Annotated in this window: 51 protein-coding genes (2 of these 51 running past the window's edge); 21 read left to right on the top strand and 30 right to left on the bottom strand. The window is 63.5% G+C overall.

The genetic code is table 11. The annotated features are described in order from the left end of the window. A protein-coding gene (ffh, locus tag EXN22_RS07025) for a signal recognition particle protein (protein WP_130263379.1) crosses the window boundary here: on the bottom strand, positions 1–357 show its 5' portion. It extends 1,020 nt beyond the left edge of the window; only the first 357 of its 1,377 coding nucleotides appear in the window; its start codon is at positions 355–357; the stop codon falls past the left edge of the window. A 196-nt stretch (positions 358–553) separates the two neighbouring features. On the opposite strand from ffh, the gene EXN22_RS07020 reads away from it, so the two are divergent. The 3 genes from EXN22_RS07020 (at position 554) to EXN22_RS07010 (ending at position 4,154) form a co-directional block, all read left to right on the top strand. Next, complete coding sequence (locus EXN22_RS07020) at positions 554–1,366, top strand: cytochrome C assembly family protein (RefSeq protein ID WP_130263378.1); 813 nt, start codon at positions 554–556, stop codon at positions 1,364–1,366. Between the two features lie 13 nt (positions 1,367–1,379). After that, positions 1,380–2,594, top strand: coding sequence for a transporter associated domain-containing protein (locus EXN22_RS07015; protein WP_130263377.1), 1,215 nt, complete (start codon positions 1,380–1,382; stop codon positions 2,592–2,594). Between the two features lie 255 nt (positions 2,595–2,849). Continuing rightward, on the top strand, positions 2,850–4,154 hold the full coding sequence (locus EXN22_RS07010; protein ID WP_130263376.1) for an MFS transporter: 1,305 nt from the start codon (positions 2,850–2,852) through the stop codon (positions 4,152–4,154). An 84-nt stretch (positions 4,155–4,238) separates the two neighbouring features. Here the strand turns inward: EXN22_RS07010 and purT are convergent, their stop codons facing one another. The 5 genes from purT to EXN22_RS06985 all read right to left on the bottom strand — a co-directional run bounded on the left by purT (position 4,239) and on the right by EXN22_RS06985 (position 7,419). Further along, entirely contained in the window at positions 4,239–5,420 is a 1,182-nt protein-coding gene (gene purT / locus EXN22_RS07005; RefSeq protein ID WP_130263375.1) for a formate-dependent phosphoribosylglycinamide formyltransferase, read from the bottom strand. A 97-nt stretch (positions 5,421–5,517) separates the two neighbouring features. Further along, on the bottom strand, positions 5,518–5,985 hold the full coding sequence (locus EXN22_RS07000; RefSeq protein ID WP_130263374.1) for a preQ0 transporter: 468 nt from the start codon (positions 5,983–5,985) through the stop codon (positions 5,518–5,520). Positions 5,986–6,048: 63 nt separating this feature from the next. Continuing rightward, a complete protein-coding gene (locus tag EXN22_RS06995; RefSeq protein WP_130263373.1) occupies positions 6,049–6,252 on the bottom strand; it encodes a DUF1289 domain-containing protein in 204 nt (67 codons plus the stop codon). Continuing rightward, a complete protein-coding gene (locus EXN22_RS06990; protein ID WP_130263372.1) occupies positions 6,252–6,776 on the bottom strand; it encodes a gamma carbonic anhydrase family protein in 525 nt (174 codons plus the stop codon). Before EXN22_RS06990 ends, EXN22_RS06995 begins: the two co-directional genes overlap by 1 nt. A 43-nt stretch (positions 6,777–6,819) precedes the next feature. After that, entirely contained in the window at positions 6,820–7,419 is a 600-nt protein-coding gene (locus tag EXN22_RS06985; protein ID WP_130263371.1) for a CoA pyrophosphatase, read from the bottom strand. A 147-nt stretch (positions 7,420–7,566) separates the two neighbouring features. On the opposite strand from EXN22_RS06985, the gene EXN22_RS06980 reads away from it, so the two are divergent. Both EXN22_RS06980 and EXN22_RS06975 read left to right on the top strand, forming a co-directional pair. Next, positions 7,567–8,121, top strand: coding sequence for an NUDIX hydrolase (locus tag EXN22_RS06980; protein ID WP_130263370.1), 555 nt, complete (start codon positions 7,567–7,569; stop codon positions 8,119–8,121). A gap of 21 nt (positions 8,122–8,142) precedes the next feature. After that, positions 8,143–8,700, top strand: coding sequence for a L,D-transpeptidase family protein (locus tag EXN22_RS06975; protein WP_130263369.1), 558 nt, complete (start codon positions 8,143–8,145; stop codon positions 8,698–8,700). A 6-nt stretch (positions 8,701–8,706) separates the two neighbouring features. Here the strand turns inward: EXN22_RS06975 and gspN are convergent, their stop codons facing one another. From gspN to EXN22_RS06915, 12 genes are read right to left on the bottom strand one after another with little or no spacing between them, the layout of a single operon-like run. After that, complete coding sequence (gene gspN, locus EXN22_RS06970; RefSeq protein ID WP_130263368.1) at positions 8,707–9,354, bottom strand: type II secretion system protein N; 648 nt, start codon at positions 9,352–9,354, stop codon at positions 8,707–8,709. Then, positions 9,351–9,737, bottom strand: a complete 387-nt coding sequence (gene gspM, locus EXN22_RS06965) for a type II secretion system protein GspM (RefSeq protein WP_130263367.1) — start codon at positions 9,735–9,737, stop codon at positions 9,351–9,353. Before gspM ends, gspN begins: the two co-directional genes overlap by 4 nt. Further along, positions 9,734–10,837 (bottom strand): type II secretion system protein GspL, encoded by a 1,104-nt coding sequence (locus EXN22_RS06960; protein ID WP_130263366.1) that lies wholly within the window; start codon positions 10,835–10,837, stop codon positions 9,734–9,736. The genes gspM and EXN22_RS06960 overlap by 4 nt, the downstream gene beginning before the upstream one ends. Beyond that, a complete protein-coding gene (locus EXN22_RS06955; protein WP_130263365.1) occupies positions 10,837–11,424 on the bottom strand; it encodes a prepilin-type N-terminal cleavage/methylation domain-containing protein in 588 nt (195 codons plus the stop codon). Before EXN22_RS06955 ends, EXN22_RS06960 begins: the two co-directional genes overlap by 1 nt. Next, on the bottom strand, positions 11,421–11,789 hold the full coding sequence (locus EXN22_RS06950) for a type II secretion system protein (protein ID WP_130263364.1): 369 nt from the start codon (positions 11,787–11,789) through the stop codon (positions 11,421–11,423). Before EXN22_RS06950 ends, EXN22_RS06955 begins: the two co-directional genes overlap by 4 nt. Next, on the bottom strand, positions 11,786–12,220 hold the full coding sequence (locus EXN22_RS06945; protein ID WP_130263363.1) for a prepilin-type N-terminal cleavage/methylation domain-containing protein: 435 nt from the start codon (positions 12,218–12,220) through the stop codon (positions 11,786–11,788). Before EXN22_RS06945 ends, EXN22_RS06950 begins: the two co-directional genes overlap by 4 nt. Before the next feature lie 2 nt (positions 12,221–12,222). Continuing rightward, positions 12,223–12,657 (bottom strand): type II secretion system major pseudopilin GspG, encoded by a 435-nt coding sequence (gene gspG, locus EXN22_RS06940; RefSeq protein WP_130263362.1) that lies wholly within the window; start codon positions 12,655–12,657, stop codon positions 12,223–12,225. Between the two features lie 14 nt (positions 12,658–12,671). Next, on the bottom strand, positions 12,672–13,874 hold the full coding sequence (gene gspF, locus EXN22_RS06935) for a type II secretion system inner membrane protein GspF (RefSeq protein WP_130263361.1): 1,203 nt from the start codon (positions 13,872–13,874) through the stop codon (positions 12,672–12,674). A gap of 3 nt (positions 13,875–13,877) precedes the next feature. After that, on the bottom strand, positions 13,878–15,326 hold the full coding sequence (locus EXN22_RS06930; RefSeq protein WP_130266769.1) for a GspE/PulE family protein: 1,449 nt from the start codon (positions 15,324–15,326) through the stop codon (positions 13,878–13,880). A gap of 5 nt (positions 15,327–15,331) precedes the next feature. Continuing rightward, the gene (gspD, locus tag EXN22_RS06925; protein WP_130263360.1) at positions 15,332–17,284 is read right to left on the bottom strand and encodes a type II secretion system secretin GspD; all 1,953 of its coding nucleotides are present in this window, start codon (positions 17,282–17,284) and stop codon (positions 15,332–15,334) included. A 3-nt stretch (positions 17,285–17,287) separates the two neighbouring features. Continuing rightward, the gene (locus tag EXN22_RS06920) at positions 17,288–17,713 is read right to left on the bottom strand and encodes a pilus assembly protein PilZ (protein WP_130263359.1); all 426 of its coding nucleotides are present in this window, start codon (positions 17,711–17,713) and stop codon (positions 17,288–17,290) included. Next, entirely contained in the window at positions 17,710–19,341 is a 1,632-nt protein-coding gene (locus EXN22_RS06915; RefSeq protein ID WP_130263358.1) for a bifunctional UDP-sugar hydrolase/5'-nucleotidase, read from the bottom strand. Before EXN22_RS06915 ends, EXN22_RS06920 begins: the two co-directional genes overlap by 4 nt. Before the next feature lie 237 nt (positions 19,342–19,578). On the opposite strand from EXN22_RS06915, the gene EXN22_RS06910 reads away from it, so the two are divergent. After that, entirely contained in the window at positions 19,579–21,627 is a 2,049-nt protein-coding gene (locus EXN22_RS06910) for a PhoX family protein (RefSeq protein ID WP_130263357.1), read from the top strand. 24 nt (positions 21,628–21,651) lie between these two features. On the opposite strand, the gene gspK is transcribed toward EXN22_RS06910, so the two are convergent. Beyond that, complete coding sequence (gene gspK / locus EXN22_RS06905) at positions 21,652–22,617, bottom strand: type II secretion system minor pseudopilin GspK (protein ID WP_130263356.1); 966 nt, start codon at positions 22,615–22,617, stop codon at positions 21,652–21,654. A 143-nt stretch (positions 22,618–22,760) separates the two neighbouring features. Here gspK and tatA point away from each other — a divergent pair, with 143 nt between their 5' ends. The 8 genes from tatA (at position 22,761) to nagE (ending at position 31,243) form a co-directional block, all read left to right on the top strand. Next, on the top strand, positions 22,761–22,985 hold the full coding sequence (gene tatA / locus EXN22_RS06900) for a twin-arginine translocase TatA/TatE family subunit (protein ID WP_130263355.1): 225 nt from the start codon (positions 22,761–22,763) through the stop codon (positions 22,983–22,985). Then, entirely contained in the window at positions 22,985–23,263 is a 279-nt protein-coding gene (tatB, locus tag EXN22_RS06895) for a Sec-independent protein translocase protein TatB (protein WP_130263354.1), read from the top strand. Before tatA ends, tatB begins: the two co-directional genes overlap by 1 nt. Then, positions 23,263–24,024 carry a twin-arginine translocase subunit TatC gene (gene tatC, locus EXN22_RS06890; RefSeq protein ID WP_130263353.1) on the top strand — a complete coding sequence of 254 codons (762 nt, stop codon included), beginning with the start codon at positions 23,263–23,265 and terminating at the stop codon, positions 24,022–24,024. The genes tatB and tatC overlap by 1 nt, the downstream gene beginning before the upstream one ends. 127 nt (positions 24,025–24,151) lie before the next feature. Next, a complete protein-coding gene (locus EXN22_RS06885; protein ID WP_130263352.1) occupies positions 24,152–24,883 on the top strand; it encodes a GntR family transcriptional regulator in 732 nt (243 codons plus the stop codon). Positions 24,884–24,893: 10 nt separating this feature from the next. After that, complete coding sequence (gene nagA, locus EXN22_RS06880; protein ID WP_130263351.1) at positions 24,894–25,991, top strand: N-acetylglucosamine-6-phosphate deacetylase; 1,098 nt, start codon at positions 24,894–24,896, stop codon at positions 25,989–25,991. Then, the gene (locus EXN22_RS06875) at positions 25,981–27,003 is read left to right on the top strand and encodes an SIS domain-containing protein (RefSeq protein WP_130263350.1); all 1,023 of its coding nucleotides are present in this window, start codon (positions 25,981–25,983) and stop codon (positions 27,001–27,003) included. Before nagA ends, EXN22_RS06875 begins: the two co-directional genes overlap by 11 nt. Before the next feature lie 19 nt (positions 27,004–27,022). Then, positions 27,023–29,563: a phosphoenolpyruvate--protein phosphotransferase gene (gene ptsP / locus EXN22_RS06870; RefSeq protein WP_130263349.1), complete on the top strand. Its 2,541-nt coding sequence runs from the start codon at positions 27,023–27,025 to the stop codon at positions 29,561–29,563. A gap of 12 nt (positions 29,564–29,575) precedes the next feature. Beyond that, positions 29,576–31,243, top strand: coding sequence for an N-acetylglucosamine-specific PTS transporter subunit IIBC (gene nagE, locus EXN22_RS06865; RefSeq protein ID WP_130263348.1), 1,668 nt, complete (start codon positions 29,576–29,578; stop codon positions 31,241–31,243). Positions 31,244–31,320: 77 nt separating this feature from the next. Here nagE and EXN22_RS06860 read toward each other — a convergent pair whose 3' ends face one another. After that, on the bottom strand, positions 31,321–31,632 hold the full coding sequence (locus EXN22_RS06860) for a Nif3-like dinuclear metal center hexameric protein (RefSeq protein WP_130266768.1): 312 nt from the start codon (positions 31,630–31,632) through the stop codon (positions 31,321–31,323). A gap of 2 nt (positions 31,633–31,634) precedes the next feature. Then, positions 31,635–35,534 carry a phosphoribosylformylglycinamidine synthase gene (gene purL / locus EXN22_RS06855; protein WP_130263347.1) on the bottom strand — a complete coding sequence of 1,300 codons (3,900 nt, stop codon included), beginning with the start codon at positions 35,532–35,534 and terminating at the stop codon, positions 31,635–31,637. A gap of 246 nt (positions 35,535–35,780) precedes the next feature. Between purL and mltF the strand changes: the two genes are divergently transcribed. Next, on the top strand, positions 35,781–37,241 hold the full coding sequence (gene mltF, locus EXN22_RS06850; RefSeq protein WP_130263346.1) for a membrane-bound lytic murein transglycosylase MltF: 1,461 nt from the start codon (positions 35,781–35,783) through the stop codon (positions 37,239–37,241). A 78-nt stretch (positions 37,242–37,319) separates the two neighbouring features. Here the strand turns inward: mltF and tadA are convergent, their stop codons facing one another. The 3 genes from tadA to EXN22_RS06835 all read right to left on the bottom strand — a co-directional run bounded on the left by tadA (position 37,320) and on the right by EXN22_RS06835 (position 41,871). Beyond that, complete coding sequence (gene tadA / locus EXN22_RS06845) at positions 37,320–37,802, bottom strand: tRNA adenosine(34) deaminase TadA (protein WP_130263345.1); 483 nt, start codon at positions 37,800–37,802, stop codon at positions 37,320–37,322. Continuing rightward, positions 37,802–39,178, bottom strand: a complete 1,377-nt coding sequence (locus EXN22_RS06840; RefSeq protein WP_130263344.1) for a multicopper oxidase family protein — start codon at positions 39,176–39,178, stop codon at positions 37,802–37,804. Before EXN22_RS06840 ends, tadA begins: the two co-directional genes overlap by 1 nt. A gap of 116 nt (positions 39,179–39,294) precedes the next feature. Continuing rightward, entirely contained in the window at positions 39,295–41,871 is a 2,577-nt protein-coding gene (locus EXN22_RS06835; protein ID WP_165392190.1) for a membrane-targeted effector domain-containing toxin, read from the bottom strand. A 151-nt stretch (positions 41,872–42,022) separates the two neighbouring features. Between EXN22_RS06835 and EXN22_RS06830 the strand changes: the two genes are divergently transcribed. Next, the gene (locus EXN22_RS06830; RefSeq protein WP_130263342.1) at positions 42,023–44,935 is read left to right on the top strand and encodes a membrane-targeted effector domain-containing toxin; all 2,913 of its coding nucleotides are present in this window, start codon (positions 42,023–42,025) and stop codon (positions 44,933–44,935) included. 59 nt (positions 44,936–44,994) lie between these two features. On the opposite strand, the gene guaA is transcribed toward EXN22_RS06830, so the two are convergent. From guaA to EXN22_RS06810, 4 genes are all read right to left on the bottom strand, one after another. After that, positions 44,995–46,572: a glutamine-hydrolyzing GMP synthase gene (gene guaA, locus EXN22_RS06825; RefSeq protein WP_130263341.1), complete on the bottom strand. Its 1,578-nt coding sequence runs from the start codon at positions 46,570–46,572 to the stop codon at positions 44,995–44,997. A 79-nt stretch (positions 46,573–46,651) separates the two neighbouring features. Beyond that, positions 46,652–48,121, bottom strand: coding sequence for an IMP dehydrogenase (gene guaB / locus EXN22_RS06820; protein WP_130263340.1), 1,470 nt, complete (start codon positions 48,119–48,121; stop codon positions 46,652–46,654). An 85-nt stretch (positions 48,122–48,206) separates the two neighbouring features. Beyond that, positions 48,207–48,764 (bottom strand): sugar ABC transporter ATPase, encoded by a 558-nt coding sequence (locus tag EXN22_RS06815; RefSeq protein ID WP_130263339.1) that lies wholly within the window; start codon positions 48,762–48,764, stop codon positions 48,207–48,209. 18 nt (positions 48,765–48,782) lie between these two features. Beyond that, a complete protein-coding gene (locus EXN22_RS06810; protein ID WP_233281686.1) occupies positions 48,783–49,565 on the bottom strand; it encodes a sulfite exporter TauE/SafE family protein in 783 nt (260 codons plus the stop codon). A 102-nt stretch (positions 49,566–49,667) separates the two neighbouring features. Between EXN22_RS06810 and EXN22_RS06805 the strand changes: the two genes are divergently transcribed. From EXN22_RS06805 to leuA, 4 genes are all read left to right on the top strand, one after another. Then, positions 49,668–50,642 carry a LysR substrate-binding domain-containing protein gene (locus EXN22_RS06805; RefSeq protein ID WP_233281685.1) on the top strand — a complete coding sequence of 325 codons (975 nt, stop codon included), beginning with the start codon at positions 49,668–49,670 and terminating at the stop codon, positions 50,640–50,642. Positions 50,643–50,649: 7 nt separating this feature from the next. Next, entirely contained in the window at positions 50,650–52,029 is a 1,380-nt protein-coding gene (gene xseA / locus EXN22_RS06800; RefSeq protein ID WP_130263338.1) for an exodeoxyribonuclease VII large subunit, read from the top strand. A gap of 3 nt (positions 52,030–52,032) precedes the next feature. Further along, complete coding sequence (locus EXN22_RS06795; RefSeq protein WP_130263337.1) at positions 52,033–52,857, top strand: peptidoglycan DD-metalloendopeptidase family protein; 825 nt, start codon at positions 52,033–52,035, stop codon at positions 52,855–52,857. A 311-nt stretch (positions 52,858–53,168) separates the two neighbouring features. Then, positions 53,169–54,842 carry a 2-isopropylmalate synthase gene (gene leuA / locus EXN22_RS06790; protein WP_130263336.1) on the top strand — a complete coding sequence of 558 codons (1,674 nt, stop codon included), beginning with the start codon at positions 53,169–53,171 and terminating at the stop codon, positions 54,840–54,842. 61 nt (positions 54,843–54,903) lie between these two features. On the opposite strand, the gene EXN22_RS06785 is transcribed toward leuA, so the two are convergent. Beyond that, complete coding sequence (locus EXN22_RS06785) at positions 54,904–55,638, bottom strand: monalysin family beta-barrel pore-forming toxin (RefSeq protein ID WP_165392189.1); 735 nt, start codon at positions 55,636–55,638, stop codon at positions 54,904–54,906. Between the two features lie 28 nt (positions 55,639–55,666). Further along, positions 55,667–56,359, bottom strand: coding sequence for a monalysin family beta-barrel pore-forming toxin (locus tag EXN22_RS06780; protein WP_130263334.1), 693 nt, complete (start codon positions 56,357–56,359; stop codon positions 55,667–55,669). A 259-nt stretch (positions 56,360–56,618) separates the two neighbouring features. Here EXN22_RS06780 and EXN22_RS06775 point away from each other — a divergent pair, with 259 nt between their 5' ends. Next, positions 56,619–57,671, top strand: the 5' portion of a protein-coding gene (locus EXN22_RS06775; protein ID WP_130263333.1) for a merozoite surface protein 3b. It continues 87 nt past the right edge of the window; the window shows 1,053 of its 1,140 coding nt (coding positions 1–1,053); its start codon is at positions 56,619–56,621; the stop codon falls past the right edge of the window.

Raw genomic sequence — 57,671 nt, 5'->3', positions numbered from 1 at the left:
CTTGCCGGCGGTGGTGGTCTTGCCCGCGCCCTGCAGACCGGCCATCAGCACCACCGCAGGCGGCGCGGCATTGAGCGCCAGGTCTTCGTTGGCTGCGCCCATCAGGCCTTCGAGTTCGGCCTGGACGATCTTCACGAACGCCTGGCCCGGGGTCAGGCTGCGCGACACCTCGGTGCCGACCGCCCGCTCCTTGATCTTGTTGACGAAATCCTTGACCACCGGCAGGGCGACGTCAGCCTCGAGCAACGCCATACGCACTTCACGCAGGGTGTCTTTGATGTTGTCTTCGGTCAGCTTGGCCTTGCCGGTGACATGGCGCAGCGTCTGTGACAGACGGTCGGTCAGGTTTTCAAACATGGTGATCCTTTCGGGCTCTGTAGAACCGAGGTTTATCAGCTGCCTCTGGCGTATTCGGCCGGCCTTGGGCAGGGGCAGGCCGGCGATTATAACGAAGACTTGGCCCAGCGCACACCATGCCGTCGGCTGGCAGTCTTCCTAGGCGGGCGCGATCTATGCCAAACTCAGCCCCTTTCGGGCTTGCCTAACAGGACTTATGCTCCCCTTGTCACCCAGCTTGCTACCTAATCTCATCGCCGCCTGCCTGTATGCCGCCGCGACCTTCTATCAAGGCTCGCGCCTGGCTCGGGGCACCAAGGCCGACAAGCGCCTGCTTGGCCTGCTTGGCGCGCTGGCAGTCACGGCCCAAGGCACCGCGCTGTGCTGGCAACTGCTCACGCCCCTGGGCCTGAGCCTGGACTTTTTCAGTGCCGCCAGCCTGATCGCCACTGCGGTGATCGCCCTGACCCTGCTGGCCTGCCTGCGCATCCCGGTGGAGAACCTGCTGCTGTTGCTGTTCCCGCTGGGCATGGCCACGGCCCTGATCGCCCAGTTCGCGCCGCCCGGCACGGTGCCGTTGATCAACGAAAAGCCAGGCATCCTTGCGCACATCCTGCTGTCGATCCTGGCCTATGGCATGTTCACCATCGCCGTGGTCCAGTCCTTGTTGCTGCTGTTGCAGGATCACCAGCTCAAGCACAAGCACCCGTCGGGGCTGATCAAGAACTTCCCGCCACTGCAGACCATGGAAAGCCTGCTGTTCGGCTTCCTCTGGGCCGGCTGGGGCTTGCTCTCGCTGTCGCTGATTTCCGGCTGGCTGTTCCTCGACAACCTGTTCGCCCAGCACCTGGTGCACAAGACCCTGCTGGCGTGCCTGGCCTGGATCGTCTTCAGCGTGCTGTTGTGGGGCCGCTCCCGCCTCGGCTGGCGCGGGCACAAGGCTATCCGCTGGACCCTGGCCGGTTTCTGCCTGCTGATGCTGGCCTACTTCGGCAGCAAGCTGGTACGCGAATTCATCCTGCACATCTGACGGACGCAGCTAAATGGACGTTCTGCCGTTAGGACCGCTACTGGGCGTATTGGCACTGGCACTGCTCTGGTCGGCGCTGTTCACGGCAGTGGACGCCGCCCAGCAGCAGCTTAATAGCGCACGACGCAACAGCCAGACCGGCGAACACCCCGAACTTGCCGTCAGCCCCCAAGCCCTGGTGCTGTGTTCGACCCTGGGCAAGCTGCTGGTACTGGCCCTGGCCTGCTTGCTGGGCCAGCGTTACAGCGGCGAACATGGCTTCTGGCTGGCCGGCCTGGGCGCCGCAACCCTGCTGCTGATCAGCGCCGAATTTCTGCCGCGGCAACTGGCCCGGCGCAACCCGCAGGCCTTTATCGGCCTGGGCAACAGCCTGCTCAAGGTGCCCCTCAAGCTGCTGCATCCCCTGGCCTGGCTGCTCGATGGCTGCGCACGCCTGCTGCTGCGCCCGTTTCGCGTACAAAGCCATGCGGTGGCCATGCACGACAACGACGATAGCGACAGTTACGCCGACGACCTGCCGGACGCTTCACGCAGCCTGAACCTGCCCGAAAGCCTGCTGGCACTGGACAAGATCACCGTCAACGACATCCTGGTGCCACGCAACGATGTCGATGGCATCAACCTCGATGACCCGATCGAGGTGATCATCGAACAGTTGATCATCAGCCGCCACACCCGCCTGCCGGTCTTCCACAGCGACATCAACCAGGTCGAAGCGGTCCTCAATACCAAGCTGATCAGCCACCTGCTGCCCAAGGCCGAGCTGACCCGCGAAGCACTGCAAGCGGCGTGCTACGAACCCTACTTTGTCCCGGAAAGCACCCCGTTGCAGTTACAATTGCTGAATTTCCACAAGCAGCAACGGCGCCTGGGGGTAGTGGTCGACGAGTACGGGGAAGTGCTCGGCATCATCACCCTGGAAGACATTCTCGAAGAGATCGTCGGCGAATTCGAAGACGAGCACAGCCTCGACAACCCGCACATTCACCCCCAGGCTGACGGGCGCTTCGTCATCGAAGGCAACGTATCGATCCGTGAACTCAACCGCACGCTGGGCTGGCACCTGCCCAGCGACGGGCCGAAAACCCTCAACGGCCTGGTCACTGAAGCCCTGGAAAGTATCCCGGCCAGCGCTGTATGCCTGAAAATCGGCCGTTACCGCCTGGAAATCCTCGAAACCGAGGACAATTGTGCCAGCCGCATACTGGTCTGGACGCTCAAGCGCTAGCTATACTGAGGCACGCTTACCCAGCCCCGGCCGTCTCGCCCGCCAACCGCACCGGCGTCACACGGCAAGTCATGACTGAACATTGCGCGAATTGCGGTACTGGTTCACACCCCGAACCTTGCCCGCGCCCGCCTCTATCCCCAAAGGGCGTATGTTCTGTCACGCGAACACAATAATTCGCTTCGACGCACGCCCTTGCCTGTTCACCAGGCAGGCGCCATGCCCATGGAGCACTCGACTGTCAGGGATAATCGCATGACGACCAGCAGCACCTACTCCGATACCACCCAGGCCAGCCCCGGCAACTCGCCGGCGCGGGTCGCCACCGCCAGCTTCATCGGCACCGCCATCGAGTTCTACGACTTCTACGTATACGCCACCGCAGCCGCGCTGGTGATCGGGCCGGTGTTCTTTCCGCAGACTTCCGGCACCGCACAGATGCTTTCGGCGTTCCTGACCTTCGGTATCGCCTTTCTCGCCCGGCCCCTGGGCTCGGCGCTGTTCGGCCACTTTGGCGACCGAATAGGCCGAAAATCAACGCTGGTGGCTTCGCTATTGCTGATGGGGGTGTGTACCACCTTGATCGGCGTGTTGCCCGGCTACGACAGCATTGGTGCCTGGGCGCCGATCCTGCTCTGCGTACTGCGCTTCGGCCAGGGCCTGGGCTTGGGCGGTGAATGGGGCGGCGCCGCGCTGTTGGCCACCGAGAACGCGCCCAAGGGCAAGCGTGCGTGGTTCGGCATGTTCCCGCAACTGGGCCCGTCCATCGGCTTTCTGGCGGCCAACGGCCTGTTTCTGACCCTGGCCATGCTCCTGAGCGACGAGCAGTTTCGCAGTTGGGGCTGGCGCATTCCGTTCCTGCTCAGCGCCGCGCTGGTCATGGTCGGCCTGTACGTACGCCTGAAGCTGGAAGAGACGCCAGTCTTCGCCAAGGCCGTGGCCCGTCATGAGCGGGTGAAAATGCCAGTGGTCGAGCTGTTCGCCCAATACTGGGCCCCTACCCTGCTGGGGGCTGGGGCGATGGTGGTGTGCTATGCGCTGTTCTACATCTCGACGGTGTTTTCGCTCAGCTACGGCGTCTCGACCCTGGGTTACAGCCGCGAGACCTTCCTCGGCCTGCTGTGCTTTGCGGTGCTGTTCATGGCCCTGGCCACGCCACTGTCGGCCTGGCTCAGCGACCGCTACGGACGCAAGCCGGTGCTGATCGTCGGCGGCGTGCTGGCGATTGCTTCGGGCTTTACCATGGAGCCGCTGCTGACCTCGGGCTCGACCACCGGCGTGGCGCTGTTCCTGGCTATTGAACTGTTCTTGATGGGTGTGACGTTCGCGCCGATGGGGGCGCTGCTGCCTGAGTTGTTCCCCACTCACGTGCGCTATACCGGAGCGTCGGCAGCTTACAACCTGGGTGGGATTGTCGGTGCCTCGGCGGCGCCCTTCTTTGCCCAGAAGCTGGTGGCGATGGGCGGCTTGAGCTGGGTCGGCGGGTATGTGTCGGCGGCGGCTGTGCTGAGCCTGATTGCGGTGTTGTGCCTGAAAGAGACCCGACACACGGAGCTGTAGGACCATCGCGGGGCAAGTCGGGTCGCCGCATCGCCGCTCCCACAGAATCAACACGCTGTGGGAGCGGGCTTGCCCCGCGATTGCTTAGAACTCTACCTTGACCGCTTGAGAAGCACGGGTCGCCTTGGCCCGGGCGGCTTCGATCGACTCGTCACGGGCCAGGCACACGCCCATGCGCCGCTGGCCATTGACCTCAGGCTTGCCGAACAGGCGAATCGCGGTATCCGGCTCGCTCAGGGCCGCACCCAGGTTGGCGAACGCGGTCTGCTGCGACTGGCCTTCAACCAGGATCACCGCCGAAGCCGACGGGCCGAACTGGCGAATCAGCGGGATCGGCAAGCCGAGGATCGCCCGCGCATGCAGGGCGAACTGCGACAGATCCTGGGAAATCAGGGTCACCAGGCCAGTGTCGTGCGGGCGCGGTGAAACTTCGCTGAACCAGACCTGATCGCCTTTGACGAACAGCTCGACCCCGAACAAACCACGGCCACCCAATGCCTCAGTCACCGCCTTGGCCACCCGCTCGGATTCGGCCAGGGCCACCGGGCTCATGGCCTGTGGCTGCCACGACTCCTGGTAATCGCCCTTCTCCTGACGGTGACCGACCGGTGCGCAGAAGGTGGTACCAGCGACATGACGCACGGTCAGCAGGGTGATTTCGTAGTCGAAGTCGATAAAGCCCTCGATGATCACCCGGCCTTTGCCGGCACGCCCGCCTTCCTGAGCATAGTCCCAGGCCTTTTGCACGTCATCGCTGCTGCGCAGCAGGCTCTGGCCCTTGCCCGACGAACTCATCACCGGCTTGACCACGCACGGGAAACCCAGGTCCTCGACGGCTTTGGAGTACTCCTCGAAGGTGTCGGCGAAATGATACGGCGAGGTCGGCAGATCGAGTTCTTCGGCCGCCAGGCGACGGATGCCTTCACGGTTCATGGTCAACTGCGCGGCGCGGGCGGTCGGCACCACGGTGAAGCCTTCGTTCTCCAGCTCGACCAGGGTCGCGGTGGCAATGGCTTCGATTTCCGGAACGATATAGTGCGGCTTCTCGGCCTCGATCACGGCTCGCAGGGCTGCGCCGTCGAGCATGTTGATCACGTGGCTGCGATGGGCCACCTGCATGGCCGGGGCATTGGCGTAACGGTCCACGGCAATCACTTCAACACCCAGGCGTTGCAGCTCGATCACCACTTCCTTGCCCAGCTCGCCGCAGCCACACAGCAGTACGCGGGTCGCGGTCGGCGACAATGGGGTTCCGATACGGGTCATTTCAGGTCCTCAGAGGGAAGAACATCCTGGGCCGCCCCGTACTCGGTGCAACCCGGTGAAAAGAAGCGCCATTTTACATGAACTGCAGTCGCCGACCTCAGCCGGTGACCACACGCTTGCGCACACGCCAGGCCATGGCCAGCCAGACCACGGTCACCCCGGCGAACTTCGACGCCAGGGCAGTGCCGACCACGATGGGGGTCAGTGCACCGATCATGCCGAAGAAGATAAAGGTGTCGACCGGGATGCTCAGCGCCGAACTCAACCACAGGCGATCGTGCAACGGCCGCTTGGTGATGGTGAACACCAGCCAGTCAATCAGCTCGGACACAGCAAAGGCGCTGGCACTGGCCAGGGCGATGGCCGGTTCCGAGGTGATATACGACAGCACCAGGGCCGCCAGCATGGCCACCAGTGCACCATGGCCGAAGCGGGTCTGGACCATGTCGCGCAGAATGAACACCAGCCCGCCCCAGGCAGACCAGATCACGTCCAGGTGCGGGGCACTGGAGAAGGCGTAGTTGATCAGCACTACGCTGCTGATATAGGCAATCAGAAAGAACATGGGGTCAACCGCTGGGCAAGCGCTACAGGGTACTGCAGCGATTGCCGGCGGCCAAGAGGCGGATCATGCGCCGACGCTGAACATCAGCCCCGCAGCCACGGCGCGCTCATGGCACAGTTTGAGCACCTGGCGGCGCTCGCTGTTGTCCATTCGTCCCCAGCGGGTGATTTCGGCCGCCGTGCGCTGGCAGCCGGTGCAGATGTCGGCATCGTCCAGCGCGCAGATCTGCACGCAGGGCGAGGCCACCGGGCGTTCAGGCGTGCTCATCAATCCCCCTGCAGGGCCAGGTCAAGGGCATAACGCTCGGCGTTGTGCACGTAGTGGGCGGCACTGGCTTCAAGCATTTTCTTCTGCGCCTCGGTCAGTTCGCGCACCACCTTGCCCGGTGAGCCCATGACCAGTGAGCCGTCAGGGATTTCCTTGCCTTCGGGGATCAGCGCGTTGGCGCCGATGATGCAGTACTTGCCGATCCGCGCACCGTTGAGGATCACCGCGTTGATGCCGATCAGGCTGTAGTCGTCGACCGAGCAACCATGGAGCATGGCGTTATGCCCGACGGTCACACCCTTGCCCAGGGTCAGTGGTGAGCCCATATCGGTGTGCATCACCGTGCCGTCCTGGACGTTGCTGTTCTCGCCGATGTCGATCAGTTCGTTATCGCCGCGCAGCACCGCACCGAACCAGACGTTGGCACCCGCTTGCAGGCGTACCTTGCCGATCAGGATCGCGGTCGGCGCAACCCAGCTGCGCGGATGGGTCTCGACCCGCAGGTCGCCCAGACGGTATTTCATGCGTGGTTCCTCACGGAGTGGCGTGGCCGGCGGGTGCTCCCGCTCAAATAGGGGTAAAGCGTTCAGGCGGCTGATGCAGGCTGATGTTGGCATCGTAAAGCAAGTTGACCAGCTCGACGATCATGATCGCCGACAAGCCCCAGATCTTGTATTCGCCGTAACGGTAGCTGGGCACGTACCAACTGCGCCCCTGGTAGTCGATACGGTGGGTATGGTCACGCGGGTCCTGGCGGAAGAACGCCAGGGGCACGGTAAACACTGCCGCGATCTCGGCATCGTTGGCCTGGTACTCGACAAAGTCCGGGATCAGGCCGACGAAAGGCGTAACTTTCAAACCATGCAGGGAGATCAGCGGGCTCAACGGGCCGATGACTTCCACCAGCCCCGGCGGCAGGCCGATCTCTTCTTCTGCTTCGCGCAAGGCGGTGAAGATCAGGTCCGGGTCCTCCGGGTCGCGCCGTCCACCCGGGAACGCCACCTCGCCACCGTGGGTCGACAACCCCTTGGCGCGCAGGGTCAACACCAGTTCGGGCTCTTCGCTGCGCGTGATGGGCAATAACACCGCAGCCTCGGGAAAACGTCGGTCCGTCTCCAGGGTACTCGGCGTATGACTGCTTACGCGGCGAAGAAGCTCGTCCAGCATTGCTCTCTCTCGATTCCAAAGCCTGCCCTGCATCATGCACCAAAGCCGCGAGCCGCCCAAGCCCCCGGGAAAACCCCGGCAACGATCCCCGCTTGCAGCCGCGCTGAGAGTGGCGCCAAGATAGGCGCACCTAACAGGAATAAAAGCATGAAATTCTGTAGCGCGTGCGGCAATCAGGTGATTCAGCGCATTCCCGAGGGCGATAGCCGCCTGCGTTTTGTCTGCGATCACTGCCAGACCATTCATTACCAGAACCCCAATATCGTCGCCGGGGTCCTGCCGACCTGGGGCAGCCAGGTGCTGTTGTGCCGCCGTGCCATCGAACCGCGTCGCGGCTACTGGACCTTGCCCGCAGGCTTCATGGAGAACGGCGAGACAGTGGAACAGGCCGCGCGCCGGGAAACCATCGAGGAAGCCTGCGCCCGTGTCGGCGAAGCCGCCCTTTACCAGTTGTTCGACCTGCCGCACATCAACCAGGTCCACGTGTTCTTTCGTGCCGAGCTTGCCGACCTGGACTTCGCCGTTGGCGTCGAGAGCCTGGAAGTGCGGCTTTTCGACGAAAGTGATATCCCGTGGGACGAGCTGGCTTTCCGCACCGTCAGTCGTACCCTAGAATGCTATTATCGTGACCGCATCGAGCAGCGCTTCCCGATAGGCAATGAATGCCTGTCACCCATGCTCGTCTCGTCACCCAACACCTAGCTTCTTCAGGGATATCGTTTCATGCGCTGGTTGCTTGCCCTTTTCTGCCTCAGTGTGGCTTCGATGTCCCAGGCGGGTTTCACCGAAACCATCATCACCCGGCCGGTCGACAAGACCGCGCCTTCGCCACTGCAACCGCAAACACCCAAGCCTGCGATGATCGACAAAATCCTGGTGATCAAGTCTGAACGGCGCCTGCAACTGATCAGCGCTGGCGCGCCGCTGAAAACCTACCGCATCTCCCTGGGCAAGCAGCCCAAGGGTGCCAAGCTGCGCGAAGGCGACAAGCGCACCCCTGAAGGCTTCTACTGGATCGACTGGCGCAAGCAGAGCGACCGCTACAACCTGGCGATGCACGTGTCCTACCCGAACATCACCGACGCAGCCCGTGCTCGTAGCGAAGGCGTACCGCCGGGCGGAATGATCATGATTCATGGCACGCCGTTGAGCGAAGAATATCCGGAAGAGGTGTTCCACACCCTGGACTGGACCGAAGGCTGCATTGCCATGACCAACCGCGACATGCGCGAGGTCTGGAACATGGTGCCAGATGGCACCATGATCGAGATCCGCCCCTGAGGCTGCTCACCATTTCAGATTACGGCTCAACGCGGTGTTTCCGGGTTTGAGCCATTGGCCGCTTTGCAGCACCGGCGCAAGCAGAGCGCCGGGTTCAACAGACCCTTGCAATCGTCCGCGCCGTTGCATCAGGTCGGCATCCACACTGAACTGATGCTGCCCCTGCAGCTGCAGTTGCGCCAGCAGATGCAACCCTGACGAGCAGTCGATGCGCACTCGGGTAGCGCCTAACGTCAGCGACCAGGGTGAAACCAGGGTCAACTCGGCCGCGCCAATCTCCCCTTCGCCCACCCGGCATTGGCCACCGCTACCTTGAGCTTCAATCCGGCCTTTCCACTGCCCGCTCAATCGGTAACTCGAAGATCCTGTGGCAATTGCGCCCAGCGGCTCGACATAGGCGTGCCAGTCCCATGGCCAGCCGCCCAGCCTGAGCTGCCAATCCTGGCCTTGAAAGCCAATGTTCATCTGTGCCTGCAAACGCCAGGGTTGCCAGTGCCAGGCGACCGGCCCCACCGGCCCGATGCGTTGCGCCTGGCCCTGCCACAGGCTGCCGGAAACGCCCCGGGCGGTCACCGGCTTGAGCAGCCAGCTGGCCGGCAGCTCGGCCAGCAAGGTGAGTGAGAACACCAGGGCAACCCAGGCCGCACGCCTCATCGTTGCAACACCAGTTGAAAGTCCATGCCCGACTCAGTGTGCTCAAGAGCCCAACTCAGCGGCCGCGCACCTTCGCCCTGCAAGACCAGCACCCAGTTCTGCAGCGCCTGCTCATCTGCGGCACGGCCCTTGATCTGCCAACTGCCGGTTTCCGGCAGCACCTCGTTCAATACAATGCTGCCCGCCTGCGCCGACTGCTGCAGTCGCTCCACACCAAGCCCGGCCTCGACCTGCAAACCTGCTGCCAACCGGGCCAGGGCCTGCCATTGCTGCGCGTCCTGCCGGCGGGTCGAACCTTCGCGAAACACCAGCATCAGCAACAAGCCTGCGATCATTGCCCAAGCCGCCGGCATCAACCAACGGCGCTGCACCCACTCACTCATGAGGCCGCTCCCAGGTCGAAGACCAGTTGCAGTTCGTGGGCAGCGGCAGTGGCTTCGACCCTGAGGTCGAGCTGGCTGGCAATGCCCTGCCAGGTCTCGACGTCTGGCGGCTGATCACCGTGCAAACGCATGCGCAAGCGTTGCCCGTCAAAGCCGCTGGCGACCAGGTGCCAGGCCGGGCGCGATTGCAGCCACTGCTCCAGTGCCAGTTGTACCTGCTCAATCTGGCGCAGGTGCAAGCGTTGACCTTCTTGCGCCTGACGCAAACGCTTGAGGGCCTGGGCCGCCTGCCGCGGTGATTCAACCGGTCCCGTTACCGCCACGACCTGCGCCTTGTGCAATGCGCTCTGGCGCCATTGCTGGCTCAGCCACAGCCCGCTGCAGAGCAAACCCAGCACCAGGCACGCGGCGAGCAAGCGCCTGTGTTCAAGGGCGATGGACAGTTGCAAGCGACGCGGTGCACGCACCTCGAACAGGCTGGGCAGACGTTCCAGCACGATCAAGCGCGGCGGCCAGTTGCCCTCGAACGCTTGGCATTGCAGGCTTGGCCAGGGTGCCGGCAGGTTCGCCCCCAGCGCGGTTGGCCAGGCCAGCCAGTGCTGACGCGCTTGCGCGGTCGCACCCTTGCACAGCAACAGCTCGGCACTGCGCTGCCAGCACAGCGCAGTGCCCGCCGGGGTCTCGGGCAACAACTGAAACTCGGCCCAGCAGCGCTCCACATTCAGCCCCCAGTCCGCGCATTGTGCCAACCACTGTTCCAGCAGCACCCGATCAACGCTGACCAGTTCCAGTTGCGTACCTTGGCGTGACACACAACCGCAGCGAATGGACTCGGCCGGCTGCAGCAAGCGCTCTTCGAGCAACAACGGCCACTCTTCGCGTTTCAAGCCTGGTGGCGCCGGTAATTGACAGTGACTGCACTGCTGCCCCGGCAGAATCAGTGCCACGCGCATGCCTGCACGACAGGGCGGCGGCCCCTCACCCTCCTCACGCACCTGGCCGCCCTCCAGTAGCCAGTTCCAGCGCGACGGTTCAGGGCCAGGGCGCAGCAGCAGCCAAGTGCTCGGCCTGGGTGATTGCCAGCGTTCAAGCCATTTCATCAAGGCGCCTCCGGCAGGGCGAAGGTACAGACATAAGGTGCTCCATCACGCTTGAACTCAAGCCGCACACCGCGATCCGGGGCAGACCGCTCGGTAGAAGGAAAGGCCAGCCAGCGGCCCGATTGAAAGAACGCGAAGCTCGGCGCCGTGACCTGATCGAGTTGATCGCGTTCACGCCACTGCGGTTTACCCACCGCATACAGATCGGCGGAGGTTTCCAGCAGCAACCGTTGCCCACGCACGTCGTAACTCAGGCGTTGGCGCTGCAAACGTGAACCGCCTTCGGCTTGCGGCCAGGCACTGCGGGCCACCCATTGCAATTGCAAGGCGGCGGGTTGCCAGTCCAGCCAGTTGATTGCCAGTGGCAGGCGCTGCTCGTAGAGCTTACGCAACACCGTGGTGTCGAAACGCCGCTCCAGGGCCAGGCAGAAGTTCAGCACCGGCGAGGACTGGGCAGGCTGCTCCAGCCGCTCCCTGACCCCGACCCAGGCATTGACCAGCGCCGCCAGCAAGATCCCCAGTACGGCGGTCAGGGCCAGGGCGACCAGCAGTTCGAGCAGGGTCAGGCCCTGCTGACGGCGCTTCATGGCCGCACCAGAAAGATTCGGTACTGGCCGAGCGGATCACGTCCGTCACGGTCGCCGAACAGGCGCAACTCCCCTCGACGCAGATTTCGCACCCCGGTCGCAGCCAGTTGCAATTGCCAATGACATTGGCCGTCGCCCTGCTGCAGTTGCCCGCTGCTGGAGCTCTGCATCGGCCAGTACCGCTCCACGGTGAAACGCGCTTGCAGCTCGCGGGCACAGAACACCCCGAGGCGATGCTGCTGCACGCTCTGCTGCACGGCCAGGCGCTGGCGCAGCACCTGGCTGGTCATGATCGCCAAAGCGGCGGCGATGCCCAGGGCCACGGTCACTTCGAGCAGGGTAAAGCCACGCTGGCCCGCTTTCACAAGGGCGCCCTGTGCAGTTGCCCATCGCTGCTCCAGTGCCAACGCTCGCTGCCCTCTGGCCAGTGCCAGTTCAATACGGCGCTGCGCTCAACGCCCGAGGGGGTGAACACCCAGCGTGGTTCCTGGCTGTTGGACCAGTCCGCCTGCAACGCCTGCGGCCAGTCACCCAACGCTACCTTTTGCGTCTGCCAACGGGTATTGACCCACCGGACAAACTCGGGCCGGTTGCCACTCCAGCGCAGACCGCGAATCTCACCGCCATGCCGCGCCAGTTCGGCCTGCTGCCGGCTGGCACTGGCCAGTCGCTCAAGGGCCTGCTGCAGCGGCGCCTTGCCCGTGTCGAGCCAGGCAATGCTCAAGGCACTCATGAGCCCGGCGATCAGCAGCACCACGAGCATTTCCAACAAGGTAAACCCACGCTCACCGCGCATGCCTAGAGTTCCCAGTTACCCAGGTCGGCATCGATACCTTCGCCGCCCTCGACGCCGTCGGCGCCCAGGGAATAGATATCGATGCGCCCATGCTGGCCCGGCGCCCGGTACTGATACGGCGTGCCCCAGGGATCCTGCGGCAAGCGGCGAATGTAACCGTCGGCGCGCCAGGCCCGGGGCAGCGGTTCGACCGAAGGTTTACTGGCCAGCGCCGACAGGCCCTGCTCGGCGGACGGAAAGCGCAGGTTGTCGAGGCGGTACATGTCCAGTGCCTGCTCCAGGGTCGACAGGTCGGCCATGACCTTCTGCTTCATGGCCTTGTCCTGGCTGCCAAGCACGCTGGGCGCTACCACGGCGATCAACAGGCCGATGATGAAGATCACCACCATGATTTCCATCAGGGTAAAGCCGCGCTGGCGCGCGCGTGGGCTGTGCATGGTCTTGCTCCTTTTCAAAGTGTCAGTCCCTGGTTGAGCTGCATGATCGGCAACAGCACGGCGAGGACGATGAACAGCACCACCGCGCCCATCACCAGGATCATCAGCGGCTCGAACAGCGCCATGGTGCTGTCGACCTGGCGGGCGAAGCCACGCTCCTGGTTGTCGGCGACCCGTTCGAGCATGTCCGGCAAGGTGCCGCTGGCCTCGCCGCTGGCGACCATGTTCAGCAGCAACGGCGGAAAATGGCCGCTGGTATCCAGTGCCCTATGTAGGCTGACGCCGCCTTGCACCTCGCTGCCAACCCCTTGCAGGGCCAGGTGGATACGCCGGTTGTTGACCGTGGCCGTGGCCACTTGCAGGGCTTCGAGCAATGGCACGCCGCTGCCGGCCAGAATCGCCAGGCTGCGCGACAAGCGTGCGCTCTCCAGCACCGCCAGCAGCGGGCCCACCTTGGGCAGCCGCAGCAGCAGATCATCGCGGCGCAGGCGCCAGTGCGGGCGGCGCAACAGCCAGGCACCGAGCACCGATGCCCCTCCCAGAAAGAGCAACAGCCAGGGGCCGACCAGTACCAAGAGGTCGCTGATACCGATCAGCAGTGAGGTGATCCACGGCAGGCTCTGCCCGGAGTGAGCAAACTGCTCGGTGAGTTTGGGCACCACAAAAGTCATCAGGCCGACCACCACTGCCAGCGACACGCCCATCAGTACACAGGGGTAGATCAGGGCCGTACGGGCCTTGTGCTGCTGGCGCTGGACCTGCTCCAGGTGCTCGGCCAGACGCTCCAGCACCTGAGCCAGGCGCCCGGAGCGTTCGCCGGCCTCGACCAGCGCGCAATACAAGCCGGAAAACAGGCCACCCTGGCGCGCAAGACTGCGGGCCAGGCTCAGGCCTTCGGCGAGGGATCCACGCACGGCCACCAGCAGGTTGCGCAAGGCTGGCTCCACCAACTGCCGCTCGAGGGTCGCCAAGGCATCCACCAGGGGGATGCCGGCACCGGTCAGGGTTGCCAGTTGCCGGGTCAGTTCGCACAACTGGGCGCGGCTGACCCGTTGCCGCCTCGGCTGTGCATTGCCGGCCTCGTGGCGCTGCAACTGGCGAGCGAACAATCCCTGCTCACGCAATAGCTGGCGCGCATGGCGCTCGCTGTCGGCCTGGATACTGGCCTTGCGCGTACGCCCACCGAGGTCCACGGCCTGGTAACGAAAGGTCGGCATGGCTTAGCCCTGCACCGCGCGCAGCACTTCGGCCAGGCTGGTCTGGCCCTGGCGCAGGCACTGGCTGGCCATGCCGGCGAGGCTTTGTCGACGCCCATTCAAGTGTTCCTGCATCGCCACCTCACTGGCGCCGTCGTAGAGCAGGCCGATCAACCCAGCGTCCAGTTCGATGAACTCGTAAAGGCCGAGCCGGCCGCGATAGCCCGTGCCCTGGCACTGTTCGCAACCGACCGCATGAAAGCTCTGGTTCAGGTCGGCCAGCTCCGGCCACAGCTGCCGCTCGGCGGCTTGCAACGGTTGTGGCCTGGCACAGCTGCACAGGCGCCGTACCAGGCGCTGGGCCATCACACCGCGTAGGCACGAGGCGATAAGAAAAGGTTCGATACCCATGTCGCGCAAGCGCGTCACAGCGCCCACGGCGCTGTTGGTGTGCAGGGTCGACAGCACCAGGTGACCGGTAAGACTGGCCTGCACGGCGATCTGCGCGGTCTCGCGGTCACGGATCTCGCCGAGCATGATCACGTCCGGGTCCTGGCGCAGGATTGCCCGCAGGCCGGTGGCGAACGTCAGTCCGGCGCGCGGATTGATTGCAGTCTGGCCGATCCCGGCGATGGCGTACTCGACCGGGTCTTCCACGGTCAGGATGTTGCGGCTGCCGTCATTGAGGCTGTTGAGGCTGGCGTACAGGGTGGTGGTCTTGCCCGAACCGGTCGGCCCGGTGCTCAGGACAATCCCGTTCGGCCGCGCCAGGCACGCGCGCAGGCCCTGCTCCACCGCCGCCGGCATGCCCAGGTTGGCCAGCGCCAGCAGGCTCGCCTGTTTATCGAGCACGCGCATCACCACCCGCTCGCCATGGATCCCCGGCAGGGTCGAGACCCGCACGTCCACTTCGCGCCCGGCCGAGCGCAGGGTGATACGGCCATCCTGGGGCTGGCGCTTCTCGGCAATATCCAGCCGGGCCATGACCTTGATCCGCGACACCAGCATCGCCGACAGCGCCCGGGGCGGGCGCAGCACTTCGCGCAGATGGCCATCAACGCGCAGGCGCACCACCAGGCTCTGCTCGAAGGTCTCGATATGGATGTCCGAGGCCTGCAAGCGCAGCGCCTGGGCGAACAGGCCGTTGATCAGGCGGATCACCGGGGCTTCGTCGTCGCTCTCCAGCAGGTCTTCGATACGCGGCATCTCGCTCATCAGGCCGTCGAGGTCGACCTGCTCGCCAATCCCTTCGATCAACGCTGCGGTGGCCCCTTCGCCGGCCTGGTAAAGCTGGCCCAACTGGCTGTCGAAACTGGCGCGGTCCAGGTGGCAGACTTCATCCGGCTGACCTTGCACCCGCAATAGTTCCTGCAACTGGTCGCTGTCGGCATCCGCGCACAGCCACAGGCTCCAGCCGCTGGCCCCGGGGGCCACGGCAAGGCCGGCCTGGCGCGCCAGGCGGTAGGGCAACAACTGCATCACCAGACGCCCTCGTCCAGGCGCAAGCGGCTGGCCGGAAAGGCCTGCAACAGTTTGCCATCGTCGCTGATGGCCGGCAGTTTCAGCGCGGTATCCTGCTGCAGGTTGCGGTACTTCTCGGCACTCAAGCTGGCCAGGGCCTGGCCATCACGCAGAATGCGCGGGCGTATGAACACCATCAGGTTCTGCTTCACGCCCTGCTGACCGGAGGAGCTGAACAGCCGCCCCAGCCAGGGAATATCACCAAGCAGCGGCACCTTCTGTTTGCTTGAGGTGACCTCGTCGCTGATCAGGCCACCGAGGATCACCAGGCCGTTGTCCTCGACCATGACTTTGGTCTTGATCTCGCGCTTGTTGGTGATCACGTCGCTGGCCGACGCGTTGTCGGCAATCGAGGAGACCTCCTGGACGATATCCAGGCGTACGGTGTTATCAATATTGATCTGCGGCTTGATGCGCAGCTTGACCCCGACTTCCTTGCGCTCGATGGTCTGGTAGGGGTTGGTGTTGTCCTGGGTCACGGAGCCTGTGACGAAGGGGACTTCCTGGCCGACCAGGATCGAGGCTTCGGCGTTGTCCAGGGTCAGCAGGGTCGGCGTCGACAGCAGGTTGAAACCGCTTTTGCTTTTCAGTGCATTGACCAGCACGGCGAAGTTGAAGCCACCGCCGAAGTTGCCAAGACCTGCGGTCAGGCCGTTGGTGCCAGACAGCAGCTTGGCCAACGCGGCGTTGTCCTTGCCCGCTGCGGCCCCGGCAATGGCGGCGATGCTCGGGCCGCTGCTGCCGAAGTTGACCGTACCGGCACCGAACTTCTCATCGGCGAACAGCCACTGCACCCCCAGCTCTTCGGCGCGTGAGTCCGAGACTTCGGCAATGATCGCCTCGACCACCACCTGCGCCCGGCGCACGTCCAGTTGCTCAACGATGTTGCGGTAGGCCGCCAGCTCGCTGTCGGGGCCAACCATGACCACGGCGTTGGTGCCTTCTTCGTATTCAAGGCGAATGCCCGAACTGCTCACCGGCGCCGGCGCCTTGTCGTCCTTGCTGCCCTCACCGCTGCCGGCCGGCAGCGTGTCCTGGCTGAGGCTGCGCAGCACCTTGACCACTTCACTGGCGTTGGCATGACGCAGGTAGATCACCTGGGTGTTGGAGCTGCGCAGGTTTTCGCCAGGACGGTCCAACTGCGCCAACAAAGCGCGCACCCGCTCACGGCTGTCGGCGCTGCCACGCACCAGCAGCGCGTTGCTGCGTGGGTCGGCCACCACCTGGGCGCTGTCGGCGCCCTGCTCACGGGCCAGCAACTGGTTGATCAACTTGCTGGTGTCGTTGGCACTGGCGTGTTGCAAGGGCATGACCTGCATCGGCTCGTCACTGACCTGATCGAGCTGCAGCAGCAGGCTGTCGATGCGTTCCAGGTTGCTGCGCCAATCGGTGATCACCAACAGGTTGGCCGCAGGATACGGGGTGATGACCCCGACCCGGGGATCGATCAGCGGCTTGAGAATGCCCAGTAGCTGCTCGCTGGCGGCATTGCGCACATTGAACACGCGAGTAGCCACGCCATCGCTGCTTTGCGCCGCTTTACCGGCGCTTTCCACCGGCACCGGCTCAAGACGCGCGGCCTGGTCGGGGACGATCTTGACGCTGCCGTTGGGCAGGTCGACGGCGGCAAAACCCTGGGCGCGCAACTGGGCCAGGAAGATGTCGTAGATCGCCTCGCTGTCGTGGCGGTCGACCGTACGCACCGTGACCTTGCCCTGCACCCGTGGATCGACAATGAAAGTGGTGCCGGTGATCTGCGACACGCTGTCGATGAATTCGCTGAGCTCGGTGTCGACGAAATTCACTTCATACAACGGGGTTTCGTCGTCATCCAGTGCCACCGGTTCTTCGGCCCAGGCCAGGTTGAGGCCCAGGCTCAGCACGCAGGCCAGGCAGAGTCTTGCAATCATCATTCATCCTTGGCGCTTGAAGCCGGTCACGGCAGGCCGTGGCGGCCAGGGCAGGCGTTCGCGCCGCCCCTGGTTATCAAAAATCAGCCCCTGCTCATCGATCTCCACCAGCACGATGCCTGGGGCCAGGCGCTGACCACGGCGCAACGAGCGCGTGGCCTGGCCGTAGCGCAGTACCACCACGGTGGCGCTGAGCGGCACCGCCCGCAGGCCGCCCAGGTATTGCAGGGGCAAAGCGGTCAGCGGCACGCCGCCGGTCTCACCGCGGGCCTGCCAGTGGCCGATCATCAGCCCCGGCAATGGCCGCAATTCCTCCTGCTGGGCGCTTGCCGGCACAGGTGCACGGCTCAGTTGCAGCACGCACTGGGCGGCGAGCCAGGCCGCCAGGGTCAGCAGCGCGCCGCTGAACAGGCGCGAGGCGCTGATCACGCGTTCAACTCACGCGGATGCCAGCCTGGATGCCCCTGCACGTAACGCAACTGCGGCAATTGCAAGGCGGGCAGTTGCCAGTCCGCAGGCTGCCTGGCCAACCAGGCCTCGACCCGCTGCCACAGCGGCTCACCGACGTTCGAGGCGTACTGCAAGCCGAAGGTGCGGCACTGCCCCAAGGCTTCGCTCAGGCCCGACACGCGCTTGCCGGTCGGGCTGTAGCTGAGCTGCCAGGGCTGGCCCAGCCAGCGTGGCAGGTCCTGGCTGTTGTCGAGCAACAGCGGGTCGCCGAACAGTTGCTCGGCGGCGTTCTCCAGCACCTGCTCGACTTGCCGGGCCGGGGCCTCGACCACCGGCGCCGGGTAGCTGCCGGTCAGGCTGATCAGGTGTTCACGGGTGATGGCCTGGCCGGCTGCCAACGGGCTGTCATAGCGCAGCCCCGGGAGCAACACGGGATAGTCGCTGTCAGCCGCCAGGGCTTGATGCAGCAGGCGGTCCCAACTGCCGCCGCGGGTATCACGGCGCCACAGCGCCTGGGGGGCACGGGCCAGGGGCTGATCGAGCCAGGCCGCGTGGCCGGCGCGTTGCTGGGCGAGCAGCCCGCGCAACTGCGCCGCACGGGCCTGGGCAGTGGGGGTAAGGCTGCTGGCAAAGGCGGGATGAAAGCGGGCATTGAACTGCCATTGCCCGGCAGTGCGCTGGCAGCGCACTTGAAAGGCGCCGCTGGCGCGGTTGCCGGCAAACAGCACCGGTACCCGCTTGCCGCTGGCTTGCAGCACGGCAATCGGTTCGGGCCAGAAGTCCTGGCCTCGGGCGCAGAGCAACAGGTCGGCATCGCTCAGGCGCTCGGCCAGCCACAGGCCGGGGCCGGTACCGACATCGGCCAGGGCAACCACCAGATCGGCCTGGCCACGGGCCTGTTCAAAGGCTGGCAACAAAGACTGATACCACTGTTTGAGCGAGGCTTTCTGGTCCTGGGCATAGGGGTCGGTGATGCCCACCACAGCAACCCGTACACCACTGCGACGCACGACGGTGAACGGTACAACTCCCAATGCCGCCGACTGCTCCGCAGCCAGGCCGGCACCCAACACCGCCTGGCCGTACTGACGGTACAGGCCGGCGCAACGCTGCGGCCAGAGCACCCGCTCATCACTGCTGACCCGCACTTGGCTTGCCAGCAACTCACTGCCTTCGACACCGCTGGCGCCCTGCGTCAGGTAGGCCAGGCCACTGCCATTCCAGCCCTGGCCGTTTTCCAGGGTCAGGCAGTTGTCGGCTCCGGCAGCCTGGCGAAGCTGCTCCAGCAAGGCCGCCAGCACCGCGTAGCCGCCGGTTTGCACGCCCTCGGCCAGGCTGGCATCGAGCAGCGGGTTGAGTTCGGCCCGTGCCTGGCGAGCGCTGGCGCCGGTCATCCAGGGGGCCTGGCCCAGGTGGGTGACCGGGCCCAGGCGCGTGGCCGGGACCACCGGCTTACCGGCTTGTCGAGCATCGAGCGTGTCGGCAAAGTACAGCAGGTCCAGCGGCGCGGTGTTGCCGGCCGACGTTGCGCCCAGGCCCGCACAGGCCGTAAGCAGCGGCGCAGTAGCGCCAACGCCGATCCAGTTCAACACTTCCCGTCTGTGCATGTTCAGCCTGTCCCGTCGCCTTGGCGCTTATTGGTTGTCGGGCCGGGATATTGGGGTGCCTGGATTACAGTTTGATGGCAGTTAATCGACAGCCTGGGCAAAACCTCTGGCAAATCAGCTGCTAAGGATTTTTTTCTTTCAACGCCTTTTAACAAAACTGCCAATCAATCATCACACTTGCTCACTAAAGTCCCGGTTTCTTTCACGCCGCATCACTGAACAAAAGGAACTGAACTGATGAGTCGAGACACCGGCGACAACCTGAACCGCAACCAGAGTGGCAACCTGCCCATGGACAGCGTTCTGGAGTCTTACCTGAGCCGCCGCAGCGTGGTCCGCGGCGGCCTGGGTGCCGCTATCGCGATGATTGCCGGGACTGGCCTCACGGGCTGCTTCGACAGCAGTGATTCGGATGACGACGAACCTGCAGTAGAGCCACCAACCCCGCCGAAACTGAAACTGGGCTTTACCTCCATCCCGGGTTCGCGCACCGATGCCTGCGTGGTCGCCGCCGGATACACCGCCTATGTCCTGGCACCCTGGGGCACGCCGCTGAACACCAGCGCCAAGCCCTGGAAAGCCGATGGCAGCAACACCGCCGCCGACCAGGCCAACGCGGTGGGCATGCACCATGACGGCATGCATTTCTTCCCGATCAATGGCAGCTCCGAAGACGGCCTGCTGGCGATCAACCACGAATACATCGACGCCGATGCCCTGCATCCCAACGGCCCGACCAGCGACAGCAGCGGCAAGCGTCCGGTCGAGGAAGTGCGCAAGGAAATCAACGCCCACGGCGCCGGGGTGATTCGCCTGAAAAAAGTCAGCGGTCGCTGGCAGGTGGTCGACAACGACCCGCTGAATCGTCGTTTCACCACCGCCACGGTGATGAACATCGCCGGCCCCCTGCGCGGCAGCGACCACGTCAAGACCCGCTTCTCGAAGAACGGCACCCAGGCCCGCGGCACCAACAACAACTGCGGCAACGGCTACACCCCGTGGGGTACCTACCTGACCTGCGAAGAGAACTGGCCGGGGATTTTCATCAACACCAGCAGCACCCTGCCGGCTGACCAGAAACGCATCGGCGTGGGCACCAAGGCCGGTAACTACAAGTGGGAAAGCGTGGCGGGCGATCCGTCGGAAGTGGACGGCGAGTTCAGCCGTTTCAACGTCACCCCGAGCGGCGCCAGCGCCACCGACGACTTCCGCAACGAGGCCAGCACCTACGGCTACATCGTCGAGATCGACCCCTACAACGCCAGCACCCTGGCGGTAAAACGCACGGCGCTCGGGCGCTTCCGCCACGAGGGCTGCTGCCCGGGCCTGCCGGTGGTGGGCAAGCCGCTGGTCTGGTACATGGGCGATGACTCCAACAACGAGTACCTGTACAAGTTCGTCTCCACCGCGCTGTGGCAAGCAGCCGATGCCAACCCCGCCGATCGCCTGGCCACTGGCAACAAGTACATGGACCAGGGCAAGCTGTATGTCGCCCGCTTCAACGCCGACGGCTCGGGTGTATGGCTGCTGCTCGACGTCAACACCCCGACCAGCAGCGGCAAGACCCTGGGCTCGATCTACACTGACCTGCCAGGGATCATCCTCAACACCCGCGGCGCTGCCGACGCCGTTGGCGCAACGCCCATGGACCGCCCGGAATGGACCACGGTCAACCCGCTCAATGGCGACGTGTACCTGACCCTGACCAACAACAGCGCGCGCACCGCCGCCAAGGTCGATGCCGCCAACCCGCGCGGGCCGAACCGCCACGGCCACATCATTCGCTGGCACGACAGCGACGATCAGCTGAGTTTCACCTGGGACATCTTCGTCTTTGGCGCCAACGCTGCCGGCACCGCCGACATCAACCGCTCGGGCCTGACCGAACTCAACCAGTTCGCCAGCCCCGACGGCATGAGTTTCGATAGCCGCGGCATCCTCTGGTTCCAGACCGACAACGGCGAAAAGACCCTGACCGACTACACCAACGACCAGATGCTCGCCGTGATCCCCACGAACCTGGTGAATGCCGCTGGCAAGCAGGTACCGGTCAACGCCCAGAACCAGGTCGACCTGCGCCGCTTCTTCGTCGGCCCCAACGGCTGCGAAGTGACCGGTATTGCCTTCACCCCCGACAACAAGTCGATCTTCGTCAATATCCAGCACCCGGATAACTGGCCCTCCACCGACATCGCCACGACGGTGACCCCGGCCGGGACCAAGGTGCGTCCGCGGGCATCGACCGTGGTCATCCAGCGTGCCGATGGCGGTGAGATCGGCGTGTAAGCCAAGCCCGGTTCGCCGCAGCCCTTACCAGGGTTGCGGCGAACGGCTGAGCACCTGCACCTGCTGGGCTGGCACCAGCGCGTGCCACTGCACTATCCCTCTGGCGCGCAATTGAAACTCGCTGCGCATCACCTGCCCGTCCTGCTCGAACTCCAGCTGCAGGACAAAATCGCCACTGTTGAGCAACAAGCCCTCGCTCAGGCGCGCGAACGTCGCATCGTCCATCGCCCCCAGAGCCTGGCGCAATGCCCCGGCATCGTGATAACCGCCTGCCGGTCGTGCAGTGATAATCCGGCTCAGCAGCGAACGCGACACCTGCCCTTCATACATGGCCTCAAGCAACGGCAACTGCTCAAGACTCAAGGCATTGGCGTTCAAGCGCCAACCGCTGGTCTGCGGTAGGGCACACAACTGCGGATAGCGCGTTTGTCGCCGGGCATCGGGTTCGAGCAGCAGGTTCAGCTCGCTCATGTCGACCATCATCTGATTGGCCGCCAGACGCGCGGGCGACTGGCGCAGGTACTGGTCGCTCTCGGCGCCGTTGAGACGAGCCTGGTTGTCGGGGTCGATCCAGTCCGCCAGGGCATCGCCCAGCCGTTGCGCGGCCAGGTCATCGCCAAGCAGGTAGCGCAACTGCCGCCCGGCCCGTTCGGCCTCCTCGCCAATCAGCGTGTTGACGTTGAAGCAACTGTGCAGGTCGCGGATGCGCAAGGCCGCTGAACCGCCGGCAAAGGCATAGGACAACGGCTGCCCGCGCAGGGCCTGCCAGAACAGCGGGCTGGTGCGCCAGGCCGGATCTTTCAGGGCCTGCTCGGCAAAGGCCAGGCCAGCGGTTTCCATGGCCCTGGCCTGCACCCGTTGTTGCACCAGGCGCACGCTGTCGACCTGCTGGCGACCGTCCTGCACCAGCCAGGCCAGACCGCCGGCGAGCATCGCCAGCACCACCAGCACCATCAACAGCGCCGCCCCTTGTTGTTGCTTTGCACCCATGACCTGGACATCCCGAGCAAATGAAGCGTCAGTCAACACAACGGATGTTGCAGGCACATGGCAAATACATCTGCACTTCACTTTTGCGTCATAAAGCCCAGGCAGGATAAGGCCTTCTTTTTCATGAGCTTGGAGCGTTTTTCATGGGTGGTATCGGGATCTGGCAGTTGCTCATCGTACTGATGATCGTGTTCATGCTGTTCGGCACCAAGCGCCTCAAGGGCCTGGGTGCAGACGTTGGTGATGCGATCCAGGGCTTTCGCAAATCCATGGGCAACGGGCCGAGCGAGGAAGACTCCATCAGCCAGGCCAAACCCCAGGCGCCACTGCAGGCCGACAGCGTGCAGCACACGGAACACCAGCGCTGATGTTCGAAGTCGGCTTTACCGAACTGCTGCTGGTGGGCATCGTCGCCCTGCTGGTGCTTGGCCCCGAGCGCCTGCCGGTGGCAGCACGCACCCTGGGCCGCGGTGTTGCCCAGGCCAAGCGCGCCTTGGCCACCCTCAAGGCCCAGGTGGACCGCGAACTGGACACCCAGGCCTTGAGCCAGGAACTCGATGCCCTGCCCTTACAGCGCCTTGAGCAGGACTTGCGCTGCGGCGTCAGCCTGCAACCGGACAACAGCCCAACCAGCGGAACCCCTTGATGGACACAGCAACCCAAGATTCCGGCATGCCGCTCACAGGCCACCTGCGCGAATTGCGCAGGCGCCTGCTGCGCTGCCTATTGGCCATCGCCGTGATTTTCCTCGGTCTGTTCCCGTTCGCCCAGACCCTCTACACCCAGGTCTCGGAGCCACTGCGTCGCTACCTCCCCGAGGGTGCGAGCATGATCGCCACCAGCGTCACTTCGCCGTTCCTGGCGCCGTTCAAACTGACCCTGATGGCGGCCTTGTTCGTGGCCATGCCGGTCCTGCTGCATCAAGCCTGGAGCTTCATAGCCCCGGCCATGTACCGCCAGGAAAAACGCATTGCCCTGCCGTTGCTGGTGTCGAGCATCGTGCTGTTCTACTCGGGCATGGCCTTTGCCTTCTTCGTAGTGTTCCCGATGATGTTCGGCTTCTTCGCCAGCGTCACCCCGGACGGGGTGGCGATGATGACCGACATCGGCCTGTACCTGGACTTCATCCTCGCCCTGTTCCTGGCCTTTGGCCTGGCGTTCGAAATCCCGGTGGCGACCGTCATCATCGTCTGGGCCGGCGTCACCGACGTTGCCACCCTGCGCAAGAGCCGCCCGTATGTGATCGTCGGCTGCTTTGTGGTCGGCATGCTCCTGACCCCGCCGGATGTGTTCTCGCAAACCTTGTTGGCGGTGCCGATGTGGATTCTGTTTGAAGTCGGATTAGTGGCCTGTGGTTTTGCAGGAGTGCAGGTGCGGCGAGCCGACTTGCCCTGCGATCAGGCTTGAATCCATCGCGGGGCAAGTCGAGGCGTCGCACCGCCGCTCCCACTCACTCCAAACGGACAAGTGGTATTGACGTGGTATTCAAGTGGTATTAAATTTTTAATACCACTCGCCATCTGAAGCCATCGCCATGTCCCCGTTGACCGCCCTGCGCCCCGACGACACCCTGGCCACCCCACTGTACCTTCAGGTGGCACGCAACCTTGAACAGGCCATTCATGCCGGGCAATGGAAAGCCGAGCAGGCGTTGCCGTCGGAAAGAAGCCTGAGCGAAGCCCTGGACATCTCCCGGGTCACCGCACGCAAAGCCCTGGAGGTACTGCTCGAACAAGGCCTGATCCGTCGTATCCAGGGCTCCGGGACCTTCATCACCCCACGTCTGGAACAGCCGCTCTCACGCCTGTCGAGCTTCAGCGAAATGCTCCGCCTGAAAGGTTTCACGCCCACTTCGCAGTGGTTAGAGCGCAGTGTCGACGCGCCCTCGGCCGATGAACTGGTGCGCCTGGGCCTGTCGCCCAACGAACAGGTGGTGCACCTCAAGCGCCTGCGCAAGGCCGACGACATTGTCATGGCCGTCGAGTACAGCACCCTGCCCGCCCGCTTGCTGAGCAACCCCGAAGCCATCGGCGATTCGCTGTACCAGTACCTCGACCAGATCGGTAAGCCGGTAGTGCGCGCCCTGCAACACATTCGCGCAATCAACGCCAGCGCCGAGCTGGCCGCACGGGTCGGCATCCAGCCTGGCACCGCCATGCTGCTGATGACCCGGGTTGGCTACCTCGACGACAACACCCCCATCGAACTGACCGACACCTACTGTCGCGACGACTACTACGATTTTGTCGCCGAGCTGCGACGCTAGCGGAGCCCCCATGAGCGAACACAACATACTCACCCCCACGGGCTGGGTACGCGGACGCCTGTTGCTGCGTGACGGCCGCGTCGCCGCCATCGACGGCCAGCCGTGCGACCCGCAGGACAACGATCTGCCCTATGTGCTGCCCGGTTTCATCGACCTGCACGTGCATGGCGGCGGTGGCAGCGACGTCATGGAGGGTGCCAGCGCCTTCGCCACCATTGCCCGCACCCACGCACGGTTCGGCACCACATCGCTGCTGGCCACCACCATGACCGCGCCCAAAGAAGAACTGACCCGGGTGCTGGGCGAACTGGGCACCTATGCACGCCAGCCGCGCAGCGATGGCGCCCGGGTGCTGGGTGTGCACCTGGAAGGCCCGTATATCAACCCCGGCAAGCTCGGCGCCCAGCCCAATTTCGCCCACCTCGGATTGCTTGAAGAGGTCGATGCCTATCTGGCCCTGGCCCCGATCAAGGTGATCACCATCGCCCCGGAAATTGCCGGCCACCTGCCATTGATCCGCACCTTGAGCGAACGCGGCGTGCGCTTGCAGATCGGCCACACCCTGGGCAGCTACGAAGAGGGCGTGGCGGCCCTTGAAGCCGGCGCTACCAGCTTCACCCACCTGTACAACGCCATGAGCGCACTGCATCACCGCGAACCTGGGATCGTTGGCGCAGCCCTGGCGCATGCGCGCTTCGCCGAACTGATTCCCGACCTGCTGCATGTGCACCCCGGCGCCATGCGCGTGGCCTTGCGCGCAATCCCGTGCCTGTACTGCGTGACCGATTCCACCGCTGCCGCGGGCATGCCCGATGGCGAGTACAAGCTGGGCAGCCACACCGTGACCAAATGCCTGGGGGGCGTGCGCCTGCCCGACGGCACCCTGGCCGGCAGCACCCTGACCATGGACCAGGCCCTGCGCAACCTGGTGAAGATCGGCCTGCCCCTGGCCGAAGCCTCCCAGCGCCTGTCGCAGTTCGCCGCCGATTACCTCGGCCTGCAAGAACGCGGGCGCCTGCAAGCCGGCAGTTGGGCCGACGCGGTAACCCTGGATCGCAACCTCAACCTGATCGGCGTAATGGTCGAAGGAGAACCCCTTGAGCTCTAAGATGCTTGCAGAAGCCCTGGCCTCGGCCAACGTCGTGCAGACTCAACTCGAGCGTTGCGACGCCCGTATCGCCGGTGTCGCCGAACGGTTGCGAGAACTTGCCCCCGCCGTCGCCCTGACCGTCGCCCGCGGCAGCTCCGACCACGCCGCCAGCTACTTCGCCTACCTGACCATGCAGCAGCTTGGGTTGCCGGTGGCCTCGCTGCCGATGTCGGTGGTGACCCTGCAGAACTCGCCCCTGCAGGTGCGCGGCCAGCTCGCTTTGGGCTTTTCCCAGTCGGGGCAGAGCCCGGACCTGGTCAACAGCCTGCAGACCCTGCGCGAGCGCGGGGCCACCAGCGTCGCCCTGGTCAATGCCGAAGATTCACCGCTGGAGCACGCCTGCCAGTACAGCCTGCCGCTGTGCGCCGGCCCGGAACTGAGCGTCGCTGCGACCAAGAGCTTTATCGCTACCCTCAGCGCCAGCGCCCGCCTGGTCGCCCACTGGCAGCAGGACCCGGCACTGCTCGAAGCCGGCCTCGCCCTGCCCGGGCAACTGCGCGAAGCGGCGGCCCAGGACTGGAGCCTGGCCATCGAGCAACTGCGCGATTGCCAGCGGCTGATGGTCATCGGCCGTGGCGCCGGCTTTGCCATCGCCCAGGAAGCGGCGCTCAAGTTCAAGGAGACTTCGGCGATCCAGGCCGAAGCCTTCAGCAGCGCCGAAGTCCGCCACGGCCCCATGGCACTGATCGATGCCCACTACCCGCTGCTGGTACTGGCGCCTCGCGGCGTGGAGCAGGCAGGCCTGCTGCAACTGGCCGAAGACATGCGCCAGCGCGGCGCCCGGGTGCTGCTGGCGGCGCCGGCGGATATCCCCCAGCGCAACCTGACCTTGAGCTGCGCCGCCCACCCAGGCCTCGACCCGCTGCTGGCGATCCAGAGTTTCTATGTCATGGCCGCAGGACTGGCCGAGGCCCGTGGCCTGGACCCGGATCAGCCCCGTCACTTGAGCAAAGTGACCCGAACTCACTGAGGCACCGAGGACCTTGCGCATGCTCAACAACAAGAACATCACCCTCCATGCCCCCCTCGAAGGGCCGCTGTTGCCACTGGACCAGGTGCCCGACCCGGTGTTCGCCGGCGGCAGCCTGGGCAATGGCATTGCCATCGACCCGCTCAACGACTGCCTGCAGGCGCCCTGTGCCGGTACTGTCATTCACTTGGCGAAAACCCTCCACGCCCTGACCTTGCGTGCCGACAACGGCGCCGAGATCCTCATGCACATCGGCCTTGATAGCGTGCAGTTGCAGGGCCGCGGTTTCGAAGCGCTGGTGGCCAATGGTGAACGGGTCGAACGTGGCCAGCCGCTGATTCGCTTTGACCTGGACCTGGTCGCGCAACACTGCACCAGCCTGATCACCGTGATAATCCTGAGCAACAGCAGCGACTACCGCTTGCTGCCACGCACGACCCGCTCGGTGACCCTGGGTGCGCCGCTGCTGGATGTCATTCCCAACGCTGATCTGGGCACTGTCAAAGCGGCCAGCACCGGTGAAACAGTACGCGCCAGCGCCAGAGTCGCTCATCACGGCGGCCTGCATGCGCGCCCTGCGGCCTTGCTGCGCCAGACCGCCCAAGGCTTTAGCAGCCACGCCGAGCTGCACTTCAACGGCCAGGTCGCCGCCCTCAACAGCCTGGTGGCGATCATGGGGCTGGGAGTGGGCGAGCAGGATGAAGTCGACATCGTCTGCAGCGGTGCCGACAGCGCAGCGGCCTTGCAAGCCCTGGTGGCGGCAGTCAGCACCGCGACCGTCGGCGAACAGCATGCCGCCCCGACCGTCAGCAGCCTGAGCAAACCTGTCGCCAACCTTGAGCCGGGCATCCTCAACGGTGTCTGTGCATCGCCCGGCCTTGCCAGCGGCCCGTTGGCGCGCCTGGACGCAATACGCCTGCCGCAAGATTCGGGCGGTCATCCACCTGGCCCGCAGCACCAAGCCCTCGATGACGCACTGGCCAGCGTCAAGCGTGCCATCGAAGCCGATCTGCAGCAGCTGCAACAAGGTGATGCCGCTGCCATCTTCGCCGCCCACCTGGCCCTGCTCGACGATCCGTCCCTGGTCGACGCCGCGCGCCAGCGCATCGACCAGGGTACCGCCGCCAGCCACGCCTGGAGCCAGGCCATCGACGCCCAGTGCGCGATCCTCAAGGCCCTCGACAAACCGCTGCTGGCCGAACGCGCCAACGACCTGCAGGATCTGCAGCAACGGGTGTTGCGCGCCCTGCTCGGCGAAACCCGCGAACTGGACCTGCCACCTTCGGCGATTATCGTCGCCCATGAACTCACGCCCTCGGACCTGCTGCTGCTCGACCAGCATGCGGTAGCCGGGCTGTGCATGGTTGCCGGCGGTGCGACTTCGCATGTCGCCATCCTCGCCCGCGCCCGCGGCCTGCCCTGCCTGGTAGCGCTGGGCACAGACCTGATGAACCTGCAAGCGGGCCAGGTACTGGTCGTGGATGCTGACCAGGCCCGGCTGGAAACCGCGCCAGATGCCGAACGCCTGGCCCAGGTCGCGCAGCTTCGCCAGCAACATCAGCAACGCCGCGCCGAACAGCAAGCCGCCGCCCAGAGCAGCGCGCAAACCCGTGACGGGCGCCTGATCGAAGTCGCCGCCAATGTCGCCTCGGCTGCCGAGGCCGCCCAGGCCTTGCGCCAGGGCGCCGACGGCGTCGGCCTGCTGCGCACCGAATTTCTCTTCGTCGACCGCCACACCGCCCCGGACGAACAGGAGCAACGCGGCGCCTACCAGGCCGTGCTGGACGCCATGGCCGATCGCCCGGTGATCATCCGCACCATCGATGTTGGCGGCGACAAACAGCTCGATTACCTGCCACTGCCTCACGAAGCCAACCCTGTGCTGGGCCTGCGCGGCATTCGCCTGGGCCAGCTGCGCCCCGAGTTGCTCGACCAGCAACTGCGTGCCCTGCTGCAGGTCAGCCCGCAACGCCGCTGCCGAATCATGCTGCCGATGGTCAGCGAGGTCGATGAGCTGCTGGCTATCCGTCAGCGCCTGGACCACCTGGCCGCCGAGTTGGGCATCAGCCAGCGCGCCGAGCTGGGGGTGATGATCGAAGTACCGGCCGCCGCCCTGCTTGCCGAGCGCCTGGCCGAACATGCCGATTTCTTTTCCATCGGCACCAACGACCTGTCCCAGTACACCCTGGCCATGGACCGTGACCACGCCGGCCTGGCCGCTCGTGTCGACGCCTTGCACCCGGCGCTGCTGCGCCTGATCGAACTGACCTGCCAGGGCGCGGCCCGGCATGGCCGCTGGGTTGGGGTCTGCGGCGCGCTGGCCTCGGACCCGCTGGCCACTGCGGTACTGGTTGGCCTGGGCGTCAGCGAACTGTCGGTCAGTGCCCCGCAGGTGGGCGAGATCAAGGCGCGCGTGCGCCAGCTCGATAGCCGCGAATGCCGCACCTTCAGTCAGCAGTTGCTAGGCCTGTCCAGCGCCCGTGCCGTGCGCCAGGCCTGCCAGGATTTCGCCGTACGCCCGACACACCCCCGCCACTCCCCCTTAAGCACAGAACAATAACCGGAGCGCACCATGTACCAGCACTTTATCCAGGGCCTGCAACGGCTCGGCCGCGCCCTCATGCTGCCCATCGCCATCCTGCCGATTGCCGGCCTGCTGCTACGGCTGGGCGACACCGACCTGCTCGACATCGCTCTGGTACATGACGCCGGACAAGCGATCTTCGCCAACCTGGCGCTGATCTTCGCCATCGGCATCGCCGTCGGCTTTGCCCGCGACAACAACGGCACCGCAGGCCTGGCCGGCGCCATCGGTTACCTGGTGCTGGTGTCGACACTCAAGGTGATCGACCCGCACATCAACATGGGCATGCTCGCCGGAATTGTCTGCGGCCTGCTCGGCGGCGCGCTGTACAACCGCTTCAAAGACATCAAGCTGCCCGAGTACCTGGCCTTCTTCGGTGGCCGGCGTTTCGTGCCGATCGCCACCGGGCTGTCGGCAGTGGGCCTGGGCTTGCTGTTTGGCCTGGTCTGGCCGCCTCTTCAGGACGGCATCAACAGCCTTGGCCAGCTGATGCTCGACAGCGGCAGTATCGGCGCGTTCTTCTTCGGCGTGCTCAACCGCCTGCTGATCGTCACCGGCCTGCACCATATCCTCAACAACCTGGTGTGGTTCGTATTTGGCAGTTTCCAGGGTGCCAACGGCCTGGTGGTGACCGGCGACCTGACCCGCTACTTTGCCGGTGACCCTCAAGCCGGACAGTTCATGGCCGGGATGTTCCCGATGATGATCTTCGGCCTGCCTGCCGCGTGCCTGGCGATGTACCGCCATGCCCTGCCGGAGCGGCGCAAGCTGATCGGCGGCATCTTGTTGTCGATGGCACTGACCTCGGCGCTGACCGGGGTGACCGAACCGATCGAGTTCGCCTTCATGTTCCTGGCGCCGCTGCTGTTTCTGATCCACGCGGTGCTCACCGGCCTTTCCATGGCCCTGTGCGACCTGCTCAATGTCCGCCTGGGCTTTACCTTCTCCGGTGGCGCCATCGACATGGGCCTGGGCTGGGGCCGCTCGACCAATGGCTGGATGGTGTTCCCGCTGGGGCTGCTGTATGCGCTTGTGTACTACTTCGTGTTCGACTTCTGTATTCGCCGCTTCAATCTGAAAACCCCGGGCCGCGAAGACCAGCCCAACGAAGACGCGCCGGTAGCGGACAGCAGTACGCCCCGTGGCACGCGCTACATCGAAGCCCTGGGCGGTGCTGACAATCTACTCTCGGTGGACGCCTGCACCACCCGCCTGCGCCTGCTGCTCAAGGACCGTGGCCTGGCCCAGGATGGCGTGCTCAAAAGCCTTGGCGCCATGGCTGTGGTGCGTCCAGGTTCGGCTGGCAGCCTGCAGGTGGTGGTCGGCCCGCTGGCCGATACCCTTGCCGATGAAATTCGCAATCAGTTGCCCCATGCCCTGGCGAAGGTCGTCGAGCCGTCGCAGGTGCAAGCCGAGGCGAGCCAAAGCATGGCCGCTGAAGAATGGCTGAGCGCCCTGGGAGGCAAGGACAATCTGGTGAAAGTGGATTGCGTGGCCCTGACCCGGGTGCGGGTCGAGGTCAAAGATGCGCGCAAGATGACACGCGAGCGCCTGCTGGCGTTGGGGTGCCTGGGGGTCAGTCCAGTGGCGGACGGGACCTGGCATTTGTTGATGGGCACGCGTGCTGCGGCCTTGAGTAACGCCTTGAATTCTTAGAAGCATCGCGGGGCAAGCCCGCTCCCACAGAGGTGATGGTGACCCTGTGGGAGCGGGCTTGCCCCGCGATATGGCCCTCAGAGGTCCGCGAGCTGCCAGACCTCATAAGCCGGGGTTTCATAAGGGTGGCTACCCTTGAGGGCAGCGACCACCGCGCCAATCAGCGCGTCAGCCACCACCAGCTCGACCCGCCACTCTTCGACCTGCTCGACCACGCCAGCCTGCCCGAGGAACGGCTGGCTGCCGTCCAGCGGGCGGAACTGGCCCTGGCCCAGCACCTGCCAGGCACAGCAGTCGTAGTCGCCGATGCGTCCGCCGCCAGCGGCGAACACAGCGGCCTTGACCACGTCCACATGGCTTGGCGGAACGAAGAAGGCCAGCTTGTGCACCCTTAGTTCACCCAGACGCGGGCGTTGCGGAACATGCGCATCCACGCCGCGTCTTCGTTCCAGTCATCCGGACGCCAGGAGTTCTGCACGGCACGGAAGACCCGCTCAGGGTGCGGCATCATGATGGTGACGCGACCGTCGCGGCTGGTCAGGCCGGTAATCCCGCGCGGCGAGCCGTTCGGGTTGGCCGGGTAGCTCTCGGTGACCTTGCCGTGGTTGTCGACGAAACGCAGGGCCACGCAACCGGACAGGTCGGCTTCGAGCAAGGCTTCGTCGCTGGCGAACTCGGCATGGCCTTCGCCGTGGGCGATGGCGATCGGCATGCGCGAACCGGCCATGCCCTGCAGGAAGATCGAGTTGGACTTCTGCACCTCGACCATGGCCACACGGGCTTCGAACTGCTCGGAACGGTTACGCACGAAGTGCGGCCAGAACTCGCTGCCCGGCACCAGCTCGTGCAGGTTGGACATCATCTGGCAACCGTTGCACACACCCAGGGTGAAGCTGTCGGTACGCTCGAAGTACTGCTGGAACGCTTCACGGGCGCGGCTGTTGAACAGCGCCGACTTGGCCCAGCCTTCACCGGCACCGAGGACGTCGCCGTAGGAGAAGCCGCCACAGGCCACCAGGCCCTTGAAGTCGTTGAGGTCAACACGACCGGCGAGGATATCGCTCATGTGCACGTCGATGGCATTGAAGCCGGCGCGGTCGAAGGCAGCCGCCATTTCCACCTGGCCATTGACGCCCTGCTCGCGCAGCACCGCCACTTGCGGGCGCACGCCTTTCTTGATGTACGGCGCGGCGATGTCCTGGTTGACGTCAAAGCCGAGCTTGACGCTCAGGCCCGGATTGTCTTCCTCCAGCAGCACATCGAACTCCTGATCGGCGCAATCGGCGTTGTCGCGCAGACGCTGGATCTGGTAGCTGGTCTCGGCCCACTGGCGTTGCAGCAGGCGACGATCGCCCTTGAACAGCTCTTCGCCGGCCAGCTTGATCAGCACTTCGCCGTTGTTGATCGGCTGGCCGATCACCGCGACGCAGTCTTCACCCAGGCCTGCGGCACTGAACTGGGCCAGTACATCCGGGGTGGCATCCTGGCGCACCTGGATCACCGCGCCCAGCTCTTCGTTGAAGAGGATGGCCGCGACTTTCTCGCGCTTGCTGGTCAGGGTGTCCAGTTCCAGGTCCAGGCCACAATGACCGGCAAAGGCCATTTCCAGCACGGTGGTCAGCAGGCCGCCGTCGGAACGGTCGTGGTAGGCCAGCAGGTGACCGTCGGCGTTCAAGCCCTGGATCACGGCGAAGAAGGCCTTGAGGTCTTCGGCGTCGTCGACGTCCGGGGCCGCGCTGGCCAGCTTGCCGTGGGTCTGGGCCAGGATCGAGGCGCCCATGCGGTTCTTGCCGCGACCCAGGTCGATCAGGATCAGGTCGGTTTCACCCTTGTCCATGCGCAGTTGCGGGGTCAGGGTCTTGCGAATGTCGGTGACCGGCGCGAAACCGGTGACAATCAGTGACAGCGGCGAGGTGACGGATTTCTCCGCGCCCTCTTCGCTCCACTTGGTCTTCATCGACATGGAGTCCTTGCCCACCGGAATGGTCAGGCCCAGCTCCGGGCACAGCTCCATGCCGACTGCCTTGACGGTGTCGTACAGGCGGGCATCTTCACCCGGGTGGCCGGCGGCAGACATCCAGTTGGCCGACAGTTTGATGTCGGACAGCTTGCCGATGTGCGCGGCAGCAAGGTTAGTCAGGGTCTCGCCGATAGCCATGCGCCCGGACGCCGGAGCATCGAGCAGGGCCAGCGGGGTACGCTCGCCCATGGCCATGGCTTCACCGGTGTAGACGTCGAAGCTGGTGGCGGTGACCGCGCAGTCGGCCACCGGTACCTGCCACGGGCCGACCATCTGGTCGCGGGCGACCAGGCCGGTGATGGTGCGGTCGCCGATGGTGATCAGGAAGCTCTTGCTGGCAACGGCCGGGTGACGCAGCACGCGCTCGACCGAGTCGTTCAGCGCCAGGGTGCTTGGGTCGAAGTCATCGCCCAGCTCCGCTTCGCGGGTCACCGAACGGTGCATGCGCGGCGGCTTGCCCAGCAGCACGTCGAGCGGCATGTCCACCGGGGTGTTGCCGAAATGGCTGTCGGTCACGGTCAGGTGCGGTTCGGCAGTGGCCTCGCCGACGACCGCGAACGGGCAGCGCTCACGCTCGCAGATGGCCTGGAAGCGCTCGAAATCGCCAGCGCTGACCGCCAGGACATAACGTTCCTGGGATTCGTTGCTCCAGATCTCGTGCGGGGCCATGCCCGGCTCGTCGTTTGGCACGTTGCGCAGTTCGAAGCGGCCACCGCGACCACCGTCGTTGACCAGCTCAGGGAAAGCGTTGGAGATACCGCCCGCGCCAACGTCATGGATGAAGGCGATCGGGTTGTTGTCACCCAACTGCCAGCAACGGTCGATGACTTCCTGGCAACGGCGTTCCATTTCCGGGTTCTCGCGCTGCACCGAGGCGAAATCCAGGTCAGCGGAGCTGGCGCCGGTATCGACCGACGAAGCCGCGCCGCCACCCAGGCCGATCAGCATGGCCGGGCCACCGAGGACGATCAGCTTGGCGCCGACGGTGATTTCGGCTTTCTGCACATGGTCTTCACGGATGTTGCCCATGCCGCCAGCGAGCATGATCGGCTTGTGATAGCCGCGCACTTCTTCACCGTGCGGGGTCTTGATCGACTGCTCGAAGGTACGGAAGTAGCCGGTCAGGGCCGGACGACCGAATTCGTTGTTGAATGCAGCGCCGCCCAGCGGGCCATCGACCATGATGTCGAGGGCATTGACGATGCGGTCCGGCTTGCCGTAGGCCTGCTCCCATGGCTGTTCGAAGCCCGGGATGCGCAGGTTGGACACGGTGAAACCGGTCAGGCCAGCCTTGGGCTTGGCACCGCGGCCGGTAGCGCCTTCGTCGCGGATCTCGCCACCGGAACCGGTGGATGCGCCGGAAAACGGCGAGATGGCGGTCGGGTGGTTGTGGGTCTCGACCTTCATCAGGATGTGCACCGGCTCCTGCACCGCGCCGTACTGGCGGGTTTCAGGGTTCGGGAAGAAGCGCCCGGCCACGGAACCGACGATCACCGAAGCGTTGTCCTTGTAAGCGGACAGCACGCCTTCGCTGTGCATCTGGTAGGTGTTCTTGATCATGCCGAACAGGCTTTTTTCCTGACTCTGGCCGTCGATATCCCAACTGGCGTTGAAGATCTTGTGGCGGCAGTGCTCGGAGTTGGCCTGGGCGAACATCATCAGTTCGATGTCGTGCGGGTTGCGCTTGAGGCCCTGGAAGCTGGTGACCAGGTAATCGATCTCGTCTTCGGCCAGGGCCAGGCCCAGCTCGACGTTGGCTTTTTCCAGGGCGGCGCGGCCACCGCCGAGGATGTCGACGGCGGTCAGCGGCTTGGGCTGGGCGTGGCTGAACAGGCTGGCGGCCTCGTCGAGCTTGCTCAGCACCAGTTGGGTCATGCGATCGTGAAGGATCTCGGAAACTGCCGCGACATCGGCGTCGCTCAGTTCACCGCCGACGTAGTAGGCAATGCCCCGTTCCAGGCGCTGGATGTTTTCCAGACCGCAATTGTGGGCGATGTCGCTGGCCTTGCTCGACCAGGGCGAGATGGTGCCGAAACGCGGAACCACCAGGAACAGGCGGCCGGCAGGCTCCTGGACCGGTACGCTTGGGCCGTACTTGAGCAGGCGCGCGAGCACTTGCTGTTGCTCGGCACTCAGTTCACCGTCAACCTCGGCGAAATGCGTGAATTCCGCATACAAACCACTAACAGCGGGGACTTTCTGGCTCAGTTGCTCGATTAACTTACCGTGGCGAAAGGCAGAAAGGGCAGGAGCGCCGCGCAGGATCAACATCGTCGGGACAGCCTCAGGAAGGGGGTGTGCTTAGAGGCCGTGCATTCTAGCCTAATTCAAGCGCTTCCGGCACCCGAAACACAGCATTGCGACACCTGGACATGTCGGCCCGGCAAAGCGGACTCGGGGGTCAAAAAAAACCCTCGATTTCTGCCCGAAATCGACCCCTATCGCAAAGATCGCTAGCAGACAAGCAAACCGTTGTCGAGATATGGCGAGAACGGTCCTTTGCGTATACTGCAAGCTATGTTCGCCCAAACAGCTTTGCGCCAGCGTTGCGCCAAATGGCTCTTCGCAACCGGACTCTTCCTGATGCTCGGTGCCTGTGTTGAAAAACCCAGCACCCTCGAACGCGTCAAGGAGGATGGCGTGCTGCGCGTGATAACCCGCAACAGCCCGGCCACCTACTTCCAGGACCGCAACGGCGAAACCGGCTTCGAGTACGAGCTGGTCAAGCGTTTCGCCGACGATCTGGGCGTAGAGCTGAAGATCGAGACCGCTGACAACCTCGACGACCTGTTCAACCAGCTCGGCCAGCCTTCCGGCCCGGTGCTGGCGGCGGCAGGCCTGGTCAGCAGTGAACAACGCAAGTCGCAGGTGCGTTTTTCCCACCCCTACCTGGAAGTCACCCCGCAGATCATCTACCGCAACGGCCGCCCGCGCCCCACCGACGCCAAGGATCTGGTCGGCAAGAAGATCATGGTGCTCAAGGGCAGCACCCATGCCGAGCAGATGGCCGAGCTGAAAAAGCAGTATCCGGCGCTCGAATACGAAGAATCCGACGAGGTCGAGGTGGTTGACCTACTGCGCATGGTCGATGAAGGGCAAATCGACCTGACCCTGGTCGACTCCAATGAACTGGCGATGAACCAGGTCTACTTCTCCAAGGTCCGGGTGGCCTTCGACCTCGGTGATGCCCGCGACCAGCGCTGGGCCGTGGCCGCTGGCGAAGACAACAGCCTGCTCAACGAGATCAACGAGTTTCTCGACAAGGTGCAGAAAAATGGCACTTTGCAGCGTCTGAAAGATCGCTATTACGGGCACGTCGATGTACTGGGCTACGTAGGCGCCTATACCTTTGCCCAGCACTTGCAGCAGCGCCTGCCACGCTATGAGAAGGCCTTCCAGGCCTCGGCCAAGAAGGAACAGGTCGACTGGCGCCTGCTCGCCGCCATCGGCTACCAGGAGTCGATGTGGCAGGCCGAGGTCACCTCCAAGACCGGCGTGCGCGGCCTGATGATGCTGACCCAGCGCACCGCCCAGGCCATGGGCGTATCCAACCGCCTGGACCCGGTGCAAAGCATCCGCGGTGGCGCCAAGTACTTCATGTACGTCAAATCCCAGCTGGACGACAGCATAGAGGAGCCAGACCGTACCTGGTTCGCGCTCGCCGCCTACAACGTCGGCAGCGGCCATCTGGATGACGCGCGCAAGCTGGCCAAACGCGAAGGCCTGAACCCGAACAAGTGGCTGGACGTGAAGAAAATGCTGCCGCGCCTGTCGCAGAAGCAGTGGTACAGCAAGACCCGCTACGGTTATGCCCGTGGCGGCGAGCCGGTGCACTTCGTCGCCAACATCCGTCGTTACTACGACATCCTCACCTGGGTGACCCAGCCGCAGCTCGAAGGCAACCAGGTGGCCGAAGGCAGCCTGCATGTGCCGGGCGTGAACAAGACCAAGCCGACCGAGCAGCCTGCGCCGCTCTAAAGCTTCGCGGGGCAAGCCCGCTCCCAGAGGATCACCTCCACTCTGTGGGAGCGGGCTTGCCCCGCGATCAAGATCACCTCAGGCCTTCGCCCGCCGCGCCTTGAAGAACTCGGACAAAATAGTCCCGCACTCTTCTGCCAATACCCCACCCTCAAATATCACCCGATGGTTGAGAAAACCCTGGGTAAAGAACTGCCCCTGGCTCTGCACCACGCCGGCCTTGGGCTCCAGCGCGCCGTACACCACCCGATTGATCCGCGAGTGCACGATCAAGCCGGCGCACATGCTGCACGGCTCCAGCGTCACGTAGAGGGTACTGCCCGGCAGCCGGTAGTTGCTGGCCGCCTGGGCGGCGGCGCGAATGGCGACCATTTCGGCATGGGCGCTGGGATCGCTGCCGCTGATCGGGCAGTTGAAGCCCTGGCCAATCACCTGGCCATGCTGCACCAGCACCGCGCCCACCGGCACCTCGCCCATGGCCGCGCCCTGGGCAGCCAGTTCAAGGGCCAGGCGCATGAACTGCTGATCGCGGCTGCGATCAATGATCTGTGGCTGACGCATCAAGCCACCTCGATGGCGGCCATCAGGCCGGTTTCCATGTGGTCGATCACGTGACAGTGGAACATCCAGGTACCCGGGTTATCCGCCACCAGCGCCACTTGCGCGCGCTCGTTTCGGCCCAGCAGGTAGGTGTCGGTAAAATACGGTTCGACCTTGCGCTTGTTCGAGCCGATCACCTTGAAACTCATGCCGTGCAGGTGAATGGGGTGCTGGTACTGGGTCATGTTCTTCAGCTCGAAGATGTAGCTTTTACCCTTTTTCAGCGTGGCGATCGGCCGGTCGGCGCAGGTCTTGTCGGTAATGTCCCAGGCCTTGCCGTTGATCTGCCAGAGGCTCGGCGGCCTGCCGTTCTCGGTGTTCACCGAGACCGAGCCGACCCATTCGAAATTGAAGTTGAGCTTTTCGGCGTTGGCCAGGTCCGGCTCGGCAACCGGGTTGGCCGGCAAGGCTGGCGGCCAGTCACCGGCCGCGTCGCTGCTGGCCACCGAGCGCAGGGTGCCCAGGCGCACCGAGCCGTCACGCAGGGACAACTCTTCACCGGCCGGAGGCATCTTGATCGCCAGGCAAATACGCATGCCCGGCCCCAGCCAGTAGTCCTTGCCCAAAGGCCGTGGGGTGACCGGGTTACCGTCCAGGGCGTAGACCCGCGCCTCGAAGTTGCCTTTGAGGTTGATGCGGTAGGTCAGGGTATTGTCGAGATTGAGCAGGCGCACCCGCACGATCTGCCCGGCCGGCATCTCGACCACGGCGTTGGCCTGGCCATTGATGGTGATCAGCCGCCCGGCGGTACCGCCACGGGCAGCTTCTCGCGGGATGCTGAAAGGCAGGTAGGCGCCCTGCTCATCCACGTGCCAGTTTTTCAGGCTCAAGGTGCGTTCGTGCTTGAAGCCGGTGGGTTCGCGCTCCTCGACGATCAACGGGCCGACCAGGCCTTTACCCAACTCTTCGCTGCTGTTGACGTGCGGGTGATACCAATAGCTGCCGGCATCCGGCACACGGAACTTGTAGTCGAAGTACTCGCCCGGCAGCACCGGCAGTTGCGAGACATACGGCACGCCGTCCATCTCCAGCGGCAGGCGGATGCCGTGCCAGTGAATAGTGGTGGCCACCGGCAGGTGGTTGATGAAGCGCACCCGCAGCCATTGCCCCTGGCGTACCCGCAGTTCGGTGCCCGGCGCCGACGGGCCGAAGGCCCAGGCCTGGGTCTTGAACCCCGAGACCAACTCGACATCCAGCGGCGCGGCAATCAGCTCGTAATCATGCCCCGCCTCGTCGTCCACCTTGCCCAGCCAGTAACGCGCAGCGCCACCGGCGCCCAGGCCAACCACCACCAGGCCGGTCAGCCCCTTGAGCATCTGTCGACGGGTAAAAGACATGCAGCGGGCACCTCGTATAGCCAAACCAGTCAGCCAGCCCCCACAAAGGGCGCTGGCGATGAAGGGCAAATACGATACACCTGCAATTGAGAAATATTAAGTGAAGAGTTGTCGCATCAAGGTTGCAGGACGCCCGGCGGCGCAAGGGACGGGTCATGAAACTCGAACGGCTGTTCACGGACCATGATTGCCAGGCGCCAGTCCGCCCGGACCACGCCCTGGGGCCGGCCCATGGACGGCAGGTACCATTCCCCCGGATCTATCGTCATTTGCGTGCCCTGGCCCTGGCCGGCATCGACGATACGCACACTGACCACGTCCTCCAGTTGCGCCAGGCCCGGCACCCGCTTGTAGGTGCTGGCATGCGTGTCTCCGACAAGCGCCACCCACTTGCCTACCTCCGGCTGAGTACGGGTAGCGCGGATGATCTGGCTGGCGTGGTAGCTGAACACCTTGTGGCGCAGGACCTCTTGCAGATCCAGCCCGTCCAGCCGGTAGCTGGCGGCGCAGTCCAGCGCAACGATACGAATACTGCGGCGCGTAGCCTCCAAGACCACCTTGTAGAAGGTGTACACGGCCGTTGAATCCGTGGCGTGACCTTCGTCGAGGTCGCGCAGGTAGCCCCGTAACCTGTCAGTCATCTTGCCGACACGGTAAAGCACATCCAGGTCGCCCTGGTGCAAGTCGGTCAGCAGATGCTCCATGTACAAGGTGTCGACGCCACTGCGCGCCAGGGCCTTCATGTGCTTGATCAGAAAGTACTTACTGCTGATCGCCTGATGGGACTCACCGATCACCACGCCCTGGGCGTCGTCGTACAAGCGCTGAAACGATAGCCCAGCGGGCACCTGCGGATCAGGCACAGGCACCGGGGAGCGTGACAAGGTTGGCAACGTATCGATGTACTCGCTGGCGTCTTGCGTCAGCAGACCGCGAATTCTGCGAAAGTCATCCAGATCTGAATTGAATACAAAGTCCGGGTCATAAAAGGCTTCTGACAATAGCCTGCGGTTACTCCATTTGATCAGAGTTGCCAATGCAACACGCTGGCGCGGGGGCATGTGGTACCGGCTGAGCGTTGCCTCGCCACTAACTTCAATACCAGGCGGGAGGGGCCGTGAGCGCAAGCTGCCCAGGCATTGCCCACCGCCGCGCAGGCAGGCGCTTTCGATCAGTTCCCAACGCAGTTGCGCATTGAGCCGCACGGGGAAATTGCCATAAAAAGCAAAGGGATTGCGTGGGTCGACCACCAGCCAGGTCTTGAGCGAGGCGTCGTAGCGCACGCGATAAAGTACCCCCTGCAAACGAATGTACTGCCCCTGCTCGCCGGTCAGTATCCCCTGGGCCGATGGGATGACAGGTTCGGTCGGCGGCACCTCGAGCGGCGCCCTGAATGCTTCCAGCTCTTCATCCGCCGGGATGGCCTCCGGCAGCAGCAAGGTAAGATTCAGCACAATCTCAACACCTGAGACAATGGCGTCCACCAGGGCCGCCTGGCGCTCTGCCGGGTCCCGCGCATTGACCGCCTGGTCGATATTCAGGCCCAGTTTCGCCACGCCAGTCAGGATCACCGCCAGCGCAACTGGCCAGGACAGCGTGGCAACGGGCGTAGCCACCTGCAGCCCCGCCCGCAGGTAACCAATCCACAGTTGCTTGCGTAAGTCAGCATTGCTACGCAACTGCAAATCGGCCTCGGCCGCCATCCGTGTGTGGGTCTGTTTGACCAGCCAATCACAAGGGTCGCCGGAAACTGCCCGACGCTCCACCGCATCGGCCAACTGCTCATCCGTAACCTGGGCAATCCGCTTGAACCGGGCAACGCGCTGCGCAAGCGCTGCCGGCAACACCACCTCACCATAACTGGCCAGCTGCTTGCGGGCGGCCTGGTCGGTCACCCGGCTGCGCAACCAGCCATAGACACCTTCAGGCCCCTGGAAGCTCTCGAACACCTGCGCCCCACCGGGAACATAGAGAATCTGCCGACCGGACGGATGGGAAAACCACAGGATATTCACCAGGTCGTGTCCGGCGAAACGCAGGCAGTTGACCGACAACTCACCTTGAGCCGGTCGCAGCCCTGCGACATCTCGCAAGCGCAGTGCCATGGGCCGCTCAACTCCCAGCGCCTGAATCACCCAATGCAACTGCAAACGTGTGAGCTGCCCAGACTCGCAAGCCAGCGTGCCGGCGGCCAGGATGTTCAGGCGCACCACCGTTCTCAGGTCATCGCCCGAGGTCTTCCAGAAGGCTTGCAAGGCTTTGCGGTAAGCCGAGGCAAAATCCACCTGCCACAACGCCTGCAGCAACGCCGAGGGCGACAGGCGCACTTCATTGTGCTGATCGTAGCGCTGCGCCTGCGGCCCTTGCTGATAGAAGCCGCCCCAATTGTGCAGGACATCGGCATTGTCCTGATCGGCCACCCGAAAGCGGCGGATCAGCAGTTCGGTGAGGGTCATCGATTCCTCCGGCGGGCCCACGTGCTCCCAACCGGTAAAGCTGGTCGAACTGGACTGGGCATTGCCAAACCGGTGCCAGTAGATCTTGTCTGGATCGCCTTCGACCTTCATCGAGGCCAGGATCCGCCGCGCGGCCTGCCAAGCCATCAGGTGCAGATCCGGAAGTTGCCTCATCACCTGGGAGGTGAACTGGCTGAGGTGCGATTGCAAGGTGTTGCTGTCCAAAGTGGTATTCATTGCGGGTACTCCACAGTCATCAAGCCCTGACTGTGATAGCCCCTCATGTAGCCTTGGCGGTACATACATCAAGGCCCGGATACAACTATGTAGCGCCATCGATCGCTGACCGGCCCCCAATCTGGTTCCCTTCCGCCAAGAGAACCGCCCCATGTCCGACAAGCACGTACTACCTGTAATCAATGACCTGCAACTGACCCTGCACAAACTGGCCTCGAGCGTCGTTGAGCGATGCCCGGACATGTGGGAGATGGCCCGCGTGGCTGCTATAAAGATCCTCCACACCTATGGCCAGGGCGCCCACGCCCCGGACAAGGTGTACTGGCATCGCTTCGACAACGGCCAGAGCAACCCGCGCAGCTTCACTGGCTGGGAGCACGTCGGGCCGCCGCTGGAATCGGTCAGCCTCACGCAGTTGGTCATGCGCAGGTTCACCCCCCATGACCAGGACAACGCCGACCTGCTGGTCGACTGGGGCGGTTTCTACACCGACGACGCGCACGCCCATCTGTTCAACGAAAGCAATGAAGTGCCGCTGCTGCCCCAGGACGTGCTGCACGATTTCTGGACGCTCGACTTCGCCACGCAATTCAACACACGCCTGGATGAGTTCTGGACACAAGACAAGGATGCCTACCGGGCGCTGGCAAAAATCAACTTCCTTGCCAGAGCGTTCGAAGACCTTGACAGCGGTACCTTGCACCCCCGGCACTTCACATCGGTAATCAAAGCTGCAGCAAACAGCTTCAGCACCCCGGCCTCACTGGCAAAAATCCATCAACGGGATCAGGCCCCTGCGGGCTTGAGCATCCGTGCGCTGGATATCGGCGGCTACCAGGCCACCGATATCCTGCGCATCGTCGACGAACACGGGCATCAGATCATCTACATGCCTGATGAGGACGGCTCGTTTCATGTGTTTGAAACCGTGGCCGACCTGCACTGGTGGCTGCTGGCGCAAACCAATGATCCCGGCACGCTGCCGATCTTCATGTCGCACTTTCCGTTGTCCTCTTACACCGCCGACGGTACCGACGTCGGCCTGCACGAGGTGCTGATCACCTTGTTCATGTCCCATGCCCGAGGCGATCACAGCTGCATCAACCAGAAGGACCTGGCGATTAACGGCGATCCTTTCGACTGGCTGAGCGATCAGGCACGCGAACGCATGCACAAGGAGGCGAAAAACGCCTTGCACAGCAATGCCCAGTTGCGCAAAAAGCTCTGGATCGGCTACTTGAGCAGCACGGCCAACCTCACCGGTGCCCTGGGCATGCTGTGCTGGCCCGTGGCGCTAGCCGCCGTAGGCGCCGACCTGGCCAGCCTGGGCCTGAACATCGACCAGGCGGTCAACGGGCGCAATACCGCCGAGCGCAAGGCCGGTGTGACGGGCGCCATCTTCAGCAGCATCGACGCCCTGCTCAACACACTGGTAATAGTCGGCGCCGCGGGCGAGCTCAAGGCCCTGGGCGAAGACTCGCGACTAGCCGAAGCCAAGGCCGTGCCGCCTCTGCCCCTGGAACCGGTGCCGCTACCCGCGCACCTGGCGGTCGAACTGGAACGCAATCCGCTCAATGACTTTGTGGCCAATGTGCTACTGAGCGACGAAGCGTTGGTCAACCAGGGCATGCTTGCTGGCGTGTACAACCCCGGAGATGGCAACTTCTACATTCAACTCGACGAACTGCCCTATCAGGTCCGCTACATCGGTGAACTCAAGACCTGGGCCATCGTAGACCCCGGCGAACCCTTCTCGTTCTTTCGCCACTATCCGGTCGAACTGCAAGCCGACGGCCACTGGACCCTGCGTGACAAACCCGGGCTGCGGGGCGGCAGCGGCAGGTTCTTTGGCCGCAGGCTCTGGGGCAGTACACGCACCGCCGCTGCCCCCCTGCCTCCGCCCGCAACCCCCTACGACATACCCGAGGCCCTGCGGGCGAAACTGGCCGATGTCGCCGCCGCACCACAGTACTACCGAGAAGGAATGGTCAACATACGCGACTCTACGTTTGCCGAGGCAAGTGCCCGCTTCGAGCAACTGCGCAAAAACCTTCTGGACGATACCGAGGCCTTTTTTGATCAGTATGCACAAGCGCCACGCCCGACTGCTCCGACACTGGAGGCGAACACCCCGGCCAAAGGCATCATCAAGTCGATCTATGCTCAAACCGATGGTCTGGTTATCGGTGAAACCCACGACTCCATCGCCAGCAAAAAATTCCTGATCGACAACATGGCCACGTTAAGCAAGCAGAAAGTCAAAACCCTGTACTTCGAACACCTGATGGCAGACATGCACGCCAGTGGGCTGGAGGCGTTCAACCGCACCGGCATGATGGATGAAACGCTGCTGCGCTATGTACGGCGCCTGGACGCAGGGCACGGCACCGACGCACTCGGCAACTACACCTTCGAAGCAGTGCTCAAAAGTGCCAACGAACATCATATTCAGGTCCGGGCGATCGACTGCTTGAGCAGCTATGTACAAAACGACCTGCCCCGCCTGGTCGTCCATGCGCGACAGAAGATGATGAACTTCTACGCCAGCAATACCATTAGCGCCGACCAGCAACTCAATGGCCCCCATCGCTGGGTGGCGCTGATTGGCAACAGCCACAGCAATACGTTCGAGGGCGTGCCGGGGGTCAGCGAAATGAATCACGCCATCGGCCTGCGCGTTGCCGATACCCCCTTGGGTACTGCCACCAGCATCGGTGAAGACGCGGGTGATTATCTCAAGACCAGTCTACTCTCCAATACTACTGCCTTCGTCAAGGGCGACCTGCTACTGAGCATCGCCACAAAACCTGCGGCGATAGCGGCCGACACGGCCGCCCGCCTGCCCCGGGCGGGCATGTTCCTTATTGATACCCGTACTGATCCGCACTCGCTGGTGCACCGCAGCAAGACAGGCGAACTGGTCGGCACGGCGATTGAACATTCGCGCAGCGGGGTCAAGGTCACCCGCCACGGCTGGCCAACCGTCAGCGGCCGCTGGTACCGCGACGAGGAAGGCCTGGCCCGGGCCCTACGCGCGGTACTGGGCATGCGTCGGGCGACCTAAGCTTAGTTGCAGCTAGCAAAAAGGGCGCCGAAGCGCCCTTTTTGTTGTTTAGCTAACTGTCATTCCCACTCGATGGTCGCCGGCGGCTTGCTCGACACATCGTAGGTCACCCGCGAGATACCTTCGATCTCGTTGATGATCCGGCCGCTGACGGTTTCCAGTAGTTCATAAGGCAGGTGCGCCCAACGGGCGGTCATGAAGTCGATGGTTTCCACCGCACGCAGGGCCACGACCCAGGCGTAACGACGGCCGTCACCGACCACGCCCACCGATTTCACCGGCTGGAACACCACGAAGGCCTGGCTGACCTTGTGGTACCAGTCGGCCTTGCGCAGTTCTTCGATGAAGATGTGGTCGGCGCGACGCAGCAGGTCGGCGTATTCCTTCTTCACTTCACCAAGGATCCGCACGCCCAGGCCCGGGCCCGGGAACGGGTGACGGTAGACCATGTCGTACGGCAGGCCCAGTTCCAGGCCAAGGCGACGGACCTCGTCCTTGAACAGTTCGCGCAGCGGCTCGACCAGCTTGAGGTTCATCTCTTCTGGCAGGCCACCGACGTTGTGGTGCGACTTGATCACGTGGGCCTTGCCGCTCTTGGCGCCTGCCGACTCGATCACGTCCGGGTAGATGGTGCCCTGGGCCAGGTACTTGATGTTGTGCAGCTTGGTCGACTCGGCATCGAACACGTCGATGAAAGTACGGCCGATGATCTTGCGCTTCTTCTCAGGGTCGGCTTCGCCGGCCAGGTTGCCGAGGAACTGATCTTCGGCGTTGGCGCGGATCACCTTGACGCCCATGTTCTCGGCGAACATGGCCATTACTTGCTCGCCTTCGTGCAGGCGCAGCAGGCCGTTGTCGACGAATACGCAGGTCAGCTGGTCGCCGATGGCCTTGTGCAGCAGGGCTGCAACCACCGAGGAGTCAACGCCGCCGGACAGGCCGAGCAGGACGTTGTCAGTGCCGACCTGGGCACGGACCTGGGCAATCGCGTCTTCGGCAATTTTCGACGGGGTCCACAGGGCTTCGCAGCCGCAGACGTCGAGGATGAAGCGCGAAAGGATACGACCGCCCTGCTTGGTGTGGGTCACTTCCGGGTGGAACTGCACGCCGTAGTAGCCACGGGTGTCGTCGGCCATGCCGGCGATCGGGCAGCTCGGGGTGCTGGCCAGGATGTGGAACTCTTGCGGGATGCGGGTGACCTTGTCACCGTGGCTCATCCACACGTCCAGGCCGAACACGCCATCGGCGTCGACGTGGTCTTCGATGCCGTCGAGCAGACGGCTCTTGCCGACCACATCAACGCGGGCATAACCGAACTCACGCAGCTCGGAACCTTCCACCTTGCCGCCCAGCTGTTCGGCCATGGTCTGCATGCCGTAGCAGATGCCGAATACCGGTACGCCCAGGTCCCAGACGGCCTGTGGCGCGCGCGGGCTGTTGGCTTCGTGCACCGACTCGGGGCCGCCGGCGAGGATGATGCCGCGCGGGGCGAATTCGCGAATCGCTTCATCGTCCATGTCGAACGGGTGCAGCTCGCAATACACGCCGATCTCGCGCACGCGGCGGGCAATCAGCTGGGTGTACTGGGAACCGAAGTCGAGGATCAGGATGCGGTGAGCGTGAATGTCGAGGGCCATGACTCAATCTCGTCAGTGGAAATCGGAAACGACGCGGGGCTGTCGATAACAGCCCCGCTAGCAAGTGTTGCCTGAAGCATCAACCTACGCGGTAGTTTGGCGCTTCTTTGGTGATCTGTACGTCATGCACGTGGGACTCGGCCATGCCGGCACCGGTGATACGCACGAACTCAGGCTTGGTGCGCATCTCTTCGATGTTGGCGCTGCCGGTGTAACCCATCGAGGAACGCAGGCCACCCATCAGCTGGTGGATGATCGCGGTCAGGGTGCCCTTGTACGGCACACGGCCTTCGATACCTTCCGGCACCAGCTTCTCGGCGCCGGCCGAGGAGTCCTGGAAGTAACGGTCGGAGGAGCCCTGGGCCTGGGACATGGCGCCCAGCGAACCCATGCCACGGTACGCCTTGTAGGAGCGACCCTGGAACAGCTCGATCTCGCCCGGGGCCTCTTCGGTACCAGCGAACATCGAACCCATCATCACGGCCGAAGCACCGGCCACGATGGCCTTGGACAGGTCACCGGAGAAGCGGATGCCACCGTCGGCGATCAACGGGATGCCTGTGCCTTCGAGGGCGGCGGCGACGTTGGCGATGGCGCTGATCTGCGGCACACCGACACCGGCGACGATGCGGGTGGTGCAGATCGAGCCAGGGCCGATACCGACCTTGACCGCGTCAGCGCCGGCTTCGGCCAGGGCCTTGGCGGCAGCGCCGGTTGCGATGTTGCCACCGATGACCTGAACCTGCGGGAAGTTCTCCTTGACCCAGCGAACGCGATCGATCACGCCCTTGGAGTGACCGTGAGCGGTGTCGACCACCACCACGTCAACACCGGCGGCAACCAGTGCGGCAACACGGTCAGCGGTGTCTTTGCCGGTGCCGACTGCGGCGCCGACGCGCAGGCGACCCTGGTCGTCCTTGCTCGCCAGCGGGTAGGCCTTGGCTTTTTCGATGTCGTTGACGGTCATCATGCCCTTGAGGGCAAAGTTGTCGTCGACGATCAGTACGCGCTCGATGCGGTGCTTGTGCAGCAGCTCGCGGGCTTCGTTCTTGTCGGCGCCTTCCTTGACAGTGACCAGGCCTGCTTTAGGCGTCATCACTTCACGGACGGTGGCATCCAGACGGTTTTCGAAGCGTACGTCGCGGGAGGTGACGATGCCGACCAGGTCGCCATCGTGCAATACCGGAACGCCGGAGATGTTGTTCAGGCGGGTCAGTTCGAACAGGTCACGGACCGTGGCGTCAGCCTCGATGGTGATCGGGTCCTTGACCACGCCAGCCTCGAACTTCTTGACCTTGCGCACTTCGGCAGCCTGCTGCTCGATGGTCATGTTCTTGTGGATGATGCCGATGCCGCCTTCCTGGGCCATGGCAATGGCCAGGCGGGCTTCGGTCACGGTATCCATGGCGGCAGAGACCAACGGAATATTCAGCTCGATGCCACGGGTCAAACGGGTCTTGAGACTGACTTCATTAGGTAGCACCTCGGAATAACCAGGCACTAGGAGAATGTCGTCGAAGGTCAGGGCTTCTTGGCTGATACGCAGCATCGCGGGGGCTCCCGGGCGGGAAAAATGGAAGCGCGCCATTATACTCATCCGGTGCCCTTCGCTCAATGCAAAGATGGGCCTTCGGTCAGTTACCTGCGTGGTTTACCTGTACCACCGCCACCGGCTGGTCGAGCCAATCGGCGAAATTGTCCAGAAAAGCCTGCTTGAACCCCGCCGCACTCCAGTTATTGAAGATGAAACCCAGGTTGGAAAATGCGCAAGGCTGAAGGAACAGAAAGCCGTTGATGTCGTCTTCATGGCCGCACAGCGGGCAGACGAAGTTTTCCGTGCGCCCGGGCATCCAGTCTTCCAGGCTTTCGAACAGCGCCACACCGACTTCCTTGCGGCATTCGGCGCAGCCGGCTTCTTCGAGAAAGTCTTGGGTCGGGGTATAGATGCAGCGCTTGGTGATCACCTCAAGGCCATTGACCGGCTGACCGAATGGCAGCAGTTCGGGGTGCTTGACCACCTTGCGCGCACCTTCGGCGATGGCATAGGCCATGCGGTTGCCTGTGCTACCGCAGGTGCTCAGTTGTTCCTCGATGACTTTCTCGCGCACCAGCCAGCGCAGGATCGCCCGGGCGCGGGCTTCATGTACGGGAACGGTGGAAATCTTCGGGACAATAATGCTCTGGGTCGTCATGACAGCGGCCAAACAGGTTCAAAGCTGCCAGTTTACCTCACTCAGGTAGCGGCCGATCAGGGCAATGCCGCTGGCCAGCACCAGCCAGGTGACCAGGCGCACGAAGGTTTCGCGCGACATGTTCAGGGTCAGGCGCCGGCCCAGGTACACCCCGGCCAGCATCATCGGCGCCAGGCACAGCGCCAGCAGCAACAGCGGCAGGTCGGCGTACACCCCGGCGATCAGGAACAGGCTCAGGCGCACCACGGTGCTGCAGCTGATCAGCGCGCTCTGGGTGGCCCGCGCCTGCTCCTTGGAGGGCAGACGGGCATTGAGGTAAATGGCGTAAAGGAAGCCGCCGCTGCCGAACAAGGCACCGAACAGGCCACCCACCGTTCCCATCGGCACCGACCAGGCGGCCGACAACTGCGCAGGCTTGACCTTCACCGCCAGGCTGTACAAGGCATAGGCACTGATAAAGAGCCCCATCAACAGCAGTAACAGATCGGACTTGAGGTTGAGCAAAAACACCACGCCCAGGGTACAACCCAGCGCCATGCACGGCAGCAGGCGCATCAGCTCCGGGCGCGCCACGGCCTTGCGCGCCGGCAGCCAATTACCAAAGGCGGCGACAAAATCCAGCAACACCAGCAACGGGATGATCCGTGACAACGGCATGAAGTTGATCAGAACCGGGCCGGCCACCAGCGCAGTGCCGAAGCCGGCGATGCCAAAGACGATATAGGCCGCGCCAATGCCCAGCAGGATCGGCAGCCAGTCGAGGGAAGTAAAGGGTAATTGGGCAAACAGGGTCGAGAGCATGGCGGTCTTCACCAATGAATGTGTGGAAACTTTAGCTACCAGCAAGCCATGCCGACTAATATGCATTTACCGCGCAAGCCATCTTGAAACGGCATAGCTAAGATGATTTCTACCCGCCAGTTGCGTTACTTCGTCGAAATCGCCGAAAGCGGCAGCTTCAGCGCCGCTGCCGAGCGCCTGTTCATTGCCCAGTCGGCCCTGAGCCGACAAGTCAAGGAGCTGGAGTCGCAACTCGACACCCTGCTGTTCGAACGTACGGCACGCCAACCGCGACTCACTGCAGCGGGCCAGGCCTTTTTGCCACGAGCTCGCACCCTGCTGGCGGATCTGGAAAAAGCCCAGCGCCTGGCCCGGGAAATTGGCCAGGGCCTGCATGGCAGCCTGCGCCTCAATCATTCCAGTACCGTGCCGCTGACTGGGCAGTTGCTGGTGCGGCTCAGCGGCTATCTGCATGACAACCCCGGGGTATCGATGGAAATCGCCCAGCAGTCCTCCGAAGCGCAGCTTGAGGAGTTGGCCAACGGACGCCTGGAGCTTGGCCTGCTGCGCCTGCCCGTGTTGCGTCAGCATGAAAGCCTGTGCGTGCAGCCATTGTTCGAAGAACCGCTACTGCTGGCGGTCGCCGAGCATCATCCGCTGGCGCGGGAAAGCCGCGTGCACCTGGCGCAACTGCGTGAAGAAGCCTTTATATCCATCCCCCATCGCCAGCGTGGCGGCCTGAGTTACCTGTCTGCCGAGTTGTGCATGGCTCATGGGTTCTTTCCTCGGGCAGCAAGGGTGGTGTCGCGCAAGACCACCCAGTTGCAACTGATTCAGGCGGGGTTTGGCGTGGCCTTGTTGCCGCAGTGCATGCAGGAGATCGCCCCGCCGTCACTGCGCTTCATCGCCCTGGCGGACGCGGGTTGCAGCAGTACGGTGGCGCTGGCCTTTCGACGTGATTCAGGGGCGTTGGTTGAGCAGTGTGTTGAGCATATGGCCTCATCGCGGGGCAAGCCCGCTCCTACAGAGAATAAAGCGTCTGTGGGAGCGGCGATGCGGCGCCCGGACTTGCCCCGCGATTGCCACAATCCTTTATGATGCAGCCATGATCAAAGACCCCTTCGAAAGACTCGGTCTGGACCGCGAAGTCCTGACCGTCAGCCAACTCAACGGCCGCGCCCGGGTGCTGCTTGAAGATGTGTTCCGCAATGTCTGGGTCGAAGGCGAGATATCCAACCTCGCCCGCCCGGCCTCCGGCCATGTCTACTTCACCCTCAAGGACAGCGGCGCCCAGGTACGCTGCGCACTGTTTCGCCAGAACGCCGCGCGGGTTCGTCAGGCCCTGCGCGATGGCCTGGCGGTCAAGGTGCGCGGCAAGGTCTCGCTGTTCGAGGGGCGTGGCGACTACCAACTGATTCTCGACACGGTCGAGCCGGCCGGTGATGGCGCCCTGCGCCTGGCCTTCGAAGCGCTGAAGGAAAAACTCGGCGCCGAAGGTCTGTTCAGTGCCGAAAACAAGCAGCCCCTGCCCACGCATCCGCAGCGCATAGGCATCGTCAGCTCGCCCACTGGCGCGGTGATCCGCGACATCATCAGCGTGTTCCGCCGCCGTGCGCCCCAGGTCGAACTGACCCTGATCCCTACCGCTGTGCAAGGCCGCGAAGCCATCGGGCAGATCGTCCGCGCCTTGCAGCTGGCCGACAGCCGTGGCTTCGACGCGCTGATCCTGGCCCGTGGCGGCGGCTCGCTGGAAGACCTCTGGTGCTTCAACGAAGAAGCCGTGGCCCGTGCCATCGCTGCCTGCAAGACGCCGATCGTCAGCGCCGTCGGCCATGAAACCGATGTCTCGATCAGTGATTTCGTTGCCGACGTGCGCGCCCCGACGCCGTCTGCCGCCGCCGAACTTCTGGCTCCGGACAGCAACGACCTGCAACGGCGCATCGACAGCCTCAAGCGCCGCCTGCTGCTGCGCATCCAGAGCCGCCTGACCCACGACCGCCTGCGCCTGGACGGCCTGACCCGACGCCTGCGCCACCCCGGCGAACGCCTGCGCCAGCAAGCCCAGCGCCTGGACGATCTGGACATGCGCCTGCGCCGCGCCTTCGAACAGCGCCTCAACCAGCGCCGCGAACGCCTCGCACGCCTGGACACGCGCCTGGCCGCGCAGCACCCCGGACGCACCTTGGCACTGCTCAAGCAGCGCCTGGACAGCCTCGCCGAACGCCTGCCGCGGGCCATGCGCGAAACCCTCAAGGATCGCCGCCAACGCCTGCAGGCGCAGGTGCAGACCCTGCACGTGGTCAGCCCCCTGGCAACCCTGGGGCGTGGCTATAGCATCCTCCTCGACGAGCGCGGCCAGGCCATCCGCACTGCCGCCCAGACCCACAACGGCCAGCGCCTGACCGCCCGCCTGGGCGAGGGTGAACTGCAGGTGCGGGTCGAAGACAACCACCTGACACCGGTCACGCTCTCTTTACTGGACTGAATCATGCCCCGTTTATTCGCCCCCCTGTTGCTACTGTGCCTGGCATTCGCCAGCAGCGCCCAGGCCAGCTACATCACCCGTCAACTGAACAAGCCGGTGCCGGGCGGTGTGGCCGTCGTCGACCTGGGCCCGGCCGCCACTGCGCCCAGCGCACGCTTCGACGGCAAGCCGGTGCTGGTGGTCAAGGAACAGGACACCTGGCTGGCCATCGTCGGCCTGCCGCTGACGCAAAAGCCCGGCACCGCACAACTCACCCAGGGCAGCCGAACCCTGAACTTCAGCGTCGCCAGCAAGAAGTACCCCGAGCAACGCATCACCTTGAAGAACAAGCGCCAGGTCAATCCCGACCCGGCCGACCTCAAGCGCATCGACGCCGAGCTTGCCGAGCAGATCAAGGCTTACCGCAGCTTCAGCCCTACCCTGCCGAGCAATCTGATCCTCGACAAGCCGGTCAACGGCCCACTGTCGAGCAAGTTCGGCGTGCGCCGCTTCTTCAACGGCGAAGAACGCAACCCGCACGCCGGCCTGGATTTCGCCGTACCCGCCGGCACGCCGATCAAGACCCCGGCCAATGGCAAGGTGATCCTGATCGGCAATTACTTCTTCAACGGCAACACCGTGTTCGTCGACCACGGCCAGGGCTTTATCAGCATGTTCTGCCATATGTCGAAAATCGACGTCAAACCCGGCCAGCAACTGAGCCGCGGCGCCGTGGTTGGCCGCGTCGGCGCGACCGGGCGCGCCACCGGCCCGCACATGCACTGGAACGTCAGCCTCAATGATGCCCGGGTGGATCCGGCGATCTTCATCGGCGCCTTCCAGCCCTGACACCGCGCTTGCGCCAATCAAAAAGACCGCGCAACTGGCGCGGTCTTTTTATTCGTATGCAGCCATAAAATCTCGATAAATAGCTTTTTTTAAGCATTCCTCTCAATCTTTTTCCAAGACTTGCCATCTTTAACCCCACTGGTTAGGGTTGAAGCCATGAAAACCTTTCAGACCCTCATCCTGCTTCGTCAACATCGCAGCCTCTGCCTGGTCAGTGCACGACTACCAAGCTGAATCGCGTCGCCTCGCCTATTCATCTCGTTTTCGTCCGGCGGGCCCCTTTCAAGGCCGCACATTCAAGGATTGCTTTCATGACCATGCTCAAAGACCCTTCGAAAAAATACAGCGCCTTCGCCACCGTCAACTTGCCGGACCGCACCTGGCCTTCGAAGACCATCAGCCAGGCGCCGATCTGGTGCAGCTCGGACCTGCGCGATGGCAACCAGTCGTTGATCGAGCCCATGGATGCGGCGAAGAAGCTGCGCTTCTGGAAGACCCTGGTCAGCGTTGGCGTGAAAGAAATCGAAGCCTCGTTCCCCTCCGCATCGCAAACCGACTTTGACTTCGTGCGCACCCTGATCGAAGACGGCCACATTCCTGATGACACCACCATCCAGGTGCTGACCCAGGCCCGTGAAGATTTGATCGCACGCACCTTCGAATCCCTGCGCGGGGCGAAGAAGGCCATCGTTCACCTGTACAACGCCACCAGCCCGTCGTTCCGCCGGATTGTCTTCAACCAGGACAAGCAAGGCGTCAAGGACATCGCGGTGAACGCGGCGAAACTGTTCGTCAAATATGCCGCCCAGCAGCCGCACACCCAGTGGACCTTCCAGTACTCACCGGAAACCTTCAGCGCCACTGAGCTTGAGTTCGCCAAGGAAGTCTGCGATGCGGTGATCGAGGTGTGGAACCCGACACCTGAACACAAGATCATCCTCAACCTGCCGGCCACCGTCGAAGTCTCGACGCCGAACATCTACGCCGACCAGATCGAGTGGTTCGGCCGTAACGTCAACCGCCGCGATAGCGTGATCATCAGCCTGCACACCCACAACGACCGTGGCACCGGAGTTGCCGCCACCGAGCTGGGCCTGATGGCCGGCGCCGATCGCGTCGAGGGCTGCCTGTTCGGCAACGGCGAACGTACTGGCAACGTCGACCTGGTGACCCTGGCATTGAACCTCTACACCCAGGGCATCAACCCTGAGCTGGATTTCTCCGACATCGACGGCGTGCGCAAGGTGGTCGAGGAGTGCAACCAGATTGCCGTGCATCCACGTCATCCGTACGTGGGCGACCTGGTGCACACCGCATTCTCCGGCTCGCACCAGGATGCCATCCGCAAAGGCTTCACCCAGCAGAAAGACGACGCCAAGTGGGAAGTGCCATACCTGCCGATCGACCCGGCCGACATCGGCCGCAGCTACGAGGCGGTGATCCGCGTCAACAGCCAGTCGGGCAAGGGCGGCATCACCTACCTGCTCGAACAGGAGTACGGCATCAGCCTGCCACGGCGCATGCAGATCGAGTTCAGCCAGGTGGTGCAAGGTGAAACCGACCGCCTGGGCCTGGAAATGACCGCCCAGCAGATCCACTCGCTGTTGCACCGCGAGTACCTGCAAGCCAACGCGCCGTACGCGCTGGTCAGCCACCGCCTGCAGGAAGAGAACGGCAACAGTGCAGTGGAAGTGGAAGTCGCCGGTGAAGGCGAGACCACTCTGCACTGGCGCGGCAAGGGCAACGGCGCCCTCGAAGCCCTGGTGGCCGGTTTGCCGATCGCCGTGGAGATCATGGACTACAACGAGCATGCCATCGGCGCCGGCACCAACGCCAAGGCTGCGGCCTACATCGAGCTGCGTGTGGCCGGTGGCCGCCCGGTGCACGGTGTGGGTATCGATGAAAACATCACCACCGCCAGCTTCAAAGCCCTGTTCAGCGCCCTGAACCGCTCGTTGAGCCAGCAGGCAGCGAAAGCAGCATAAAAGGTACGAACAAAAAAACCGCATCGGTCGATGCGGTTTTTTTGTGCTTGGTGTTTCTTACTCAATAACGCCCGCCAGGCAAATCACCCGCCCTGAAGTCGAAACCAAAGCGCCCGCCATTCATTTCAGGATCATATCCTTGCATCAGCAGCGCCACTTGAGCTTCCTCCCAACCTACCGGCATGACGGAGTGCTCCGAAACTACCGGCACGACGGTATCGGTGGCAATCGAAGAGAGAAAGAACAAGTCTTTTCTGCCCTTGACGTCCAGTACTTTAGCGTACCTGAACCGAGAGGCGAGTTCGCCTGCAGACGTAACACAGTGGGCATACACAATGTTTACCTGATATACATTGAATACACCGGGCCCTTCTATTTCCAACTTCTGAGTGCGTGCCGTCGTCCCAAAAATCCCCTGCGAAGTACCGATCGACGCCTTGATGCTCAGGCCGCACGCTACTATAAAGCCAGCCCCTATACTCACCTCGGTTTCCAAGGTTGCGGTAAAGGAACGGCTATAGCCTTCAGTCACAGCCACCTCTTGAGTATGCTTTACTTTGGTCGGCACGCGCACCGTATTCAAATGGCTAAGATAAGCCATGACCGGTACACTGTAAGTCTGCCAGGTCCGTTTCGCCACTGCCATATCACCGCGCAGTGTAGGGCCTAGCATCAGACAACCCGGGCGCACGACTTCGTCTTGCTCGCCGAACAGGTAATTCTCAATTTCATAGTTGCCTTTCTTGTACGGAAAGTTGCGAATTTCAGCAACCACATTCTTATCGATAACACTCATAGGTACCCCCTCATATTCCATGGGTCGTTCAATAGCGGTGGCTACTTGACTGACAGGCCTGTGCATCGAACTGCCAACGATCTTGCCTGGCCCCATCCAGCACTAGCCCCTGCACTGTCTCCCACCCCATAGGGTCTATGGCGAACTCGCGCTGTATCGCAAAAACATTAGCGAAGGCGATTGAAGAGACCAGGATCGATTGATCTTTGATTTTGACAAAGCGACGGGCGAGTTTGGGGTTGTGCTCGACCAATGCGTTTTCGTTAGCGTACGGAGCATGCGCATACGCCATGTGCATCTGGTAGACAGCAAAGTCGCCTATACCCTTCAAATAAAGCTGTTGGGATTGCTGATGAGTCGCCCCCCAGAGTGAGGCAGGCGCAAAACCACCGACAATCTCGGACAGGCCGTTCACACGCTCAATCGCAGGGTCAACTTCAAACGACAGGCCCAATGAAGTTAGAAAATGCGCACTCAACCCACGACTGCAGACGTGTGAGTGTGAAAAAGCGTCTTCCCCATTACTCCTGATCATGCCGCAATACACGAGGTAGGCATATATAGGCCTTGTGTAATATTCAAGGACACTCCTCCCTATAGAAATCTTGCCCACTACCGTGTGACCCTGAACCCAGCCTCCTGCTTTAAGATCTGCCCCACCAAACAAATGCCTTTCGATTGCGTAGGTACCTTTCAACATTGATTGCTCTTGAGCATCCATTGCCACCCTCCTTTACTATTGAACTCAGTCAATCGAGACTAGCAATAGCGTGCGCCGCTCCAGCAGTGGGAGCACTTTCCCTCAAGCACAGGACGGATCAAAAAAGCAGCCAACGCTGAAACTGAAATACCCGAGCCTCACAAGGGGGGGGGGAATTTTCGTTTATACACACGGAAATCTCCCGTCAACTTGCAGGCCCACCGGTATACTCCCCCCTCGCCTTACCTTGCGCTGAGCGCACATCATGAAAGGACACTCGATGAGCAACTACCTCGAACGCGCGCTGAGCAGCCTGCGCACCATCGGCATCAATCTTCTGCGCCCGGCTCAAGACGCCCCCGTGCTGGTACTGCTCGACCGTGTGGCGCAGTACGACAGCAGCAAGGTCACCTCGATCGCCGCCGTGCTGCAGCAATCCACTGCCTTCAACAGCATGGTCCGCGAGCAGATCGAGGGCATGGACATCTCCACCCGCTTCATGGACATCACCCAGAGCTTTACCTCGATCCGCGAAGACGCTGCTGCCATGGCCGGCTGGATGGACGACGGGCGCCTGGACAGCATGGAGAAGCTCAAACTGGCCTGGATGAATGTGCGCCGTGGTTCGATCCCCAGCCGCTTCAACGACATTCGCGACAACTACCTGCAAGTGTGCAAGTCGGCCAACGACCAAATCAGCCGCGAGACGGTGATCCTGGAGTCCTACATGGACTTTCGCATGGCCATGAAAGCTGCCGAGGTCGAAGCCCAGCAAGTGCTGGCCATTGCCGGCCAGGCGCTGGAACAGCGCACCGCCGCCCTGAACGAGGCCAACCAGCAGGTCGCCGCTGCCGAAACGGCCGAGCCCGCCCAGCGCGCCGCGCTGGAACTGCGCCGCGACGAAGCCGTACGCGCCCTGCAGGATGAAGACAAGCGCTACCAGATCGTCAAGGACATCGCCGATGACCTCAAGGTCGGCTACAACACCGCTGAAATGGTCTTCGCCCGCATCAACCAGGTGCACGTGATCAAGGAGCGCCAGTACCAGCGCATGGTCTCGTTCTTCTCCACCAACGAAGTGGTACTGACCGGCCTGGCTGTCTCCTTCACTGCCAACAGCGGCCTGGCCGAGGCGACCCATACCCTCAACGCTACCACCGATGGTATCAGCAAGGGCCTCGAAGCCCTGGGCAGCACCGGCAACCAGCAACTCGAAGCGGCGGTCAAGGCCAGCTATGGCTCGACCATCAAAGTCGATTCGGTACGCGCCCTGGCCGATGCCACGCTGTCGTTCCAGAACGACATGCACAGCCTCACCGAAACCTACCGGGCC

It is taken from the genome of Pseudomonas tructae (genome assembly GCF_004214895.1).
Classification (GTDB): domain Bacteria; phylum Pseudomonadota; class Gammaproteobacteria; order Pseudomonadales; family Pseudomonadaceae; genus Aquipseudomonas; species Aquipseudomonas tructae.
This window is presented reverse-complemented; position numbering and strand designations above follow the sequence as displayed.

Bases quoted from the DNA above. Each gene is read 5' to 3' on its own strand.
- EXN22_RS07020 (WP_130263378.1), top strand. From the start codon at position 554: ATGCTCCCCTTGTCACCCAGCTTGCTACCTAATCTCATCGCCGCCTGC.
- EXN22_RS07015 (WP_130263377.1), top strand. From the start codon at position 1,380: ATGGACGTTCTGCCGTTAGGACCGCTACTGGGCGTATTGGCACTGGCA.
- EXN22_RS07010 (WP_130263376.1), top strand. From the start codon at position 2,850: ATGACGACCAGCAGCACCTACTCCGATACCACCCAGGCCAGCCCCGGC.
- purT (WP_130263375.1), bottom strand. From the start codon at position 5,420: ATGACCCGTATCGGAACCCCATTGTCGCCGACCGCGACCCGCGTACTG.
- EXN22_RS07000 (WP_130263374.1), bottom strand. From the start codon at position 5,985: ATGTTCTTTCTGATTGCCTATATCAGCAGCGTAGTGCTGATCAACTAC.
- EXN22_RS06995 (WP_130263373.1), bottom strand. From the start codon at position 6,252: ATGAGCACGCCTGAACGCCCGGTGGCCTCGCCCTGCGTGCAGATCTGC.
- EXN22_RS06990 (WP_130263372.1), bottom strand. From the start codon at position 6,776: ATGAAATACCGTCTGGGCGACCTGCGGGTCGAGACCCATCCGCGCAGC.
- EXN22_RS06985 (WP_130263371.1), bottom strand. From the start codon at position 7,419: ATGCTGGACGAGCTTCTTCGCCGCGTAAGCAGTCATACGCCGAGTACC.
- EXN22_RS06980 (WP_130263370.1), top strand. From the start codon at position 7,567: ATGAAATTCTGTAGCGCGTGCGGCAATCAGGTGATTCAGCGCATTCCC.
- EXN22_RS06975 (WP_130263369.1), top strand. From the start codon at position 8,143: ATGCGCTGGTTGCTTGCCCTTTTCTGCCTCAGTGTGGCTTCGATGTCC.
- gspN (WP_130263368.1), bottom strand. From the start codon at position 9,354: ATGAGGCGTGCGGCCTGGGTTGCCCTGGTGTTCTCACTCACCTTGCTG.
- gspM (WP_130263367.1), bottom strand. From the start codon at position 9,737: ATGAGTGAGTGGGTGCAGCGCCGTTGGTTGATGCCGGCGGCTTGGGCA.
- EXN22_RS06960 (WP_130263366.1), bottom strand. From the start codon at position 10,837: ATGAAATGGCTTGAACGCTGGCAATCACCCAGGCCGAGCACTTGGCTG.
- EXN22_RS06955 (WP_130263365.1), bottom strand. From the start codon at position 11,424: ATGAAGCGCCGTCAGCAGGGCCTGACCCTGCTCGAACTGCTGGTCGCC.
- EXN22_RS06945 (WP_130263363.1), bottom strand. From the start codon at position 12,220: ATGCGCGGTGAGCGTGGGTTTACCTTGTTGGAAATGCTCGTGGTGCTG.
- gspG (WP_130263362.1), bottom strand. From the start codon at position 12,657: ATGCACAGCCCACGCGCGCGCCAGCGCGGCTTTACCCTGATGGAAATC.
- gspF (WP_130263361.1), bottom strand. From the start codon at position 13,874: ATGCCGACCTTTCGTTACCAGGCCGTGGACCTCGGTGGGCGTACGCGC.
- gspD (WP_130263360.1), bottom strand. From the start codon at position 17,284: ATGATTGCAAGACTCTGCCTGGCCTGCGTGCTGAGCCTGGGCCTCAAC.
- EXN22_RS06915 (WP_130263358.1), bottom strand. From the start codon at position 19,341: ATGCACAGACGGGAAGTGTTGAACTGGATCGGCGTTGGCGCTACTGCG.
- EXN22_RS06910 (WP_130263357.1), top strand. From the start codon at position 19,579: ATGAGTCGAGACACCGGCGACAACCTGAACCGCAACCAGAGTGGCAAC.
- gspK (WP_130263356.1), bottom strand. From the start codon at position 22,617: ATGGGTGCAAAGCAACAACAAGGGGCGGCGCTGTTGATGGTGCTGGTG.
- tatA (WP_130263355.1), top strand. From the start codon at position 22,761: ATGGGTGGTATCGGGATCTGGCAGTTGCTCATCGTACTGATGATCGTG.
- tatB (WP_130263354.1), top strand. From the start codon at position 22,985: ATGTTCGAAGTCGGCTTTACCGAACTGCTGCTGGTGGGCATCGTCGCC.
- tatC (WP_130263353.1), top strand. From the start codon at position 23,263: ATGGACACAGCAACCCAAGATTCCGGCATGCCGCTCACAGGCCACCTG.
- EXN22_RS06885 (WP_130263352.1), top strand. From the start codon at position 24,152: ATGTCCCCGTTGACCGCCCTGCGCCCCGACGACACCCTGGCCACCCCA.
- nagA (WP_130263351.1), top strand. From the start codon at position 24,894: ATGAGCGAACACAACATACTCACCCCCACGGGCTGGGTACGCGGACGC.
- ptsP (WP_130263349.1), top strand. From the start codon at position 27,023: ATGCTCAACAACAAGAACATCACCCTCCATGCCCCCCTCGAAGGGCCG.
- nagE (WP_130263348.1), top strand. From the start codon at position 29,576: ATGTACCAGCACTTTATCCAGGGCCTGCAACGGCTCGGCCGCGCCCTC.
- purL (WP_130263347.1), bottom strand. From the start codon at position 35,534: ATGTTGATCCTGCGCGGCGCTCCTGCCCTTTCTGCCTTTCGCCACGGT.
- mltF (WP_130263346.1), top strand. From the start codon at position 35,781: ATGTTCGCCCAAACAGCTTTGCGCCAGCGTTGCGCCAAATGGCTCTTC.
- tadA (WP_130263345.1), bottom strand. From the start codon at position 37,802: ATGCGTCAGCCACAGATCATTGATCGCAGCCGCGATCAGCAGTTCATG.
- EXN22_RS06840 (WP_130263344.1), bottom strand. From the start codon at position 39,178: ATGTCTTTTACCCGTCGACAGATGCTCAAGGGGCTGACCGGCCTGGTG.
- EXN22_RS06835 (WP_165392190.1), bottom strand. From the start codon at position 41,871: ATGAATACCACTTTGGACAGCAACACCTTGCAATCGCACCTCAGCCAG.
- EXN22_RS06830 (WP_130263342.1), top strand. From the start codon at position 42,023: ATGTCCGACAAGCACGTACTACCTGTAATCAATGACCTGCAACTGACC.
- guaA (WP_130263341.1), bottom strand. From the start codon at position 46,572: ATGGCCCTCGACATTCACGCTCACCGCATCCTGATCCTCGACTTCGGT.
- guaB (WP_130263340.1), bottom strand. From the start codon at position 48,121: ATGCTGCGTATCAGCCAAGAAGCCCTGACCTTCGACGACATTCTCCTA.
- EXN22_RS06815 (WP_130263339.1), bottom strand. From the start codon at position 48,764: ATGACGACCCAGAGCATTATTGTCCCGAAGATTTCCACCGTTCCCGTA.
- EXN22_RS06810 (WP_233281686.1), bottom strand. From the start codon at position 49,565: ATGCTCTCGACCCTGTTTGCCCAATTACCCTTTACTTCCCTCGACTGG.
- EXN22_RS06805 (WP_233281685.1), top strand. From the start codon at position 49,668: ATGATTTCTACCCGCCAGTTGCGTTACTTCGTCGAAATCGCCGAAAGC.
- xseA (WP_130263338.1), top strand. From the start codon at position 50,650: ATGATCAAAGACCCCTTCGAAAGACTCGGTCTGGACCGCGAAGTCCTG.
- EXN22_RS06795 (WP_130263337.1), top strand. From the start codon at position 52,033: ATGCCCCGTTTATTCGCCCCCCTGTTGCTACTGTGCCTGGCATTCGCC.
- leuA (WP_130263336.1), top strand. From the start codon at position 53,169: ATGACCATGCTCAAAGACCCTTCGAAAAAATACAGCGCCTTCGCCACC.
- EXN22_RS06785 (WP_165392189.1), bottom strand. From the start codon at position 55,638: ATGAGTGTTATCGATAAGAATGTGGTTGCTGAAATTCGCAACTTTCCG.
- EXN22_RS06780 (WP_130263334.1), bottom strand. From the start codon at position 56,359: ATGGATGCTCAAGAGCAATCAATGTTGAAAGGTACCTACGCAATCGAA.